69 protein-coding genes and 2 pseudogenes (1 of these 71 running past the window's edge) are annotated in these 53597 nt (G+C 58.5%); 55 read left to right on the plus strand and 16 right to left on the minus strand.

The window, feature by feature from the left end; all coding sequences use genetic code 11:
* Positions 1-477: 477 nt before the first annotated feature.
* Complete coding sequence (locus QK293_RS21575) at positions 478-2571, plus strand: LTA synthase family protein (RefSeq protein ID WP_282380822.1); 2094 nt, start codon at positions 478-480, stop codon at positions 2569-2571.
* 62 nt (positions 2572-2633) lie between these two features.
* Here the strand turns inward: QK293_RS21575 and QK293_RS21580 are convergent, their stop codons facing one another.
* Positions 2634-2792 (minus strand): DUF3309 family protein, encoded by a 159-nt coding sequence (locus QK293_RS21580; RefSeq protein ID WP_169858239.1) that lies wholly within the window; start codon positions 2790-2792, stop codon positions 2634-2636.
* On the opposite strand from QK293_RS21580, the gene QK293_RS21585 reads away from it, so the two are divergent.
* From QK293_RS21585 to csrA, 4 genes are all read left to right on the plus strand, one after another.
* Positions 2785-3000 carry a hypothetical protein gene (locus QK293_RS21585; RefSeq protein ID WP_282380825.1) on the plus strand — a complete coding sequence of 72 codons (216 nt, stop codon included), beginning with the start codon at positions 2785-2787 and terminating at the stop codon, positions 2998-3000. The genes QK293_RS21580 and QK293_RS21585 overlap by 8 nt on opposite strands.
* Before the next feature lie 71 nt (positions 3001-3071).
* Complete coding sequence (locus QK293_RS21590) at positions 3072-3887, plus strand: SDR family oxidoreductase (RefSeq protein ID WP_282380827.1); 816 nt, start codon at positions 3072-3074, stop codon at positions 3885-3887.
* Positions 3888-3951: 64 nt separating this feature from the next.
* Entirely contained in the window at positions 3952-4284 is a 333-nt protein-coding gene (locus QK293_RS21595; RefSeq protein WP_282380829.1) for a YnfA family protein, read from the plus strand.
* Between the two features lie 153 nt (positions 4285-4437).
* Positions 4438-4623, plus strand: coding sequence for a carbon storage regulator CsrA (csrA, locus tag QK293_RS21600; RefSeq protein ID WP_282380831.1), 186 nt, complete (start codon positions 4438-4440; stop codon positions 4621-4623).
* 5 nt (positions 4624-4628) lie between these two features.
* Here csrA and QK293_RS21605 read toward each other — a convergent pair whose 3' ends face one another.
* From QK293_RS21605 to QK293_RS21635, 7 genes and pseudogenes are all read right to left on the minus strand, one after another.
* Positions 4629-4856: a YheU family protein gene (locus QK293_RS21605; RefSeq protein ID WP_025212539.1), complete on the minus strand. Its 228-nt coding sequence runs from the start codon at positions 4854-4856 to the stop codon at positions 4629-4631.
* A 63-nt stretch (positions 4857-4919) separates the two neighbouring features.
* Positions 4920-6110: an osmoprotectant NAGGN system M42 family peptidase gene (locus tag QK293_RS21610; RefSeq protein ID WP_282380836.1), complete on the minus strand. Its 1191-nt coding sequence runs from the start codon at positions 6108-6110 to the stop codon at positions 4920-4922.
* 151 nt (positions 6111-6261) lie between these two features.
* The gene (gene ngg, locus QK293_RS21615; protein WP_282380838.1) at positions 6262-8007 is read right to left on the minus strand and encodes an N-acetylglutaminylglutamine synthetase; all 1746 of its coding nucleotides are present in this window, start codon (positions 8005-8007) and stop codon (positions 6262-6264) included.
* Positions 8008-8010: 3 nt separating this feature from the next.
* Positions 8011-9105: pseudogene (locus QK293_RS21620) on the minus strand (N-acetylglutaminylglutamine amidotransferase); the annotation flags it as partial.
* Between the two features lie 288 nt (positions 9106-9393).
* Positions 9394-9588 carry a hypothetical protein gene (locus tag QK293_RS21625; protein WP_282380840.1) on the minus strand — a complete coding sequence of 65 codons (195 nt, stop codon included), beginning with the start codon at positions 9586-9588 and terminating at the stop codon, positions 9394-9396.
* Between the two features lie 265 nt (positions 9589-9853).
* Entirely contained in the window at positions 9854-10156 is a 303-nt protein-coding gene (locus QK293_RS21630) for a hypothetical protein (RefSeq protein ID WP_282380842.1), read from the minus strand.
* A gap of 125 nt (positions 10157-10281) precedes the next feature.
* Positions 10282-11052: a LexA family transcriptional regulator gene (locus tag QK293_RS21635; RefSeq protein ID WP_282380844.1), complete on the minus strand. Its 771-nt coding sequence runs from the start codon at positions 11050-11052 to the stop codon at positions 10282-10284.
* Between the two features lie 108 nt (positions 11053-11160).
* Here QK293_RS21635 and QK293_RS21640 point away from each other — a divergent pair, with 108 nt between their 5' ends.
* From QK293_RS21640 to QK293_RS21725, 18 genes are all read left to right on the plus strand, one after another.
* The gene (locus QK293_RS21640; RefSeq protein WP_282380846.1) at positions 11161-11439 is read left to right on the plus strand and encodes a Cro/CI family transcriptional regulator; all 279 of its coding nucleotides are present in this window, start codon (positions 11161-11163) and stop codon (positions 11437-11439) included.
* Between the two features lie 205 nt (positions 11440-11644).
* Positions 11645-11971 carry a hypothetical protein gene (locus tag QK293_RS21645; RefSeq protein WP_282380848.1) on the plus strand — a complete coding sequence of 109 codons (327 nt, stop codon included), beginning with the start codon at positions 11645-11647 and terminating at the stop codon, positions 11969-11971.
* Positions 11968-12243: a hypothetical protein gene (locus tag QK293_RS21650; protein WP_282380850.1), complete on the plus strand. Its 276-nt coding sequence runs from the start codon at positions 11968-11970 to the stop codon at positions 12241-12243. The genes QK293_RS21645 and QK293_RS21650 overlap by 4 nt, the downstream gene beginning before the upstream one ends.
* A complete protein-coding gene (locus tag QK293_RS21655; RefSeq protein WP_282380852.1) occupies positions 12240-12527 on the plus strand; it encodes a hypothetical protein in 288 nt (95 codons plus the stop codon). The genes QK293_RS21650 and QK293_RS21655 overlap by 4 nt, the downstream gene beginning before the upstream one ends.
* A 1108-nt stretch (positions 12528-13635) precedes the next feature.
* Entirely contained in the window at positions 13636-13956 is a 321-nt protein-coding gene (locus QK293_RS21660; protein ID WP_282380854.1) for a hypothetical protein, read from the plus strand.
* Positions 13949-14236: a hypothetical protein gene (locus tag QK293_RS21665; RefSeq protein ID WP_282380856.1), complete on the plus strand. Its 288-nt coding sequence runs from the start codon at positions 13949-13951 to the stop codon at positions 14234-14236. The genes QK293_RS21660 and QK293_RS21665 overlap by 8 nt, the downstream gene beginning before the upstream one ends.
* Positions 14233-14550, plus strand: a complete 318-nt coding sequence (locus QK293_RS21670; protein ID WP_282380858.1) for a hypothetical protein — start codon at positions 14233-14235, stop codon at positions 14548-14550. The genes QK293_RS21665 and QK293_RS21670 overlap by 4 nt, the downstream gene beginning before the upstream one ends.
* Positions 14547-15344 (plus strand): phage antirepressor protein, encoded by a 798-nt coding sequence (locus tag QK293_RS21675; RefSeq protein WP_282380859.1) that lies wholly within the window; start codon positions 14547-14549, stop codon positions 15342-15344. Before QK293_RS21670 ends, QK293_RS21675 begins: the two co-directional genes overlap by 4 nt.
* Positions 15341-15655: a hypothetical protein gene (locus QK293_RS21680; protein ID WP_282380861.1), complete on the plus strand. Its 315-nt coding sequence runs from the start codon at positions 15341-15343 to the stop codon at positions 15653-15655. Before QK293_RS21675 ends, QK293_RS21680 begins: the two co-directional genes overlap by 4 nt.
* Positions 15652-16176, plus strand: coding sequence for a hypothetical protein (locus tag QK293_RS21685; protein WP_282380863.1), 525 nt, complete (start codon positions 15652-15654; stop codon positions 16174-16176). The genes QK293_RS21680 and QK293_RS21685 overlap by 4 nt, the downstream gene beginning before the upstream one ends.
* 219 nt (positions 16177-16395) lie before the next feature.
* Positions 16396-17160, plus strand: a complete 765-nt coding sequence (locus QK293_RS21690) for a helix-turn-helix domain-containing protein (protein WP_282380865.1) — start codon at positions 16396-16398, stop codon at positions 17158-17160.
* On the plus strand, positions 17144-17941 hold the full coding sequence (locus QK293_RS21695) for an ATP-binding protein (protein ID WP_282380867.1): 798 nt from the start codon (positions 17144-17146) through the stop codon (positions 17939-17941). Before QK293_RS21690 ends, QK293_RS21695 begins: the two co-directional genes overlap by 17 nt.
* Positions 17938-19320, plus strand: coding sequence for a replicative DNA helicase (locus QK293_RS21700; RefSeq protein WP_282380870.1), 1383 nt, complete (start codon positions 17938-17940; stop codon positions 19318-19320). The genes QK293_RS21695 and QK293_RS21700 overlap by 4 nt, the downstream gene beginning before the upstream one ends.
* On the plus strand, positions 19307-19891 hold the full coding sequence (locus QK293_RS21705) for a hypothetical protein (protein ID WP_282380872.1): 585 nt from the start codon (positions 19307-19309) through the stop codon (positions 19889-19891). Before QK293_RS21700 ends, QK293_RS21705 begins: the two co-directional genes overlap by 14 nt.
* Positions 19888-20187 (plus strand): hypothetical protein, encoded by a 300-nt coding sequence (locus tag QK293_RS21710; protein WP_282380875.1) that lies wholly within the window; start codon positions 19888-19890, stop codon positions 20185-20187. The genes QK293_RS21705 and QK293_RS21710 overlap by 4 nt, the downstream gene beginning before the upstream one ends.
* A complete protein-coding gene (locus QK293_RS21715) occupies positions 20187-20735 on the plus strand; it encodes a hypothetical protein (RefSeq protein WP_282380892.1) in 549 nt (182 codons plus the stop codon). The genes QK293_RS21710 and QK293_RS21715 overlap by 1 nt, the downstream gene beginning before the upstream one ends.
* Positions 20736-20896: 161 nt before the next feature.
* Positions 20897-21163 carry a hypothetical protein gene (locus QK293_RS21720; protein WP_282380894.1) on the plus strand — a complete coding sequence of 89 codons (267 nt, stop codon included), beginning with the start codon at positions 20897-20899 and terminating at the stop codon, positions 21161-21163.
* Positions 21164-21292: 129 nt separating this feature from the next.
* Positions 21293-21607 carry an FxLYD domain-containing protein gene (locus tag QK293_RS21725; protein WP_282380896.1) on the plus strand — a complete coding sequence of 105 codons (315 nt, stop codon included), beginning with the start codon at positions 21293-21295 and terminating at the stop codon, positions 21605-21607.
* Between the two features lie 43 nt (positions 21608-21650).
* On the opposite strand, the gene QK293_RS21730 is transcribed toward QK293_RS21725, so the two are convergent.
* Entirely contained in the window at positions 21651-22076 is a 426-nt protein-coding gene (locus QK293_RS21730; protein ID WP_282380898.1) for a type II toxin-antitoxin system HicB family antitoxin, read from the minus strand.
* 51 nt (positions 22077-22127) lie between these two features.
* On the minus strand, positions 22128-22307 hold the full coding sequence (locus tag QK293_RS21735) for a type II toxin-antitoxin system HicA family toxin (RefSeq protein WP_003229979.1): 180 nt from the start codon (positions 22305-22307) through the stop codon (positions 22128-22130).
* Between the two features lie 252 nt (positions 22308-22559).
* On the opposite strand from QK293_RS21735, the gene QK293_RS21740 reads away from it, so the two are divergent.
* A complete protein-coding gene (locus tag QK293_RS21740; RefSeq protein ID WP_282380908.1) occupies positions 22560-22847 on the plus strand; it encodes a hypothetical protein in 288 nt (95 codons plus the stop codon).
* Between the two features lie 101 nt (positions 22848-22948).
* Here QK293_RS21740 and QK293_RS21745 read toward each other — a convergent pair whose 3' ends face one another.
* Positions 22949-23485, minus strand: a complete 537-nt coding sequence (locus QK293_RS21745) for a hypothetical protein (protein WP_282380910.1) — start codon at positions 23483-23485, stop codon at positions 22949-22951.
* Positions 23486-23670: 185 nt separating this feature from the next.
* Between QK293_RS21745 and QK293_RS21750 the strand changes: the two genes are divergently transcribed.
* The 22 genes and pseudogenes from QK293_RS21750 to QK293_RS21855 all read left to right on the plus strand — a co-directional run bounded on the left by QK293_RS21750 (position 23671) and on the right by QK293_RS21855 (position 39962).
* Positions 23671-24390 carry a hypothetical protein gene (locus tag QK293_RS21750; RefSeq protein WP_282380912.1) on the plus strand — a complete coding sequence of 240 codons (720 nt, stop codon included), beginning with the start codon at positions 23671-23673 and terminating at the stop codon, positions 24388-24390.
* Positions 24391-24426: 36 nt separating this feature from the next.
* Complete coding sequence (locus tag QK293_RS21755; protein ID WP_150705387.1) at positions 24427-24756, plus strand: phage holin, lambda family; 330 nt, start codon at positions 24427-24429, stop codon at positions 24754-24756.
* 60 nt (positions 24757-24816) lie between these two features.
* Positions 24817-25026: a hypothetical protein gene (locus QK293_RS21760; protein WP_282380920.1), complete on the plus strand. Its 210-nt coding sequence runs from the start codon at positions 24817-24819 to the stop codon at positions 25024-25026.
* The gene (locus tag QK293_RS21765; protein ID WP_282380921.1) at positions 25008-26018 is read left to right on the plus strand and encodes a terminase TerL endonuclease subunit; all 1011 of its coding nucleotides are present in this window, start codon (positions 25008-25010) and stop codon (positions 26016-26018) included. The genes QK293_RS21760 and QK293_RS21765 overlap by 19 nt, the downstream gene beginning before the upstream one ends.
* Positions 26018-27415, plus strand: a complete 1398-nt coding sequence (locus tag QK293_RS21770) for a phage portal protein (protein ID WP_282380923.1) — start codon at positions 26018-26020, stop codon at positions 27413-27415. Before QK293_RS21765 ends, QK293_RS21770 begins: the two co-directional genes overlap by 1 nt.
* A gap of 14 nt (positions 27416-27429) precedes the next feature.
* Positions 27430-28317, plus strand: coding sequence for a head maturation protease, ClpP-related (locus tag QK293_RS21775; RefSeq protein WP_282380925.1), 888 nt, complete (start codon positions 27430-27432; stop codon positions 28315-28317).
* Positions 28318-28337: 20 nt separating this feature from the next.
* Positions 28338-29123, plus strand: a complete 786-nt coding sequence (locus tag QK293_RS21780; RefSeq protein ID WP_282380927.1) for a phage major capsid protein — start codon at positions 28338-28340, stop codon at positions 29121-29123.
* 5 nt (positions 29124-29128) lie between these two features.
* Complete coding sequence (locus QK293_RS21785; RefSeq protein ID WP_282380929.1) at positions 29129-29260, plus strand: hypothetical protein; 132 nt, start codon at positions 29129-29131, stop codon at positions 29258-29260.
* 1 nt (position 29261) lies between these two features.
* A complete protein-coding gene (locus tag QK293_RS21790) occupies positions 29262-29603 on the plus strand; it encodes a head-tail connector protein (protein ID WP_282380931.1) in 342 nt (113 codons plus the stop codon).
* Complete coding sequence (locus QK293_RS21795; RefSeq protein ID WP_282380933.1) at positions 29603-29941, plus strand: phage head closure protein; 339 nt, start codon at positions 29603-29605, stop codon at positions 29939-29941. Before QK293_RS21790 ends, QK293_RS21795 begins: the two co-directional genes overlap by 1 nt.
* On the plus strand, positions 29934-30407 hold the full coding sequence (locus QK293_RS21800; RefSeq protein WP_282380935.1) for an HK97-gp10 family putative phage morphogenesis protein: 474 nt from the start codon (positions 29934-29936) through the stop codon (positions 30405-30407). Before QK293_RS21795 ends, QK293_RS21800 begins: the two co-directional genes overlap by 8 nt.
* Complete coding sequence (locus tag QK293_RS21805; protein ID WP_282380937.1) at positions 30407-30775, plus strand: DUF3168 domain-containing protein; 369 nt, start codon at positions 30407-30409, stop codon at positions 30773-30775. Before QK293_RS21800 ends, QK293_RS21805 begins: the two co-directional genes overlap by 1 nt.
* A gap of 63 nt (positions 30776-30838) precedes the next feature.
* Positions 30839-31177: pseudogene (locus QK293_RS21810) on the plus strand (phage tail tube protein); the annotation flags it as partial.
* 216 nt (positions 31178-31393) lie between these two features.
* Positions 31394-31891: a tail assembly protein gene (locus QK293_RS21815; RefSeq protein WP_282381016.1), complete on the plus strand. Its 498-nt coding sequence runs from the start codon at positions 31394-31396 to the stop codon at positions 31889-31891.
* Positions 31892-31929: 38 nt separating this feature from the next.
* Entirely contained in the window at positions 31930-35553 is a 3624-nt protein-coding gene (locus QK293_RS21820) for a phage tail protein (RefSeq protein WP_282380939.1), read from the plus strand.
* Positions 35554-35568: 15 nt separating this feature from the next.
* Positions 35569-35880, plus strand: coding sequence for a hypothetical protein (locus tag QK293_RS21825; RefSeq protein ID WP_282381018.1), 312 nt, complete (start codon positions 35569-35571; stop codon positions 35878-35880).
* Positions 35880-36557 carry a hypothetical protein gene (locus tag QK293_RS21830; protein WP_282380940.1) on the plus strand — a complete coding sequence of 226 codons (678 nt, stop codon included), beginning with the start codon at positions 35880-35882 and terminating at the stop codon, positions 36555-36557. The genes QK293_RS21825 and QK293_RS21830 overlap by 1 nt, the downstream gene beginning before the upstream one ends.
* A gap of 22 nt (positions 36558-36579) precedes the next feature.
* On the plus strand, positions 36580-37794 hold the full coding sequence (locus tag QK293_RS21835; RefSeq protein ID WP_282380942.1) for a phage tail protein: 1215 nt from the start codon (positions 36580-36582) through the stop codon (positions 37792-37794).
* Positions 37791-38132 (plus strand): hypothetical protein, encoded by a 342-nt coding sequence (locus QK293_RS21840; RefSeq protein WP_282380944.1) that lies wholly within the window; start codon positions 37791-37793, stop codon positions 38130-38132. The genes QK293_RS21835 and QK293_RS21840 overlap by 4 nt, the downstream gene beginning before the upstream one ends.
* Entirely contained in the window at positions 38125-38493 is a 369-nt protein-coding gene (locus tag QK293_RS21845) for a phage tail protein (RefSeq protein ID WP_282380946.1), read from the plus strand. The genes QK293_RS21840 and QK293_RS21845 overlap by 8 nt, the downstream gene beginning before the upstream one ends.
* A gap of 429 nt (positions 38494-38922) precedes the next feature.
* A complete protein-coding gene (locus QK293_RS21850) occupies positions 38923-39456 on the plus strand; it encodes a glycoside hydrolase family 19 protein (protein ID WP_282380948.1) in 534 nt (177 codons plus the stop codon).
* A complete protein-coding gene (locus QK293_RS21855; protein ID WP_282380950.1) occupies positions 39426-39962 on the plus strand; it encodes a lysis system i-spanin subunit Rz in 537 nt (178 codons plus the stop codon). The genes QK293_RS21850 and QK293_RS21855 overlap by 31 nt, the downstream gene beginning before the upstream one ends.
* A gap of 20 nt (positions 39963-39982) precedes the next feature.
* On the opposite strand, the gene QK293_RS21860 is transcribed toward QK293_RS21855, so the two are convergent.
* The gene (locus QK293_RS21860) at positions 39983-40411 is read right to left on the minus strand and encodes a hypothetical protein (RefSeq protein WP_282380953.1); all 429 of its coding nucleotides are present in this window, start codon (positions 40409-40411) and stop codon (positions 39983-39985) included.
* A 346-nt stretch (positions 40412-40757) separates the two neighbouring features.
* A complete protein-coding gene (locus QK293_RS21865; protein WP_282380955.1) occupies positions 40758-41000 on the minus strand; it encodes an AlpA family transcriptional regulator in 243 nt (80 codons plus the stop codon).
* 853 nt (positions 41001-41853) lie between these two features.
* On the opposite strand from QK293_RS21865, the gene QK293_RS21870 reads away from it, so the two are divergent.
* Positions 41854-42270 (plus strand): DUF3775 domain-containing protein, encoded by a 417-nt coding sequence (locus QK293_RS21870; RefSeq protein ID WP_282380957.1) that lies wholly within the window; start codon positions 41854-41856, stop codon positions 42268-42270.
* 277 nt (positions 42271-42547) lie between these two features.
* On the opposite strand, the gene mnmC is transcribed toward QK293_RS21870, so the two are convergent.
* Positions 42548-44530 carry a bifunctional tRNA (5-methylaminomethyl-2-thiouridine)(34)-methyltransferase MnmD/FAD-dependent 5-carboxymethylaminomethyl-2-thiouridine(34) oxidoreductase MnmC gene (gene mnmC, locus QK293_RS21875; protein ID WP_282380959.1) on the minus strand — a complete coding sequence of 661 codons (1983 nt, stop codon included), beginning with the start codon at positions 44528-44530 and terminating at the stop codon, positions 42548-42550.
* Between the two features lie 319 nt (positions 44531-44849).
* Between mnmC and pap the strand changes: the two genes are divergently transcribed.
* A complete protein-coding gene (gene pap, locus QK293_RS21880) occupies positions 44850-46373 on the plus strand; it encodes a polyphosphate:AMP phosphotransferase (protein WP_282380962.1) in 1524 nt (507 codons plus the stop codon).
* Positions 46374-46474: 101 nt separating this feature from the next.
* Complete coding sequence (locus tag QK293_RS21885) at positions 46475-47659, plus strand: thiolase family protein (RefSeq protein ID WP_282380965.1); 1185 nt, start codon at positions 46475-46477, stop codon at positions 47657-47659.
* A gap of 123 nt (positions 47660-47782) precedes the next feature.
* Here the strand turns inward: QK293_RS21885 and QK293_RS21890 are convergent, their stop codons facing one another.
* Positions 47783-47977 carry a DUF6316 family protein gene (locus QK293_RS21890; RefSeq protein ID WP_282380967.1) on the minus strand — a complete coding sequence of 65 codons (195 nt, stop codon included), beginning with the start codon at positions 47975-47977 and terminating at the stop codon, positions 47783-47785.
* A gap of 201 nt (positions 47978-48178) precedes the next feature.
* Between QK293_RS21890 and QK293_RS21895 the strand changes: the two genes are divergently transcribed.
* Positions 48179-49138: a DMT family transporter gene (locus QK293_RS21895; protein ID WP_282380969.1), complete on the plus strand. Its 960-nt coding sequence runs from the start codon at positions 48179-48181 to the stop codon at positions 49136-49138.
* Between the two features lie 127 nt (positions 49139-49265).
* Here QK293_RS21895 and QK293_RS21900 read toward each other — a convergent pair whose 3' ends face one another.
* The gene (locus tag QK293_RS21900) at positions 49266-50660 is read right to left on the minus strand and encodes a class II fumarate hydratase (protein WP_282380971.1); all 1395 of its coding nucleotides are present in this window, start codon (positions 50658-50660) and stop codon (positions 49266-49268) included.
* Positions 50661-50850: 190 nt separating this feature from the next.
* Between QK293_RS21900 and QK293_RS21905 the strand changes: the two genes are divergently transcribed.
* The 5 genes from QK293_RS21905 to QK293_RS21925 all read left to right on the plus strand — a co-directional run.
* A complete protein-coding gene (locus tag QK293_RS21905; RefSeq protein ID WP_109633752.1) occupies positions 50851-51375 on the plus strand; it encodes a DUF2059 domain-containing protein in 525 nt (174 codons plus the stop codon).
* Between the two features lie 12 nt (positions 51376-51387).
* A complete protein-coding gene (locus QK293_RS21910; protein ID WP_282380978.1) occupies positions 51388-51681 on the plus strand; it encodes a BolA family protein in 294 nt (97 codons plus the stop codon).
* A 184-nt stretch (positions 51682-51865) separates the two neighbouring features.
* Positions 51866-52807 carry a rhodanese-related sulfurtransferase gene (locus QK293_RS21915; RefSeq protein ID WP_282380980.1) on the plus strand — a complete coding sequence of 314 codons (942 nt, stop codon included), beginning with the start codon at positions 51866-51868 and terminating at the stop codon, positions 52805-52807.
* Between the two features lie 39 nt (positions 52808-52846).
* Positions 52847-53449 (plus strand): DsbA family protein, encoded by a 603-nt coding sequence (locus QK293_RS21920; protein ID WP_177338865.1) that lies wholly within the window; start codon positions 52847-52849, stop codon positions 53447-53449.
* On the plus strand, positions 53442-53597 hold the start of the coding sequence (locus QK293_RS21925) for an ABC transporter ATP-binding protein (RefSeq protein ID WP_282380982.1). 1683 nt of this gene lie beyond the right edge of the window; only the first 156 of its 1839 coding nucleotides appear in the window; the start codon lies at positions 53442-53444; the stop codon falls past the right edge of the window. The genes QK293_RS21920 and QK293_RS21925 overlap by 8 nt, the downstream gene beginning before the upstream one ends.

Here is a 53597-nt window from a genome sequence, read left to right on the forward strand (position 1 = left end):
AATCCTGGGGAATCATAGCAAGGGTTTGCTTGGGTGTTTTGACACACTCTGGGCCATGGATGGCCGATGGCGGCGGGCCCCCGGAGCAATGCCGGAGTGAGGGCATGCCGAGCCTAAGCGAGGCACCGAATGGCGGGGCAAAAGCGTTTGGTTACTTGGGGCTTTTCCAAGTGACTCGCTGTAAAAGCGAAACCGCCAGTCGCCGTTACCGCAGAAACGGATATGCCCCCGAACTAACGGACATCAGGATCTGGGGACTTTATTTTGTTTCCGGATATCGCGTTGCACGAAATTTTCACAAAGTCTCCAAGACAATTCGCCCGCGCCAAACATACCGGGCAGTAATCAATGGCAATGCCGCGGTTGATCGTGCAACATTTGCGCGCCGCGCAAGCCCCGGGGCCGAGTACTGGCCAACAGAGGGCAGGGCGCAGCTGTATTTTTGAAACTTCAACTTCCAATGGGTCCTAAAACGACATGGCAAACCCGGACGCCCTGAGTCAGCAGCGAGCTTCTAGTCGCCTGCTGCAACCGACCGTCAAATCGCATCTGGCCTACACACTGCTGTGTGCCCTGGTCATGATGGTCATGTTCAGCCTGCTGCGCGTTGCGCTGCTGGCTTACAACAGCGAGATGATACTCGACACCCCCGCCTCGACCTTTCTCGAAGCGTTCGTCAACGGTCTGCGTTTCGACCTGCGTCTGGTGGTCTATCTCAGCATTCCGTTGCTGCTGGCGCTGTTCAGCGCCCGAGCGATGGCCGCACGCGGGTTCTTCCGTTTCTGGCTGACCATTGCCTCGAGCATCGCGCTGTTCCTCGGCCTGATGGAGATGGATTTCTACCGCGAGTTCCACCAGCGCCTCAACGGCCTGGTCTTCCAGTATGTGAAGGAAGACCCGAAAACCGTCATGAGCATGCTTTGGTACGGTTTTCCGGTGGTTCGCTACCTGCTGGCCTGGGCCGTGGGCACATTGATCCTGACCCTGGCGTTCAAGGGCGCCGACCGCGCCACCCGTCCTCGTGGTCCATTCAGCGGCGGCAGCATCGGCACGCGCCAGATCGCCCCGTGGTATTCACGCATCGCGGTGTTTGTCGTCTGCCTGCTGGTCTGCGTAGTGGCCGCTCGTGGCACGTTGCGTCAAGGCCCGCCAATGCGTTGGGGGGACGTCTACACCACCGACTCGAACTTCGCCAACCAGTTGGGCCTCAACGGCACATTGTCGTTGGTCGCAGCGGCCAAGAGCCGGATGTCCGAAGATCGCGACAACATCTGGAAGGCCACCCTGCCACAGCCTGAAGCGCAGAAAGTGGTGCGTGACATGCTGGTGATGGCGGACGACAAGCTGGTGGATACCGAAACCGCAGCAGTGCGTCGCGATTACACGCCACCGGCCGACAAGACCCTGCCGATCAAGAACGTCGTCGTGATCCTGATGGAAAGCATGGCCGGTCACTCGGTGGGTGCCTTGGGTGCACCGGGCAACATCACGCCGTACCTCGACAAACTGTCGAAGGAAGGCCTGATGTTCGACCGCTTCTTCTCCAACGGGACCCATACCCACCAGGGTATGTTCGCCACCATGGCGTGCTTCCCGAATCTGCCGGGTTTCGAATACCTGATGCAGACGCCGGAAGGCAGCCACAAGTTGTCCGGCCTGCCGCAATTGCTCAGTGCCCGTGACTATGACGACGTGTACGTCTATAACGGCGACTTCGCCTGGGATAACCAGTCGGGTTTCTTCAGCAACCAGGGCATGACCAACTTCATTGGTCGTAACGACTTTGTTAACCCGGTGTTCTCCGATCCGACCTGGGGCGTGTCCGACCAGGACATGTTCGACCGAGGTCTGGTCGAGCTCAAGTCGCGGGAAAACGGCAAGCCGTTCTATGCGCTGCTGCAAACCCTGTCCAACCACACGCCATATGCCTTGCCGACGCCACTGCCGGTCGAGCCTGTCACCGATCGCGGTAGCCTGAACGAGCATTTGACCGCTATGCGTTACGCAGACTGGGCGCTGGGCCAGTTCTTTGAAAAGGCCCGCAAGGAGCCGTATTTCAAGGAAACCCTGTTTGTGGTCGTCGGAGACCACGGTTTTGGCAACGAGCGTCAGATCACCGAAATGGACCTGGGCCGCTTCAACGTGCCGATGCTGATGATCGCACCGGGCATCCAGGAAAAGTTCGGCCAGCGTGACCACACCGTGGGCACGCAGATCGACATCGTGCCGACCATCATGGGTCGTATTGGTGGTGAAGTGCGTCATCAGTGCTGGGGGCGCGACCTGCTCAACCTGCCTGAAGGCGACACTGGTTTTGGCGTGATCAAGCCGTCGGGTAGCGAGCAGACCACCGCCATCATCACGGCCGATCAAATCCTGGTGCTGCCGAAAGAAAAGGAAATGGCGCCGAAGATGTATCAGTACGAACTGGGCGCGACGCCTCACGCCGAGATCGTTGCGGACGCGCCGCGTACCGCTGAGCTGAAACTCAAGCTCGAAGCGTTCCTGCAAACGGCAACCAAGAGCCTGATCGACAACACCGCCGGTGTGGTTGACGGCAAGCCGGACTAAGTTTTGACGCAACAAAAGAAGAGGCCCTTGAAAAGGGCCTCTTTTTTTTGCCGGTTAAACCTTTATATCTTGCCGAGCAACAGCAGGATCAACAGCACCACCAACACGACGCCGATGATACCCGACGGGCCATAACCCCAACTTCTGGAGTGCGGGAACACTGGCAAACCACCGACCAGCAACAGAATCAGAATTACGATAAGAATTGTGCCCATGTCTATTTCCTTGTTGGAAGTGTTCTGGATTACCTGGCATTTAAGTGTCAGCCGGGATGCTATAAAACCAGGCTGCTTACAAAATCCGACTGTCGCTCATGAAAGAAAATTCCAAGTTTTTTTAATGTTTTTCGAAGAAAGGCTTATTTCGTTTTTTATTACTCTAGTTGGTTCAGACGCTTCCGCGGTTTGCTCGGGCCATTCAGCAATCTGATGGAGCGTGGGTCGGGTATTGTCCTTCGCTACACTCGATGCATCTTCCCCGGAACTACAAGGCTGTTTGCTATGCAAAATCGCATGATGATCACTGGCGCGGGCTCGGGCTTAGGTCGCGAAATCGCGCTGCGCTGGGCGCGTGAAGGCTGGCAGCTGGCCTTGTCGGATGTCAGCGAACCCGGTCTGCAAGAAACCCTGAAGCGGGTTCGCGAAGCCGGCGGCGACGGTTTTATCCAGCGTTGCGATGTGCGTGATTACAGCCAGCTGACTGCCTTCGCTCAATCCTGCGAAGAGAAACTCGGTGGCATCGACGTCATCGTCAACAACGCTGGCGTTGCCTCGGGCGGGTTCTTCAATGAACTGTCCCTTGAAGATTGGGACTGGCAGATCGCGATCAACCTGATGGGCGTGGTCAAGGGCTGCAAGGCCTTCCTTGCGCTGCTGGAAAAAAGCAAAGGCAAGATCATCAACATCGCGTCGATGGCCGCCCTGATGCAAGGCCCGGCCATGAGCAACTACAACGTGGCCAAGGCTGGCGTGGTGGCATTGTCCGAAAGCCTGCTGATCGAACTGGCGCAGCAGGAAATCGGCGTGCATGTGGTGTGCCCGTCGTTCTTCCAGACCAACCTGCTGGACTCCTTCCGTGGCCCGACGCCGGCCATGAAAGCCCAGGTCGGCAAGTTGCTGGAAAGCTCGCCGATCACCGCTGCCGACATTGCCGACTACATCTATCAGCACGTTGCCGCTGGCGAATTCATGATTCTTCCGCACGAACAGGGCCGTATGGCCTGGGCGCTCAAGCAGAAGAACCCGCAACTGCTCTACGACGAAATGACCGTCATGGCCGACAAAATGCGCGCCAAGGCCAAACAAACCGCAGGCTGAGCTTGCCCATGCACAACACCGTCGTTAGGGTGGCCACAATCGGCCATCCTCGCGAGACGTTTGCATGCTCAATTACCTGTGGTTTTTTCTTGCCGCGCTGTTTGAAATCGCCGGATGCTTTGCCTTCTGGATGTGGCTGCGCCAGGGCAAAAGCGCCTGGTGGGTCGTGCCGGCTCTGCTCAGCCTGACTTTGTTCGCGCTGCTGCTGACCCGCATCGAAGCGACCTATGCCGGTCGCGCCTACGCCGCTTACGGTGGCATCTACATCATCGCGTCGATTGGTTGGCTGGCGGTGGTCGAGCGGATTCGTCCGCTGGGCTCGGACTGGATCGGCGTGGCGTTGTGTGTGATCGGGGCGAGCGTCATCCTTTTCGGCCCGCGATTCTCCGCCTCCTGAAGGATCGGTCCTTCAATCAATGGATTTGTCAGACGTATCCTTAGGACGCGTTCGTCCTGCGCTGTAGGGCGGGACTGATTGTCTGTCAGCGTATTGAAGAGCCGCTGCACGCGGGGCATCTTCAGGGTCCGATAACCCTGAAGGATGAATGTCATGCTTGTACTCAGTCGCGTTGTGGGCGAATTGATTTCCATCGGTGACGACATTTCCGTGCGCATTGTTGCGGTCAACGGCAACACTGTGCGCTTCGGCGTCGAAGCGCCGCAGAACGTCAACGTTCACCGAGCGGAGGTCTACGACCGCATCCAGGCCAAACGGGCAAAAAACAAAGGGCGCTGAAGGCCTCAGTCGAACAGGTGCTTGGGCACATCATGCTTGAGCATCAACTGGCATTGCTCGCTGTCCGGATCGAAGACAATCAGCGCCTGGCCCTTGGTCAATGCCTGGCGAACCCGCAGAACACGAGTTTCCAGCGGCGTGTCATCACCGTTGTCCGTACCGTCACGGGTGACGAAATCCTCGATCAGGCGAGTGAGGGTATCGACTTCAAGTTGGTCGTGGGGAATCAGCATGGGCACCTCGGCTAAACAATGGCGCGATGCTACGGCGGTTGAACGTACAGGGCCAGCGTTCGCTTAGTTATCGTTGCGCTGCCCCACCAAGCTATCCACCGACGGCACCCGCGTATCGCTTTCCATCTGCGTGTCATGTTCGATCTGATGACTGAACCGGTCCAATGAGCCCTTGGCCGGTTGCGCATCGCTGGCAAACACCGGCGGACTGAGGATGTAGGCGCCGAGCAATCGACTGAGCGCAGCAAGGCTGTCGATGTGGGTGCGTTCGTAGCCGTGAGTGGCGTCGCAGCCAAAGGCGAGCAGGGCGGTGCGAATGTCGTGCCCGGCAGTGACCGCCGAATGGGCATCGCTGAAGTAGTAGCGGAACAGGTCGCGGCGCACCGGCAACTCGTTGTCACTGGCCAGGCGCAGCAGATGCCGTGACAGGTGATAGTCATAAGGTCCGCCGGAGTCCTGCATCGCCACGCTCACGGCATGTTCGCTGGAATGCTGGCCCGGTGCGACCGGGGCAATGTCGATGCCGACGAATTCGCTGACGTCCCAAGGTAATGCCGCCGCGGCGCCGCTGCCGGTTTCCTCGGTAATGGTGAACAACGGATGGCAGTCGATCATCAGCTCTTCGCCGCTGTCGACGATCGCTTTCAATGCCGCCAACAAGGCTGCAACACCGGCCTTGTCGTCGAGATGTCGAGCGCTGATGTGGCCGCTTTCGGTGAACTCCGGCAAAGGGTCGAAGGCGACAAAGTCACCGACGCTGATCCCCAGAGAGTCGCAATCGGCACGGGTGGCGCAATAAGCATCCAGGCGCAGTTCGATGTGATCCCAACTGATCGGCATTTCATCCACGGCGGTATTGAACGCATGCCCGGAAGCCATCAGCGGCAGCACGCTGCCACGGATCACGCCGTTGTCGGTAAACAGGCTGACCCGGCTGCCCTCGGCAAAACGGCTGGACCAGCAACCGACGGGGGCCAGGGTCACACGACCGTTGTCCTTGATTGAGCGAACCGCCGCGCCGATGGTGTCCAAGTGAGCGGAGACCGCACGGTCGGGACTGTTTTTCTTGCCCTTGAGGGTGGCGCGGATGGTGCCGCGGCGGGTCATCTCAAAGGGAATGCCCAGCTCTTCAAGCCGCTCCGCGACGTAACGCACTATCGTGTCGGTGAAACCGGTCGGGCTGGGAATGGCGAGCATTTCCAGCAGGATTTTTTGCAGGTAGTTCAGATCTGGTTCCGGAATTTTGCTGGTCATGGAAACTCCTGATGAGTTGACGACTGATCGTTGATCGTTCCCACGCTCTGCGTGGGAATGCAGCCAGGGACGCTCTGCGTCCCAAAAGCGGACGCGGAGCGTCCAGTGAGGCATTCCCACACAGAGCGTGGGAACGATCGTGAGGGGAGCGTTAGCCAGCCGGCTGACTATGCGGAAACAACAAATCCACAAATCGCTCGGCCGTCTGCTGCGGTTCATGGTTGGCCAGTCCGGCGCGCTCATTGGCTTCGATAAATACATAGTCCGGTTGATCGGCGGCGGGCACCATCAGGTCGAGCCCGACCATCGGAATATCCAGCGCACGCGCCGCGCGCACTGCCGCGTCCGCCAGGGTCGGATGCAGGATCGCCGTGACATCCTCGAGAATGCCGCCGGTATGAAGATTCGCTGTACGTCGTACGAACAAATGCTCACCGGCCGGCAGAAGACTGCTGTAGTCATAACCCGCCGCGTGCAAGGTGCGCTCGGTCTCAGGGTCCAGGGGGATTTTGCTTTCACCGCTGGTCGCCGCCTGACGACGCCGGCTCTGGGCTTCGATCAGCTCACCGATGGAATGCTGACCATCGCCCACCACTTCTGCCGGTCGGCGAATGGCCGCGGCGACCACCTCAAAACCGATCACCAGAATCCGCAAGTCTAGGCCTTCGTGGAAGCTCTCCAGCAGCACGCGACTGTCGAACTGGCGGGCGGATTCGATGGCTTGCAGGACCTCTTCGATGGTGCGCAGGTCCACCGCGACGCCTTGGCCCTGTTCGCCATCCAGTGGTTTGACCACCACGCGTTCGTGCTCGTCGAGAAAGGCCAGATTGTCATCGGCGTTGCCGGCCAGTTGCTGCGATGGCAGGTTCAGCCCGGCATTTTTCAAGACCTTGTGGGTCAGGCTCTTGTCCTGACACAACGTCATGCTGATGGCACTGGTCAGATCGCTTAGTGACTCACGGCAACGAACACGCCGACTGCCATGCACCAAGGTGAACAGACCGGCCTCGGCGTCATCGACCTGTACTTCGATGCCGCGCCGATGAGCTTCATCTACGATGATCCGCGCATACGGGTTGAATTCGGCTTCGGGACCGGGGCCCAGAAACAGCGACTGATTGATCCCGTTCTTGCGCTTGATGGCGAAGGTCGACAGGTTGCGAAACCCCAACTTGGCGTAAAGACTTTTCGCCTGGCGGTTGTCATGCAGCACTGACAAGTCCAGGTAACTCAGCCCACGGCTCATGAAGTGCTCGATCAAATGCCGCACCAGTACTTCGCCGACACCCGGTCGCGAACAGTGCGGATCAACTGCCAGGCACCATAAGCTACTGCCGTTTTCCGGATCGTTGAACGCCTTGTGATGATTGAGGCCCATAACACTGCCGATGATCGCGCCGCTGTCCTCATCTTCGGCCAGCCAATAGACGGGGCCACCCTGATGGCGCGGGGTCAGCAAACTCGCGTCGATCGCCAGCATGCCGCGCAATTGATACAGCTGATTGATCGCTTGCCAGTCCGTGTCGCTCTGGGCCCTGCGGATGCGAAAGCCGCGAAACACCCGAGTGGACTGACGGTAATCGCTGAACCACAGGCGCAAGGTGTCGGACGGGTCGAGAAACAACTGGGCCGGCTCCAACCCCAGCACTTGCTGGGGCGCAGCCACGTACAAGGCGATGTCGCGTTCGCCGGCCTGCTCGTTGAGCAGCTCTTGGGCCAGGCTCGCCGCATCGGGGAAGGTGTGGCCGATCAGCAACCGGCCCCAGCCGCAATGCACGGCTATCGGTGCGGCGCCGAGTTCGCTGCCGTCTTCGGCCAGACGCGCCTGCAAACGTTCGTACGAGGGCGCCTGACCGCGCAACAAACGTTGGCTGTAGGCCGTGGCGTGGGGTTTCATCGATCAGATTCCTTGTTCACTGAGCCACAGGTTCAATGCCGCCAATTGCCACAGCTTGGAGCCGCGCAATGGGGTCAACTGGCCTTGCGGATCGGTCAGCAGGCGGTCGAGCATCTCTGGCTGGAACAGGCCGCGATCCTGGCTCGGATCAAGCAGCAGTTCGCGCACCCAGTTCAGCGTATCGCCTTGCAGATGCTTCAGGCCAGGGACCGGGAAGTAGCCTTTTTTGCGATCGATCACTTCACTCGGAATGACCCGTCGCGCGGCTTCTTTCAAGACTTGCTTGCCGCCATCCGGCAGTTTGAATTTGCCCGGCACGCGCGCCGACAATTCCACCAGGCGGTAGTCGAGAAACGGCGTGCGCGCTTCCAGGCCCCAGGCCATGGTCATGTTGTCGACGCGTTTGACCGGGTCGTCCACCAGCATGACCGTGCTGTCCAGACGCAGGGCCTTGTCCACCGCCGCATCGGCGCCGGGCTGTGCGAAATGTTCTTTGACGAAGTCACCGGCCGCGTCATTCGCTGTCAGCCATTTCGGCTGCACAGTGGCGGCGTAGTCGTCGTAGCTGCGGTCGAAAAACGCATCGCGATAGGCCGCGTACGGATCGGCGGCACCGTCGACGTGTGGATACCAGTGATAACCGGCGAACAACTCGTCGGCACCCTGGCCGCTTTGCACCACCTTGCAATGCTTGGCCACTTCACGGGACAGCAGATAGAAAGCAATGCAGTCATGACTGACCATCGGTTCGCTCATGGCGCGGAAAGCCGCAGGCAGTTGCTCGATGATCTCTTTTTCGTCAATGCGCAGTTGGTGATGCTGCGTGCCGTAGTGCTTGGCGATCAGGTCTGAATACTGGAACTCGTCGCCGCGCTCGCCGCCGGCATCCTGGAAACCGATGGAGAAGGTCGACAGGTTTTCAACACCGACTTCACGCAACAGACCGACCAGCAGGCTCGAATCGACCCCGCCCGAAAGCAGCACACCGACATCGACCGCCGCACGTTGACGGATCGCCACCGCGTCACGGGTGCTGTCGAGTACACGGTCGCGCCAGTCTTCGAGTGTCAGATTCATCTCGTCGGCGTGTGGTCCGTACCCACTCGCCGCTGGGCAGCTTCAGCGAGATGTACTTTCCCGTATCTCGTCGCTCGCCTGGCTCTACCCAGTTATGGCTTGAAGGGCCGCGTGGGTAGGATCTGAATCGGGTAGCATCCAAGATTGATTGGTCACGCCTCAGCCCGAGGTTCGCGGCCTTGTTCTTGATCTGGCCTGCCGTCTTGCCTACCCGCAGTGCAAGTTCAGGCATGGGTGTGAGCGGGTATAGCTCGGTCAGCAGGGCAACCTCCTGCTCCGTCCACTTGATGCTTTTGCGAGGAACCATGGCTAGTCCGTCTCAGGGCTCGACTCAGCCACCACACGCAACTTGAAATTGATGCCGCAGGAACTGGCCAGCACGTCCAACTGACCAACTGTCGTGTCAGGGCTTTTGAGCGCCTGGCCGAACCTGATCAAACGTTCGCCGAGTTTTTCCAGATCGCTCTGCAAGTGCAGATGCGTTCCTTGGGTGAGGATGCTCATAGCTGAAACCCCGTTTTCTGTGGGAGCGGGGCAGCCTGCAAAGGGGCGTTTTCTACTGCCGAACTGGCCGGAGAGGCCCGGCCTGACTCGCTTGACGGGGTGGCAGTGGCGGCCCGACCCTGTAGGAGCGAGCTGTCCGGCAAACAGGAGATGCCAGTGCCTGCGATAATCCAGCAAGTAACCTGGCGGCGACTGTCGTGCTGAACGCTGATGACTTGTTCGCCGGCGGTGACCTGGCCAGTGATCAGGAGCAGGGCAAGAAGGATCAGTCTGCGCATGGGTGCAACTCCTCAAGGCGGGCCAGACGCATAGCGTCGTCAACGTTCTTGTCCAGGTCGTGCCCGAAGTAAACGGTGTCGTCGCGAGCCACGCACAGATCGGTATCGAAGTCGGTGACACGGTCCCGGTCACGCAACCACTCGTAGCGCGTGGCGTTCGCCGCCATCCGCACGCGATCGTCGATGTGCATCGAATGTGTAGTGGCTGGCGGCTTGCCCAAGTGGTCCTCGATGAACTGCGCGCCCAGCGACCGATAGCAGGCAGACCAGCTCGCGCTCGGCCAAACCATGGCCGAGTAAGCCGCGCCATAAACCACAAGTGACAAATTCCATGATGTGAAGCTCCAGATCTCGATGAAGATGGAGCTATAGTGCTGGCGGGATTTATTTGTGTCAATCCTTGCGGGATTATTTTTTATAGGCCGTGTATTCGTGCGTCCACTACCCGACCAATAATTTCCCAGTTCTCATCCATTTCAACCGTCTTGAACGCGGAGTTGAGAGGCACCAAGTATCCCCAGCCTGCATCGTAGACATACTGCTTAAAGGTAGCCTCTCCATCAGAGTGCTGAGCGACGTAGTACTTTCCGCTCACCACATCGAAGCCTTCTGGCTGGACCAGGATCCGCGTTCCTTCTGGGAAGCTTGGGTTGGTGGTCGCTGTCATCGAAGCACCTTTGACCTCAAGCCAAAAGCCTTGATCGCCCGCGTTCTCGGTCGATTCATAATATTTTTCCGAGCTTTCTGGCACTAAATTTGTAGGCGATTCCGCTCGGTTACCAGCGGCGATCCAGCTGATCATCGGGTAGCTCCTAACAGGTCTCCAAGGCCTGTGTGCGGGCGAAACGTATGAACTTTCCCCTGCCTCTGCCGTATAAATTCTCCGAATTTCATCAGCAGCCTGGCGAATTCCTTCAGCAGATATAGATAGGGTGTCAATCGCTTCAGCTAGCCGAGAGCTGAAAGCAGAAACGGGCACTTCGAGAAGCACGGCAACCCGGGAAGCGAATTCCAGATTCAGTGCATTTCGCCCATTCAAGTAGTGGCTGAAGGACCCCTGATTCATGCCAAGCATTTCACCAGCCTTCTCTTGAGTGAGTTCAAGCTGATCCTTTTTCGCCATGTAGATCGCTTTGAGAGCGGCGCATTCAGCGAGTTGTTCTTCAGTAAGCGTTCGTTTTTTCATGTTTCAACCATATGTCCGGCGGGATTGAAATTCAAATCCCGCTAGCATTGACAATATCAAATCCCGCCAGCACTATTTAAAAAGAACCGAAATAGTGGAGTCACTCCGGTGCAGCGAATCCCCCTTGCTGAATACGCAGCAAAGCGACATGCCAGGACAGCCGAGAAGCTTGGGATGAGCCAAGGCTCACTGAGTAAAGCTATCCGTGAGGGGCGATCCATATTTGTGATCGTCTCCGACGACGGCGCTCTGTCCGCCCTCGAAGAAAAGCCATTCCCCGGCCAGCGCCGACAGGCCTCGCCCAACCAACACACAAATAATAATCCCGCAGGATCTGAGATGTCAGGGCTTGAAGTACCTGTGAATCCATCCAGCGTTGTCGGGTAGGCCTGTACGAATGAACAGCACCATTTGGGGACTTATGCAGCTTTGCAGCTTAGTTGATCCTTAGCAGACCAAGCCAAGCAGGAGATCCTGCACCCACTTCTGACTTTCTGAATCCCAGAAAGCAGAAAACCCGCTTGCCGGCGGGTTCTCAATCCACTCCTTGCCGGGAGTGGCCAGTACTTCTTCGTCTGTAGGAGACGATCTAATGCACCCAAAAAATAGCACCACCCCAGAAACAGCGCAAGCATTGCTGACAACCCTTGTCGGCTTTTTCGATACCCCGATCGATAACCGGGGCATTCAATTACTCAACGTTGCACCAGGTGCGAACGCAGAGGATGCACTTCAAACCGCGAAGGTTCTGTCGTCTGGCCTTGGCCAGATCTGCCGCCATATGCACGATAGCTTGAACATGGGTGAGTTGGCTTATTGCGACGGCATGGCAACACTGGGATTTCTCGCTGAAACGGTCGGCGCACTGGTTTTGTCGGTTCAGAAAGGCGCGGCAACATCAGGGGAGGCAGCTCAATGAAGACCCCAATCCTCACCATCGAGCATCCATACAGCGTATTCGGCCAAGGCGAATTGCTCAGCGCCGCTGGCGGCGTTCCGGTTGCGGATTCCCTCGATGCCGCAACGAGCTACTTGGAATCCGTCTGCGCTGGATTGCGCTCGCTGATGACCGTCACCGAGTGCACGCATGAAGCGACCTTGGTCTACCTCGCTGCTGATGCAGCACTCGCACTGGTCTACGCGTCGCACGCTGGCATTGAGGCCGCGATTTCCGAAGGAGGTGCGGCATGAACGTACAAAAACAGATCGCACAGGACGCCACCTCTCAGATCGCATGCGCAATGGAACACATCAACTGGATGCGCGGTGTTCTCCACGTGCTCGAAGATCGACTGAAGCAGGGCCACGACGACCATTACGCCACGGTCGCAAACTTGGCGATCTACAACGCTGACGACTGGCACAACCAGCTCGACAGTGAGCGGGAGAGCCTGGAGACGCGCACCGAAGCGGCATTTTCCAAAACAGAACCCGCGCCACGTTTTGCGAGCAATGAAAACGTGGCGCGGATTTGAAGTGGAGCATGAACTTGGAGTAAACACGCGATTCACACTTAAAGTTGATATTTACACTTTAAATGTAAAAGTTGAGCGGTCATGACCTGTTTTTGTGCACTTTGCTTTGTGTCGCGACACGTTTTCCTAATTCGTATTTCGTGTCGCGACATTGCGATTACTTATCGCGACTCCAGTTTTCGCGCCACGTTTTCCTAACTATCATTTCGTGGCGCGGATTTCGAGTAGAGGAGATTGGCAGCCTCGAGAATCCCCTGATGGCCCAATAACTAGGGCCTCGAGCCCTACTCGGACGAACGGCATGACCTGAGTTTTCGACTTTTTCGCGCTGGAATAATATAGGTATCAGAACGTATTGGTACGCGTTGATACGTGTTGAGCTGTTAATTCTGGCCGGAGAGTGTGTGTCCGCGATTAAGTTAGCTAAAGATATCAAATGATAGCTGAAGAAAGTTGTTGCGATTTGCCAAATGGCGCCGTTACCATGCACTACGTCCTGAGCTACCAGCAACATGCCTTGACCAGATGAAACATCTGGCTGGAGTTTGCTGTTAGGATCGCTGACAGTTGGAATCGCAGACAAAGAAAAGCCCCGGCGCTTGCAACGCCAGGGCTTGATCGGGAAGGACGCTTGCAACGTCCTCTGCATACCAGCTGAGCCAGCACACAACCCCGAGGGGAGAAGCTTTTGAACTGGGCTTCGATGAATTTACCGTAAAAGGTAAACTCCAGCGGACTGTATTACCTGAGGGAATAATGCGCTACTGGTTTTTTATCCATTAGTACTGTTTCCGATGACTTGCCACACATAGACCTGTTTGCAGGCGGTGGCGACCTACAGAACGATCCTCTCGGTTTTTCAATTCGGTATATTGAGAAATCACCAATGACATCAAATGTCACCAGCATCGCCGCTGTGCCCAACCTGCCAATCCCTGGTGCCCGCGCAACCGCAGCCCAGCTCTGCGCCAAATACCAAGTCAGTCGCGCTACTTGGTGGCGCTGGTCAAAGACGCCTGGATTTCCTGAGCCAATCCGTTTCGGTCGCTCCGTACGCTGGGACCCTGAGCCGGTCGATGCCTTCCTGACGAATCAGGAGCGCTAACCCATGACGATCAACAACTCCTGCGAATGCGCGGGATCGGGATCGGCTTGCCTGAAAAAAACCAAGAAAGCGCCCCTTCAAAGTGCTGCCTCACAGATAGCCAGTGAAGCTTTGGAACTGCTGCGCGCTACTCATGAACGGCTGGAACATATGACCGCCGTTTTCAATTCTGTCTCAACCGACCTGAAGCATAACCACTCTCACAACGTTAAGGACCTCGCAGCCCTTGGGGGATTTCTCGGTGACGACTGGGCCAATTATGTCGACTCCCAGGTCGGGCACATGCAAAAGGAACTCGATTTAGTGGAGGCCGCCAATGAGTGAACTCCAGAAAATCACTTGGGACCGCGGCAATGATCTTTGCTCGGTAGGCTTCGCGCTTGAGGCTATTGCCGACTTGCTTGGCGCTGATGGTTCGGAGCACGGCATCACCGACAGCTTGCAGAACGGATTGCACCACGCTGTCCGCGCCATGGGGGCTTTTGCCAGCGCGATCGGCGGAGAGCTTTGCGAAGCTTCAGATCCAGAACCGCAACTCAGTGTTGCGCCACAATTCGCGAACGACGAAAACGTGGCGCGTACTCATGTGGGGGCGCGCTCATGAACACCTCTTTGGCTGTCATCAATCCTGTTGAGGGTGACGTACTGCGCGACGCGGTTATCGATGCGCGGGATATGTGTTCGATGAACTTCGCCCGAGAGGAGCACCGGAAGCTGGAGAAAATCCTGCTGGCGATCGTGATCCCGGCAATGGGCGGCTATGACAACGAGCTGGCATGTGACATCGCTCGACACCTAGAGCAGGTCCGCACCTTCAGCAATAACTTCTGCTGGCGGCATCGTCATCTGGGCGCATCGTTCGGTGTCGTTGGCGAGCGGCCTGGCATTGACGATTTGAAGTCTGGAGGTGGCCGATGACCATCACCCCATTCAAAGACGGCGGTGCCGTTACCATGACCAGTCTCGAACTGGTCAACTTCATCAACGGCCGTCGTGAAGAAGGTGATCCGGTTTTGGATCATGCCGACTTCATGAAAAAGGTGCCTCGGGTACTGAAAAAAGATGCCGGAAAATTTTCCGATATCTATTTCGACAGCATGAATCGCCGTCAGAAGTGTTACCGCTTCCCCAAGCGCGAATCGTGCCTGATGGCCATGTCCTACAGCTACGACCTGCAGGCCGCAGTGTTCGACTACATGACCGAACTGGAACAGAGGTTGGCGCAACAAAACGCCTTCGCCCTGCCGCGTACTCGCGCCGAGGCAATGCGCCTGGCTGCCGATCTGGAGGAGCAGAACGAGGTGCTGGCGCTGGAAAACGAGCAGCAGGCCAAGAAGATCGAGGCGCTGGAACACCTGTTCATGCCCGGCGAGACGGTGCCGCAGTTCGCCAAACGCCTGAACGGTGTGAACTCCCAGCTGGTCCTGGCCTATCTGCATGAGCTCAAGTGGATTTTCAACTCCGAAAGCAATCCGGATCACTCGCCCAAGTACCGCGTGTACGCCATGGCGCGCGATAAGCACTGGCTGTCTGAAAAGCCGTTCAAGATCAGCGGCGAGGGGATAACCACGTTCATCCGCTATGCCCCAGTGATGCTGGAGGAGGGCACCAAAAAGCTGTTTGACCTCTACATGGCCGAGAGGCTGCCCATGAAGAAGACGTGGGATGGCCAGTTCTTTTATGAAAAATTCAATCCGGAGAAGCCCCAGTGAGCAAAAAAATCACCTACGAAGAGCTCATGGGGCAGATCGCCGAGGCGGCTGTGAATTACCAGCAGGCCGAGACTCAACGCAACAGCCTGCGCCGTGAGTTGAACGCACTCTACAAGACCTACTTCACTGCTTACGGGCATCCGTACCCCGATGAGCCACGCAAGCGCATCGACCCGGAGAATGAAAGGTTCAGCGGTGTGCTGCGCTTCACTGATGCCGCATTCCAGCGCTGGCTCGCTGCTCGGTATCTGACCACCAGCACCAAACGCAAGATGCGGACGCTGATCCAGCGGTTGGAGCGTTCGCTATGAAGAATCGCACCCCGAAAGGCGCCTCCAATGATATGGCGACACATGAAGCGTTCGTGCTGGGCGACTTGCTGCCCCTGGTAGTGGGGCACGCCAAGTCTGAAGGTCATCCCACGGAAATGGTTGCGCTTGCCTGTTTCCTCTCCCTGAGCACGGTGTTGCAAGCGAAGGGTATCCCTCGCGAATCGTTGGTCCAGGGGATAACTGCCTCCAACGTGCCGCTGCCATACCCGGGCGATTTACCACCCGACACCATAGAGCGCCTGGCGCTTCTCAATGAGCTGCACTTTGAGCAGTTCGATGATTTGACCTTGGCCTGCATGGCGAGCAACGGGACGAGCTTTGCCCACGAGTCGCTGGCCTGCACCGAGCCGGACGACGACACCACCTGGAACGCGCACGTATCGATGATCAACTCGTGCAACGCCCTTACCGTCCTCATCAAGCGGCTGGCCGGTGGAAGAATGCCCGGAGAGCCTGACGTTGAGACGTTCGTGCGTCCGGTTGGGGAGACGCTGCAATGACCACCACCAACCCTCATGCCCCCCCCGGGACGCTCAGGCAGCGCCGGTAATCGTCGGTCCCTGGCCAAACTATGCCGCGTTCGCCGAATTGCCGGAGCAGCAGCGCTGGAAGATGTACGGCGGTGCGAAGGCCCACCGCGAAATGCTGGAGCAGGCGGGCTTTGTCGTGAGTGAAAGCTATGACGATTTTGTGTCCCGCGTGACTCGGGAGTTGAACGTATGACTGTCGACACTCCACGCAAATTTCAGGGCGTATGGATTCCAGCGGAGCGTTGGCTTGATCGCACGCTGTCTCCCAATGAGAAGGTAATGCTGGGTGAAATATCCAGCTTGGAGGCGGGTGCGCGCGGTTGTTATGCGACCAACGCGCACTTCGCCGAGTTCTTCAATCTCTCGATATCGCGCGTTTCGGAGATCATCAGCGGGCTGGTTGAAAAGGGGCACCTGCGTGTCGAATTGATCCGCGAAGGCAAGCGCGTAGTTGAGCGCCGCCTGCGACTTGTCGACCCCTTCGGTTTTCCGAATACCCCTTCGGGAAACGCTGCGAACCCCTTCGGAAAAGACGGTGAACCCCCTTCGGAAAACACGCAGGGGAACAATACACAGAGCAACAATACAAAGAGCATTAAAAACAATTCGGCATTGGGCGCTAAAAAAGCACTTTCGGATGAAGGGTTTGAACAGTTCTGGAAGCTGTATCCGAAGAAGAAGTCTCGCAAGGACGCTGCGAAGGCCTGGGCGAAGCTGAAACCGAACGATGAGCTACGCCAGACCCTGATCACCGCCTTGGGCAGCCACTGCGTTTCCGAAGACTGGACCAAGGACAACGGCCGCTACGTCCCGAATGCCGCGACATGGCTGAATGGCGAGCGCTGGACTGACGAGCTGATGCCTGCCACCGGCGCCAAGCCTTCGAGCTTCAACAACTTGCCGACCCACACACCGGATATGTACCAAGGAGGCAGCAATGGCCCAGCGTTCTAATTTCCGCCGCCAGCCTGAGCAGCGCACCTTCACCGGCGATTGCCCGGTCCACGGCTCGGTTGATCGCTCAGAGGTTGAGCAGTTCGACGGTTCGATGGCGGTCCGCCCATGCAAGCAGTGCCAGTTCCACGGCCTGCGCGTTGCGCCTCAGGGCGGCGAAGAGCATTCGCAGGCGCTGGCCAACCTGCAATCCGAGGGCGTCAACAGCGCGCTTGTAGGCTCTGGCATCACGCCTCGCTTCGCCGGCAGCATGTTCGCGAACTACCGTGTCGATAGCTCGGCTATGGGCCAGGCCTTGGTGATCTGCCAAGACTACGCTGACAACTTCGGCGAGCACTACCAGGCCGGGCGCAATCTTCTGCTCTGCGGGAACGTCGGTACCGGGAAAACCCACCTGGCCACCAGCATCGTCCAGCAGGTCATCCGCCAGCACAGGGCGGTTGCGGTGATCACCTCGGCTGCCGAGATCATTCGGGTGTTCAAGCGCTCGATGGATCGTAACGCCGGTTACAGCGAGGGAGACGTGATCAACGAACTGGCGAGCTTCGATCTGTTGGTGATCGATGAGGTGGGCGCCCAGTCCGGAACCGCGTACGAGTTGGGTGTGCTGCATGAGGTGTTTGATCGCCGGTATCAGATGATCAGGCCGACGGTGGTGGTCTCAAATATGGACGCCAAAGGGCTTGGCCAGTACATCGGCGAGCGGGCTCTCGACCGGCTGCGCGAGAACAAGGCGCTGCTGGTCGGCTTCACTTGGGCTTCGGCACGGGGGCGTGTATGAATGACTATCGCGAGCTGTACAGCGACGAGGCCGAACACGCGCTGCTCGGCGCCCTGATGCTGGATGGCGAGTTGTTCGATTCGATCACGTCCAGCGTGACCACGGCTGACTTCCACGATCCGGAAAACGCGGCTCTGTTCCAGGTGATGCTCGACCTGCATGCAACTGGGGCACCGGTTGACCCGGTGACGCTGCACGACTTCAAACCGGTCCTCCCGAGTGGCGGCACGACCATTGCGTATGCCGGTGAACTGGCGAAGAACACCCCCAGCACAGCCAACTGGAAGGCATACGCCCGAACAGTTGCTGAGCGAGCAGTACTCCGCCGCCTAGTGGAAGCCGCCGATGCAGTGCGCGACTCAGCCAACGAGAACCGGCCGGTGGCGGAGATTATCGCTAGCGCGCAGCAAGCCATGGCCGACCTGCGCGACCTGGATACCGGCGAGCCCGATTACAAGCGAATCGACGAGGTCGTCAGTCGCAACATCGACATCATCGACGCCAAGTACAACGGGAGCGTGCAGTCGGGGCTGTCCACCGGCCTGGCGGACCTGGACAAGCTGATCCGTGGACTGCGCAAAAAGACCGTGACCATCGTCGCCGGCCTGCCAGGTAGCGGCAAGACCACCCTCGGCCTGCAAATCGCCCAACATATCGCTTGCACCGGCCTTGGCGTCGGCATGGTGTTCTCGTTGGAGATGCCCGAGGAGGAGCTGGCCAACCGCGCGCTGGCGTCACTTGGCAGCATAGACCTGCAGCTGCTCGACAACGGGAAGCTGGAGGACGATGACTGGCCGCGGCTGACGTCCGCAGTCAACAAAATCATGGATAAGCCGCTGTACATCAGCGACAAGTCGGGCCTGACCGTGCCGCGTATCCGGAGCATCTGCCGCCAGGTCAAGCGCAAGCACGGCCTCGACGTGGTGGTGATCGACTACATCGGCCTGATCGGCTCCGACGGCAAGGCGTTCAACCGTACCGCCGAACTGGGCAAGATTTCCACCGGGATCGTCAACATCGCCAAAGAGCTGGAGGTGCCGGTGATCCTGCTGGCCCAGCTCAACCGCGACTCAACAAAACGCCCGGGCAAGAAGCCGATCGCATCCGACCTGCGCGATTCTGGCCAGATTGAGGCTGACGCCCACTGCATCATCCTCGTCCACCGCGACATGGACAGCGAGGAGGGCCAGAACGGCGCTACTGAGCTGCTTATGCCCAAGTGCAGGCACGCACCGGTGGGCTCATGCATCGTTCAGCAGCAGGGTAAGTTCGCACGCTTCGTCAACTTCGCCGGCCGAGAGCCTTCACAGGAGGAGGTCGAAGCCAGTCGTCCCTTCTCCAGTCAGTACAAGGGGAGAAAGAACGATGAGAAGTTTTAAGCTGCTTGACCGCTTGCTGGGGCGGAACTCTGACCCCTTCTTCGCAGGTGAGGCGCTCGGTGCGCTGCAAACTGCGCTGGAGGCCGGCAAGCCCTGCATCCTTCCGAAAGGGTCGATAGTCGTTCCGGCTCCAGAGTATCCAGAAGCCGAACTGATCGCCGGCTCGATTCGGGAGTTTCCTGATGACTGGGTGTGGCACCACAAGGGCTATGAGCTTCGCCACGTTCCGAGCGGTTTCGTGCTCTGGGTTGCAAACAAGGACTTTGGCCTCGCCGAGGTTTACAGCGGTGGCGGCAAAGGTGATCTCTCCAAGCCCGAGCAGGCAATCATCTGGCCCGCAGTCGAGACGTGGCTGGCGCGGAACAAGGTCGGATTCACCGGCCGATTGCCGAAAGCGCGGATCACTAGTCGCAGCGGCACCTTCTGGTGCTTCGCCAAGGGCCATCCGTGGGCTGGTGTTGGCGACTCGCCGAAGGAGGCTTATCGCGCTTGGCGCCACGCCGTTTCCTCCCAATCCCGCAGCGACATGAAAACGAACGAATATCTGCAAATACGGAGTGCCATCCTATGAGTAACGTCACGGCGGCATTGCCGCGCAAGAGCCTGCTCGAGCATGAGCGTAAGTTTCTGAAAATTGCCGGGGATGGCCTCACCCAGGAGAAGGTCGGCGGCGCCGCTGCATTGGCCTGCCTTCTGAATATGGTCGCCAGCTGGCACGCTACCCGGGTGAGCATCGAGTTTGGGGATTACTGCAAGCGCTGGGTGTCCGAGGGTAACGCCAAGAGCAAGTCGGCCGACAAGCTGCTTCGCAACATTTTGGGCCTGGACGACAACCCGCCGCCGCGTCGCATCAGGAGGGCTGCTTAATGACGGTCTATCGAAGTGCCGAGCACGCCGTTATGCGCGCCATGAACGTCGACTCAATCTCATTGCACAAGGGGGCTGGCTGGCAGAACAAGTACAAGCCGGAAGCTTGGGAGGCTGAGCGGGCCGACAATCCATGTCCGATGGATCGGTTCGATCAGCTCACCCAAGACAGCATGACTCGTTCACTCCTGCGCCGTGTCTTGTCGACTCATTACTGGCAGGTGCTGGTGGCTCACTTCATGGTGGACCTGGACGGGTCAACCCAGCAGCAGCGGATTGCGGCCATCGCGCATCTGGCGCGCTCGGCGCCGGGGAAGTCCCACCACCTTTTCAGGACGAAGTGCGTCACAGCCTGGGCAACACCGCGACTGCCTGAGGCATTCATGGTGCTGCATACCTGGGACAATGCCGACACACCAACGCCAGAGAAGACGCTGTACCGATGGCGGTCGGATATTCGCAAGTGGCTGGAGGCTGAGCGTGATGCCGCGATAGCCTCTGCGTGGGTGATTCTAGGTGAAGCGGAATTGATTGTGGAGGCGGCTTGAATGGTAGAGAAAATGAGAATATAGTTTTCCACATTGCGGCTCTGCGTCTTTAGGATGCGAACACGAAAAGCCCGACCATTGTGTTGGGCTTTTTTATAGCCGGGTTAAAATGCTCATGCGAGACTGGAAATAGTCCAGATCTCGAAATGAGGTTTCACCCGATGCAAAGAAACAAGTCGTTAGCAAAGTGTATTTTGGAAATTGTCGAGGAGAGCGCCCGCCTCAGCGGAGTCAGCTACCCAGATTTGCGTACTGCGTACGGCAAACGAAATGTCGTCTGGGATAATGGTGAGTCCTACTTGCTGGACCTTCTAGTTGAAGGTGGGTTTCTCAGCAAGGTTGAAGGGATTCCCCCGGTAGCTGATTACATCCAGTTGACGTGGGCAGGTCATGATCTGCTCGACACACTGAAGCGCGAGCTTCAATAGTCCCAAGCCCAGCCATTGCGCTGGGCTTTTCGTAAGTGAGTCTTCGCGTCATTTTGTTGTCGCCATCATATTGACATCATTAGTTAAATCGGCAAAGGTTAGACCCAGTCCACTCAAGGTGCCTAACAGATGCGAAAAATTCTAGCTATTGCCGCAATGCTCATCTCCGCAGTTGCCTCAGCTGATGACAGACTTTCATTCACTGGTATCAAGGTCGTCAACACGGATGGCGCGCCGGCTGTGCAAGGGTACGCGCGCAACACCACCAATGCTCAGTTCAACAGTGTGACTGTGGTATTCAAGTTGTATGATCGTTCTGGAAACATGGTTGGTAATGCAATTGCTAATGGCATGGGCCTCGGACCAAATGAAAGCTGGAAGTTTACCGCCCCGGCAGGCGTAGCCTTTGACAGAGCAGAAGTAACCAGCGTCCAGATCATGTAATTTAGGTGTCGCATCAAGGTCAGCCCCGCGCTGGCCTTTTTATTTAAGCTGCCTCGACAGAGATAGCCAGGCGCTTCCCGAGCGCTGATAGAGCGGCTTCGAGCTGCTCCATCTTCGATGTGTGCAGGAAGTCGACCAGGCGATCACCTTGCACCTGGGCCACGCCCAGCAGGCGGCGCAAGTCGGCCTTGCGCATATCTCGCTCCATCATGGCGTTCCACAGTGCGATCTTCGCCACGGTCACTGCTGGCAAGTGGATAACGTGCTCGCCGGGCTCTGGCGTAGAAGCGGGTGGGATGGCGCGGCGCTCATCGACGTAGATGGACAGGGTCGTCTCGATTGCGTCCACGGCTTCGCTGATCGCGTGCTGTTCGTCATCGCCGTAACTGTTCAGCTGCGGGAGATCCCGGCAGAAGACTGCCAGCCCTGGTGATTCGTCCCGCTCGAAACGGATTGCATAGTCGTACATGGTCACTCCTTGGAGGTGATCGTTCAGCGTTCGGATGTGGTGAAGGGGCTCTTAGAGCCCCAGTTGTTTAATGATCGCCTTGCGGGTCGGTTCTGGCATTTCCTTACTACCGTGATCCGCGAAGGTGCTCCTGTTTCCGTTTGGGGCGATGACTTTGAAGTGGCTTCCTTTGCCTGCTTCGAAGGTCACCCCTTGGGCCTTCAGCCATCGTCTGAACTCGCTGAACTTCATCACCTCGCCTCGTTGTTTGGATGAGCTCATTCTACAACATTTATGTTTTAGTACAACACTTTTGTTTTATTTAATTCAGCACCTACACCAGGCCTCGGCATTGATCGAGGCTTTTTCGTTTTCGGCTCCACCACACCCATCGCTCCGAGCTGGGAGTGCTGCTGGAGCTGAATTATTTCTGCACAGCGCAGGCGAGTACAAGGTGCGTGCAACCAGTTCAACCAACGCCACTGATACTCCGGAGATTCACCTATGAAGCGATTCACCTCCTATCTGGGGCTTGCGCTTGTCGCCTGCCTATCCTGTTTTTCCCTGCAGGCATTCGCCGAGCCCGTGGCTTACGCCTATCGTTCCGCAGTGATGCTGGCCGAGATGCCAAGCGTCGCCGTCAAGCGCTTGGAATTGACCCTCGCCATGTGGCGAACGGGTAGACAGACCGCTGACGATAGTTTGGGCTCCAACCTGCGCGCATCCAGCAACCACTTCGTGATGGCCTCGGCCAAGGCGGCGCTTGACGGTGTCGGTCTGACTCCCTGCTGAATACGCCTGGAAGAAACAGAAAAACCCGGCCACTGCGCCGGGTTTTCATTGCCTCGTTTTACCTAGTGTCTTCATGCCTCTCACTACGGCGATGTACAAGTCTAGAGGGACTCATTTCTACCTGCTTCCCTCTGCCCGTCTCCAAACGGCTTGGTGAATATAACGCTGGCCCCGGCCGACCTCGATATAGGCTCAGCCACCTGGCTGGGCTGTGCGGGGAGCTTAGTACTTGGCAATTTCGTGTTGTTCGGCTCGTCTTCTAAAGAGCTGATGTTGCAGCCACTCAGATCATGCGGCTGAGCGCGCGATGTGTCTTCAATTGCTTCGCTAGTTGTGTTGGCCGATTGATAGAGAGACGTTGTCGCATCGGCTGCGGAACGCCTAGCCGGTGCCCCAGTAGTAGCGGCGCGCTGCTTGTCTAGCCACGTAACCATCTGGACCGCTCGATAGGGCGAGCGCCCTGGAGCTGCTTCCAGTAGTAGCGCAATGCGATCCCTGTTCGTGTCGCTGAGCGTGAATCCACGTAGACCAAGGTATTCATCGATAAAGTGTTCGACATCCCACGCCTCGGTGAGCGAGACAAAGATGCTTTGAATTTTCCCGGAGTAGCGTTTTTTATCTGAACGTTGCCAAGGCATGATACAGAGTCCGTAATATCAATGTGACACCAGGATGATGCTGTGAGCTGTGCTTCGCAATATGTCTTTGAGTCGGGCGATCACCGGTCGCTGACTCTTGAAGGAAGAATACCTGTCCAGTCCGCGCCACGCGCTTCGTAGCCTGCTGCATTCGCAGGGGCTTTTTTCGTTATGAGGCACAGCAAATGTCCGGCTCGATCCAATCCAGCAACTACGTGCCGGGCGTTTCCGGCTGGAAGCTCAACAGCCTCACCGGTGAGTTCGAGATCAACTCTTGCACCCTCGGTAGCGCTGCGAAAGCGCCCCAGCGTCAGATGGTGTCGGTCGAGGTGGCCAGCTACAGCAAGTACGACCTGCCAAAGAATGCCGACAACCTGCTGCAATTCATGCAGGCAGAGCTGCAGAAGGTGCCAGAGGCTTACCGCCATGCCGCAGAATTCGAAGAGTTTGATGCTAGCTACGGCGATGAGTCGTTCAATGCTCGCCTGTTCCTGAGCTACTCCCGGCTTGAGACAGAAGAAGAGCTGGCTGATCGCCTGGAGAAGGCGAAGGTGGCCGGTACGCGCACCGTCTTTTCCAATGGCTGCTTTACCGTCATTCATGACGGTGTGGTGCGGTACCGGATTGGCAATCTGGATAAGCCAGAGCAACCCGAACCATTCGTGATGGTCGACAGCGTGACCTACATGAACGAGGCGTTCATCAAGGACGGCATGATCGACGCCAAAATCGCCACCAACTGGTCGGTGAAGATGGAGCTTCGCAACGGCAAGTTCGTCGCGACCGGGATTGGCCTGGGCCTTGAGTCGCAGCCATTCAAAGAACCGACAGAGATCGCTGATCAGGTGCGTGATGTCATCCGTGCCGAACTCCATGCAGGCGGCTTGCTTCACCGCTCCCGCTGATCCATTCCTTCACTCCCTAACCGGGAGGACATCGAGATGCCAAACATGCCTGACAAACCAGACACCTGGCTGCTCGTTCTCGCGTGGCTGAGTCAGCACTCGCCAACGATCTATGCCGGTGGGCTGTCTTTTGTAGTGGGTGCCTTGCGCATCATCTACGGTGGTGGCACTCGGCGACAGGCGCTGCTCGAAGCCTCACTCTGCACACTGATCACCATTGGCCTGATCCCGCTGCTGGAGTACTTCGGCCTGCCGCAGAACTTCGCTACGGCTGCTGGTGTGTTCATCGGCTTCCTCGGCGTGAAGAAGATCGCTGACCTTGCTGATCGGTTCGCTGACTTCAAACTACCTCGGCGGGCTGAGTGATGGCCTGTAGTGGATGCGCTGCCCGGCGCGAATGGATCAACAAGATGGCGAGGCTGGGATATGAGCGAGCAAGTGAGCTGCTTACTGGTCGAGATCCTCGGCGAGCAGAAGAAACAGACGGCACTGCTCGAGCAGATCGCCAAGCACCAGGTGCTGATGATCGAGGTGCTGGCCGACGAGCAGGGTGATGAAGATCCTGACGCAGCACCATCGACCTACATGGATGGGAGCAAGGTGAGCCACCGGCTGGCGTGTTCAATGAGCGTTTGAAGTACTGGCGCGACGTGCGAGATGGAAAGGTAGTTGATCGCAAGACGCTGGGCGTTCTCTATGAGTTCCCTGCGCAAATGATTGTGACCAAGGAGTATCTGAACCCCGAAAACTTCTACATCACGAACCCAAACATTGGGCGTTCGGTGAGTGCAGAGTGGCTGGAGGACCAGCTCAAGAAAAGATTGGGCACCTCGGATGGCTCTCTGCAGAAGTTCGTGGCCAAGCATCTGAATATCGAAATCGGTCTGAATTTGCGTACTGACCGCTGGGCAGGTGCTGATCACTGGGAGGCCGCAGGCGATACCTCGCTGACCTTTGAAGAGTTGCTTCGGCGTTCCGAGGTGATCGTGGTGGGCATTGATGGCGGCGGGCTTGACGACCTATTGGGCCTCACCTTGATTGGTCGCGAGCGTGAAACTCGGCGGTGGCTGCACTGGGCGCACGCCTGGGCCCACAAGATTGCGCTGGAACGACGCAAGGACATTGTTTCAAACCTGCGCGACTTTGAAGCGGATGGCGATCTGACCATTGTCGACCGGCCTGGTGATGATGTTCTGGAGGTTGCGGACATCATCTGCGAGGTTCGCGACGCAGGGCTTCTCCCGGACAAGCAGGCCATCGGCGTGGACTCGGCCGGTATCGGCGACATTGTTGATGAACTGACCACGGAAGAGCGTGGCATCACCATGGAGCAGATTGTCTCGATCTCCCAGGGATGGCGGCTCAACGGTGCAATCAAGACCACTGAGCGCAAGGTGGCCGGCGGCGAGTTCATTCACGGCGGCACACGGCTTATGGCCTGGTGCGTCGGTAATGCCAGAACGGTCGCGGTTGGCAATGCGATCGCAATCAACAAGCAGGTGAGCGGGTCCGCAAAGATTGACCCACTGATGGCTACCTTCGACGCAACGACACTCATAGCGCTAAACCCTGTTGGGTGTGGCGATCTACAAGGCTTTTTCGACAATCCAATTATGGTGGGGCTTTGATGGCGCGCGAAAATAAACCCGGGCGAATCAAGGCCGCTCTTCAGGACTGGCTTGGTGTGCCCATCGGATTAAAAGATGGTGCGTTCTGGAAGGAATGGTTTGGCAGCTCGGTCAGTGGTCAGCATGTGTCGGTCGACAAAGCCATGCAGCTCTCCACGGTCTGGGCCTGCGTCCGCTTGCTCTCGGAGTCGGTCTCGACTCTCCCGCTGAAGTTGTACCGGCGGCTGCCTGATGGCTCGCGCGCTCCGGCCACCAATCACCCTCTGTACCGGCTGCTTTGCCGCGTACCCAACTCGGAAATGACCCCGCAGAGATTCATGCTGCTCGTGGTGGCGAGCATCTGCCTGCGCGGCAACGCCTTCGTTGAGAAAAAGATGCTGGCCGGTCGGATCATTGCTTTGGTGCCGCTTCTGCCGCAGTGCATGAGGGTCAAGCGCGAGGACAATGGTCGGCTCAAATACACCTACACCGAAAATGGAGTTGAGCGCGTTATCCCTGAAAAGACCCTGATGCATATTCGCGGCTTCGGCTTGGACGGGGTCTGCGGGATGCTTCCGGTGACGACCGGTAAGGAGATTTTCGGATCGGCCATGGCGGTAGAGGAGGCCGCTGCGAAAGTCTTCGCCCAGGGCATGCAGGCCTCTGGGATTTTGACCAGCGACAAGGTTCTTACCCCGGCCCAGCGTGCGCAACTGCGTAGCAGCCTCGGGTCGTTCATGGGGTCCAAGAACGCCGGCAAGATCATGGTCGCCGAAGCCGGGCTGAAATATCAGGGCATCACGATGAACCCTGAAGCGTCCCAGATGCTGGAGTCCCGCTCGTTCAGCATCGAGGAGATGTGCCGGTGGTTCCGCGTGCCGCCTTTCATGGTCGGGCACATGGATAAACAATCCAGCTGGGCCAGTTCGGTAGAGGCGCAAAACCTGCACTTTTTAACCAACAGCCTGCGCCCGCTCCTGGTGAACATTGAGCAAGAAATCACCCGCTGCCTGATTGGCGAAGCGGATGCCGACGAGTTCTTCGCCGAGTTCGCGGTTGAAGGACTGCTGCGCGCCGACAGCGCCGGTCGCGGCGCCTGGTACAACACCGCGCTCCAAAACGGCTGGATGTGCCGCAACGAAGTTCGGCGCCTGGAAAACATGGCCCCTATTCCTGGTGGCGATACGTTCACTGTCCAGTCGGCGCTCGTTCCGCTGGACCAGCTTGGCAAGCAGTCCGCAGGTATGTCACCGGCCGCCACGGCGTTTATGTTGCGCATCGCAGCCGCCAACCAGAGCGGTGACAAAGGCGCCATTCAGGAGGCGTTCGATTTGGCCTCCAAAGCGCTGGAGGCTGGAAACCCTGATGGGCCAATGATGGCTCACGCACTGATATCGCTACCGCGGCTCGCCGCTTGATCCTGGAGTAACCCATGACCTTAAAGACTCTTCCGGCCGCGCCGGAGGCTCGGCCGTGCGCGCAGGTTCACTGCGACCTGACGCCGAAGGCCTTGGAGCGGTGGAATCCATCGATCAAGGCAGCGAGCACTGACGACAACACCATCACCATTTACGACCCGATCGGGTACGACTGGTGGACTGGCGAGGGGGTAACGGCAAAACGCATCAGCGCGGCGCTTCGCTCCATCGGCGACAGCGATGTCGTCGTCAAGATCAACAGCCCAGGCGGCGATGTGTTTGAAGGGCTGGCCATCTACAACCTGTTTCGCGAGCACAAAGGCAAGGTCACCGTGCAGATTCTCGGCCTTGCCGCCTCTGCTGCTTCGTTCATCGCCATGGCGGCGGACGAAATCCAGATCGCCCGCGCCGGCTTCTTGATGATCCACAACAGCTGGACCATGGCCGCCGGTGATCGCAACGACATTCGTGAGGTCGCCGACTTCCTTGAGCAGATCGACGGCACTTTGGCCGACATCTACTCCGTGCGAACCGGCGATCCCATCGACGCCATGAGCAAATTGATGGACGTCGAGACCTGGATGGGCGGAGCCGCCGCTATCGACGCAGGGTTTGCCGACAGTCTTCTTTCCTCGGATGCCGCTATCGAGGATGTGAGCGCATCGGCACCGCACCAGGTTGCCGCCCGCCGCATGGATCTGATCCTGGCAAAACAGGGCATGCCGCGCTCCGAGCGCCGCGCCCTCATTCAAGAACTCAAGGCTGGTACGCCTGGCGCTACCACCTCCGGCAAGCAGAACGCTGCCGCAACCCCGGCCGACTTGGCCGACCCCATTGCCGAACTACAGGCCGCGCTTTCGCGGTTCTCGGCAGCAGCTACCCAAACCGGAGAAAAACCATGAGCGACACTACTGCAGACCTGTTGAAGAACGTTTCCAATGAGCTCAAGAAGGCCACCGACGAATTCAGCAAGCAGGCTGAAAATGCTTTGGCTGAAGCCAAGAAGGCCGGCTCCTTGTCGGAAGAAACCAAAAGCGCAGTCGACGAGCTGGCTACCAAATTCAACAGCTTGACCGAAGCCGAGAAGCAACTGAAGGCGCAGCTCGGCGAGCTTGAGCAAGAATTTGCACGCACTCCAGCCAATACTGCCGCTGCGTCCCGCGACACTGTCGGCGGCGTTGTCATCAAAAGCGAAGCACTGAAGCAGTTCTCTGCCCACGTCGAAGGCAACCGCCGTGTCAGCATCCCTGTTCACGCGGCGCTGCTCAGTACCAACGTGCCCGCCGGTGTGATCGAGCCGCAGCGCCTTCCGGGCATTGATGTCGCGCCCAAGCAGCGCTTGTTCATTCGAGATCTGATCGCACCTGGTCGCACCACCCAGCCGACAATCTTCTGGGTGCAGCAAACCGGCTTCACCAACGCGGCAAAGGTCGTAGCTGAGGGCACGAAGAAGCCCTACAGCGATATTCAATTCGCGACCAAGATGACCGCAGTCAGCACGCTGGCGCATATGTTTAAAGCTTCGAAGCAGATTCTTGACGACTTCGCGCAGCTGCAATCGACTATCGATGTCGAAATGCGTTACGGCCTCAAGTACGCCGAAGAAGCGGAAATTCTGTTCGGCGACGGTACCGGTGTTCACTTGCACGGTATCGTTCCCCAGAAGGCTCGCCGTTCATCACCGATGAGCAGCACGGCCGACAGTTGATCCAAATGGGCTACGCCGAGGAGTGCGATGACGACGGCGACCCGCTGGTGGATCTGACTGAACAGGATAATTCACCCGATCCGCTGACCAGCGACAAAGCAGCAGGCAAACCGGCCAGCAAGAAGAAAGGCACATGACATGACAGTCATCGCTATCGAGGTCGCCATGCGTCACCTGCGAGCAGAAGACTTTGACCGGCCTCACGTCGAGTTGCTGCTCGCAGCCGCCGAAGACAGCGCCGCTCAATACCTGAATCGGCGCTTCTATGCAGATGTTGATGCACTGGCCGCTGCAGTGCTTGAAGGTACGGCGGGATCCGATCCCATCGTGATAAATCCGTCGATTGTCGCGGCCTGTTTGTTGAAGGCTGGGAGCCTTTACGAGAATCGTGAAGACGATGTCGCTGGCGCTGCTTTTAGCGAATTGCCGTCGGGTTCAAAGTCTCTGTTGACGCCATATCGGGTCGAGTGGGGTGTCTGATGCAGGCCGGGAAACTGCGTCACCGCATCGAAATTCAGCACAAAGTCATTCTGCGAGATCCATCCACCGGCGACTTTCTTGATCCTGCTTGGGTTGAATTTGTCACGGCTTGGGCAGGTATTGAAGATTCGTCAGCTCGCGATCTGGTGGCCGCCAAAGCTGCCAAATCTCAGGCCACGGGCCGGATGGTGATCCGGTACCGCCCGGGCGTTCTTCCGACGATGCGGATTCTTTATCGCGGCGAGATCTACAGCATCGAGGGGCCTCCGCTCGCTGACAAGGTGTCCGGTCTTGAGTACCTGACGCTGCTGGTGTCGAAGGGGGTCAAGGATGGCTAATTCGATTTCCTCGCGCTTGCAGGGTGTGGCGTCGACGGTCGAGAAAATGCGCGGCCTGGCTCCAAAGCTCCAAAAAAAAGGCCTGCGTAAAGCGGCCCGTGAAGCGATGAACATCGTTCGCGATGACGCCAAGGCGCGGGCCAAGGCGCTGGACGACCCGGAAACGAAAGAGAAAGTCTGGAAAAATATCATCACCCAGGAGGCGACCAAGCAGTCCCGGCGCGAGGGCGGCGTGGTGATGCGCGTCGGCGTTCGGGGTGGCGCTGGGTCAAACCAGCACAGCAAGGACGCCAGCGGCAACCCGGGCGGTGATACCAGGCACTGGCGCTACATCGAGTTCGGCACCCAGTTCACGCCGCCGGTGCCGTTCATGCGGCCGGCATTTTCACAGAACGTCGGCGCGGTCACTGACCAGTTTGTCATCAGTCTCAGCCGAGAAATTGATGCTGCGCTCAGGGGGAATTGATGGATCCACCCATTTTTCTGGCTTGCTCAACCGATCCGGCTGTCGCTGCATTGATCGGCGCGGGCATCGACTGCCGCATTTATTCGTTCGGCGAAGCGCCTGAAGGCGTCTTGAAACCCTACGTTGTCTGGAACCTGATTGACGGCAACCCCGAAAACTACTTGGCTGGCCGCCCTGACGCTGACGGATTCACGTTGCAGGTCGATGTCTACGCTGCCAGCGCGGACGCGGCAACAAGGGTCACCGAAGCCTTGCGGAATGCACTGGAATTGAGCGCAAACATTACACGCTGGGGCGCTTCTGGCCGAGATCCGACGACGAAGGACTACCACCGCAGCTTTGATATCGACTGGATCACCCTTCGATAGAGCATCACCCCCAATCAACCCGCCGAGTGCGGGTTTTTTTATGCGCGACATTTGGAGAACGACATGTCGATCCTTTCCCAAGGAACCCAGATTTACGCACTCGTCCCGCCACTGACCGGCACCGGACCTAAAACCGTGCTGGCCATCGAGTGCGCGACTGCATTCAGCCCAGGCGGCTCGCCGGCGGACCAGATCGAGGACACTTGCCTCGAGGACACTTCTCGCCGCTACAAGAAAGGTTTACGTACTCCGGGCCAGGCTTCGCTGACCGTCAACGCCGATCCGAACAACGCGAGCCACATTCGCCTGCATCAGCTGTCGGAAACCGACGGAGATACCACCATCCAGTGGGCGGTTGGCTGGTCTGACGGTAAAGCCGCTCCAACCGTTGCAACTGGCGGCACTTTGGACGCCGTGACCATCGGCGCCGGCGGCACCGGTTACACCACGGCTCCTACAGTCGCCTTCACGGGTGGCGGCGGTACTGGCGCGGCGGGTACAGCGACCGCGTCCGGCGGTGCGGTTACCGGCGTCACCATCACCAACCCTGGCACCGGCTACACCAGTGCCCCGACCATTGCTTTCACCGGCGCCGGTATCCACGGCGTGCGCGATGCGATGAGCGCGCTGTGCAACATGAAGCCCGGCTTCGAGCAGTTCCTGCGCCAGGCCGAGGAACGGGGGCTCGTCTTCGCTGTGTTTGTCGATGATCGAAACATCGCTGAGGCAGAACTCGACTTAAGGGATTCCAGCGCCGGCGACATCCGCATCATGCCGATCATTCAGGGCAGCAAGCAGGCCGGCATGTTCCAAACCTTGCTCGGCGTGGCGTTGATCGTGGCCGGGATGTTCAGCGGCGGCACGACCTCGGGCCTGGGCATGGCATTGCTGGCTGGTGGCGCGGCGGTGGGTCTTGGCGGGGTGGTGCAGATGTTATCGCCCACCACGAAAGCCAACACTAGCGACAAGAACGAAGACGGCAACAACCCCAGCTACGGTTTCGGCGGTGCCGTCACGACCATTGCCCAGGGCAACCCTTACCCGCTGCTGTACGGCGAGCGGGAGATCGGCGGGGCCGTCGAGTCCGGCGGGATCTACACCCAAGACAACATTTAAACACCTGCTTCGGCGGGTTTTTGCATTCTGGAGGACGCATGACCGCACCAGCAAAGAAGGCGCCGCGAGCAACACCGCGAAAGCGCCGCCCCGTTGCCGGCAGCAAGGGCGGTACCGCTAAGCAGAAGCAGCCAAGCATTGCCTCCAATAGCGTGCCGTCGATTGCTACCACGCGCATCGTTTACCTCTGGAGCTGGGGGCCGATCGTTGGCCTGGTGAACGGTCTTCGTTCGCTCAAGCTCGACGGAACGCCGGTGCAGGCCGAGGACGGCACGTTCAACTTCCCGGGTGTGAAATGGCAGTTCCGATCTGGAGAGCTGAACCAATCTCGCCTCGAAGGGATATCGGAAGCGAGCAACGAAATTTCGGTAAATCAGGAGTTGATCAGCACCACTCCGTGGTTGCACACCATCAGCAACGCCCTGATCGATGCAGTCCGGATTCGACTTGCTTGGCCAACACTGCAAAGCCAGGATGCCAGCGGAAATTTGAATGGCGTCCGGATCGAATATGCCGTTGAGGTTTCGACAGACAACGGGCCGTACCTGCAAGTCCTGAGTTCTTTCGTTGATCGCAAGAACGTCACCAAATACGAGCGCTCGCACCGGATCGAGTTACCCGCTGGCAGTCGCTGGACCATCCGGGTTCGGCGTCTGACGCCGGAGGCAAACAGCTCGCTGGTGCAAGACGGGATGCTGGTCGAGGCTATTGCCGAGGTGGTCGACAGCGATCAAGAGTACCCGCTGACCTCTGTGGGCTGCCTGGAGTACGACGCCCAACAGTTTGGTGGTGACATCGCCAAGGTCGCGGCGCTGATGCGTGGGCGCATTATCCGCGTGCCGGCCAACTACAACGCCGAGACCCGGACCTATTCCACTGGCGGGCCCGGTACCAGCAATGGAGTTTGGGACGGCACCTTCAAGGAGGCTTACACCAACAACCCGGCCTGGATCTTTTACGACCTGGTGTTGCATCCGTATTACGGCCTCGGTGAGCGCATCGACGCGACCATGGTTGATCGCTGGTCGTTGTACCGTATCGGCCAGTATTGCGACCAGATGGTGCCGAACGGAAAGGGCGGTCAGGAGCCGCGCTTTACCTGCAATCTGTACTTTCAGAAACAGGCCGAAGCCTACGCGGTGTTGCAGGACCTAGCCTCGATCTTCCATGGCATGGCCTACTGGGATGGCAGCCAAATCGTCGTCAATGCCGACATGCCCGGCGACCCGGTCTACACCTACAGCCCGTCGCAGATCCTGAACAACGGTGAAATCAAGTACGAAGGCACTCGGGCGCGGGATCGGCACACCCTGGCGATGGTTGCCTGGGATAATCCGGATCAGGGTTTCGAGACGGACAAAGAGCCGGTGTTCGATGATGACGCCATGGCCGAGCTGGGCATGGTTCGCGAGCTCTCCGTTGACGCCATTGGCTGCACGTCTCTGGGCCAGGGGCAGCGCGCCGGACAATGGGCGCTGCTGACCGAGCAGTTGCAAACACGCGGTGCGACTATGCGTGTGGGGCTGGATGGACAAATTCCGAAGCCCGGCCAGGTGATTGCCCTCGCCGATCCGGCACTGGCCGGTCGTGCGAATGGCGGTCGTATTTCGGCAGTCGCTGGCCGGGTTATCACTCTGGATCGCGATACCTCGGTGCCGCCGGGTGCGCGGCTGTTCGTCAACCTGCCCAGCGGTAAATCGGAAGCCCGCGTGGTCAAGTCGGCGGTTGGTCGGGCGATCACCGTCATGGCGGATTACAGCGAAGCACCGCAGGCTGAATGCGGGTGGGCGCTGGATTACGACGACCTGAAGCTGATGCAGTTTTACGTGCGCAACGTGACGCGCCCTGAGTGGCACCAGTTCCAGTTGGAGATGATTCAGCACGAGCCGAGCAAATTCAACGCGATCGACTTTGGCGCAGTGGTGGATATACGGCCAATCAGCGGCATTCCTGTCGGTACGCAGGCCGCGCCGGCGCGGGTGCTGATCAGCCAGCACGTTGTGGTTGAGCAGGGCATCGCGGTAACCAGCATGACCATCGCCTGGGATGCGGCGCCTGGCGCTGTTGGTTATGACGTTGAATGGCGGTGGGGCGCTCGGGAATGGACCAAGCTTCCACGCACTGGCGAGTTAGTGGCGGACGTGCGGGGCATTTACACCGGCCAATACCTGGCCAGGGTGCGCGCGGTTAGCGCGATGAATGTATCCTCTATTCCAACCAACTCGGTATTGACTGACTTGCTCGGGAAGACTGGGCTTCCACCAGCTGTTACGTACCTGACGGCCACGCCGTTGCTGTTCGGCATCTACCTCAAGTGGGGATTCCCTGCGGGAGCGGAGGACACCCAGCGCACGGAAATCTGGTACGGGCCAACGACCAGTCTTGAAATGGCCACGAAGTTGACGGACCTGTCTTACCCGCAAAGTGATTTCTCGATGCTCGGCCTGCGCGCCGGCGTGACGTTCTACTTCTGGGCGCGCCTGGTGGATCGGATCGGCAACATCGGTCCGTGGTATCCCGTCGGCATGGGTGTGCAAGGTCAGTCGAGTTCAGACGCTTCCGCGATTCTGGCGATGATTGCCGGAGAGATCGGGCGCACTGAGTTGGGCAAGGATCTGCTCGACGAGATCGACAAAATCCCGGGGCTTCAGGATCAGATCGATTCGCTCGACGGCCTGAAAGGCTACGTCCCTGAGGCGCTGTATGCCAAGGGGCTGATGGTTGTCGAGGGCGGAATCATCTACCAGGCCATTCAGGCTGTTCCTCTGGCTACGCCTCCGCCGAACCTCGCGTACTGGGGCAACGTAGGGGAGATGCTGCAAACGGCAAATGCCTTGGCCGAGCAGGTCGCCACCCATACCACGGAAATCACCGAGCTTGACGGAGTGGTGACAGCCCAGGCCTCGGCATTCAATGCCCTGCGCGCTTCATGGCGTGATGACGACGGGCAAGGCGATCTGAATGGCGCGCTGAAAGAGTGGGGTAGCACCGCTGCAATCGCGAGCGAGGAGAAGGTCCGCGCCTCTGAAAATCTGGCCATAACGCAAAAGACCGAAACGCTGACCTCCAAAGTCGGCGAGAACGAAGCCAACGTCACGGACCTGCGCAAAACGGTGGCCACTGACAAGGAAGCTACTGCCACGGCGATCACTCAGGTGAACGTGAAGGTCGGAGAGAACACCGCCGCCATTCAGGAAACCTCGACCGCTTACGCGAACACCGCCGGCAAGTTGTCGACCATGTGGTCGGTGAAGATGCAGGTGGCGGCGGATGGAAAATACATCGCGGCCGGTATCGGCTTGGGCATCGAAAATACTGGCGCCGGTCTGCAAAGCCAGTTCCTGGTGAGTGCCGATCGCTTCGCCATCGTCAACACCATCGCGGGTGGGGCGCTTTCAGTGCCGTTCGCAGTGCAGGGCGGTCAGGTGTTCATGAACTCGGCATTCATCGCTGACGGCACCATCACCAATGCCAAGATCGGCAGCTTCATCAGTTCGACGAACTACATCGCGGGTCAGCAGGGCTGGATTCTCAACAAGGATGGAACGCTGGAAATCAACGGCGTCATTCCTGGCCAGGGCCGTCTCATCATCAACGCGCAAAACGTGTCGGTCTTCGATGCCAATAACGTACTGCGCGTCCGTCTCGGATATCTGGGGTAGCACATGGCTTATGGAATGAGGGTTTGGGGCGCCGATGGTGCGCTCCAGCTCGACGAGAACTCTTTCACGATGCGGGTTGTGCTGTCGGTCTTGGTCACCTTCGCGACTAGCGCGAAGGCGAATCAGGACTTTTCCGTGCCGGGTAGCGATGCTTCGAACTCGATCGCGATTGTGATCCCCGTCGGCTCCTACGACGAAGGCAGCGCTCGGCAGTTTGAGACAGAAATGCTGTCGGGTGCCGCGCGCGTGTACAACTACACGCGGACCTTCGACGCCAGCCTATCCACCAGCGGAACCATGCGATTGATGGTTATAAGGTTTGCCTGATGAGTTACGGCCTGACGTTCGTCAACAACAGCAACAAGGTGGTCATCGATTCCGAGTTTGCCCGGCTCAACGTTATATGCAACGGGCGGTATGCGCCGACGCAGGAGTCTGGACTCGGATCGATCACCAATTTTCCGCGAGTAATCACCAGTGTTGAACCTCCGCTGGTGTTCTGTCGCCCGGACACCGGCGGCATAGCCGGCTTGACGGCCATGCAGGTAATTGGCTCGGCGGGTAATTGGACCGGCTTCTACGTCAGGGCCTACGACGTGAACACCGCCCAACCAAACGGTCGTTACTTTGCCGCCACGTTCGGCGCGCAGCCGGTTGCCACTTACGGCATGCGATTGTGGGACGGCTCTTCGAAGTTGCTGTTTGACTCAGGGACGCCGACAGCGTTGTTCACTCGGGCGTTTCAGAACTGGGTTTACGTTCGTTCCGAAACAACGCCCACGGGCAGCACGCGGAGTTTCTACACGATCACCTTCAACTTTCCAGAAAACGAATACCTGCTGATCAACACCTTTGGCATGAACATGCTGACGGGATCGGCTGGTGGGCGCCTCGTCAAAACGCTGTGGGAGTTCTCGACCGGGACGCTCTATGCGGTAACTGATGGGTTCTCCAATCCCTTCGCCTTCTTCATGCCCGCCGTCTTCGCAAAGATCGCCGTTTAATCACCTTAAATAGGAAGTTGCCATGCCTTGGTATAAAGCCGGGACGGTTTCTGTCACCCAAAATTCCAATGCCGTGATCGGTTCCGGCACCGCCTTTATTGCCAATAGCCGTGTCGGCGATGGCTTTCGCGGACCAGATGGTGGGTGGTACGAAGTCACCAACATTGCCAGCGATACGGCGATGTCGATTTCGCCTCCATACCAGGGCGCAACCAATGCAGCCGGTGTTTACGCACTGGCCCCGCTGCAGGGGTACGTGAAGGATTCTGCCGATGCGCTCCGTGCGCTGGTCAATCAGTTCGGCTCGCAGCTCGCAGCGTTGACCGACACCGACGGCCTGCCCGAGGGCCCAACCAACAAGTACTTCACCGATGCACGAGTTCGTGATGCTGTGCTTCTGGGGTTTGTTACTACGGATTCGACGCCAGTAGTTGCTGCCGATTCCGTTCTGGCAGGTTTTGGAAAGCTCCAGGCTCAAGTGACTGACCGACTGTCCCTGGCTGGCGGGAAAATGACCGGTGCGATCAACGCCGCCACTCCCGTTCCATTGGCTTCAGCAGCGACGGTGGACATCGGCGCGGTAGCATCCAATGTGGTCACCATCAGTGGCACCACAGCGATTACTGGATTTGGCGCCATCGCTGCTGGAGCGCTGCGAACAGTTCGTTTTACCGGCGCCCTGGTCCTGACCTACAACGTCACCTCAATGATTCTTCCCACCGCCGCGAACATCACGACTGCGCCAAACGATACTGCGGAATTCTTGAGCCTGGGGGCGGGTAACTGGATTTGCCTGAGCTACATCCGCGCCAACGGCAAGGCGCTGGCCAAGGATTTCGCCTACGACCGGACAAATATCGTCGGCACCGTCAGCGATAGCGGCGGGCTGCCGAATGGTGCTGCGTTTGAAAGCGGCATCATCAACGCTACGCGCTACGTCAAGCTCGCAGACGGGAGCCTTTTTCAATACAAAACCGTGACCATCGGCGGCGGTACCGTTGCCAACGGCAACGTGTTCAAGTCCCTGTCTTATGACATGGGGTTGTTAGCTGTTTCACCGGTCGGCGACTGGGTAGTGGCCTCCTTTGGGATTTCTCAAGCCGCCGGTGGCGGGTGGGCGGGCCAGCAAACATTCGGCGCCGCAGGGACGTGGGGTACCTGGTCGGCCTATTCCAGCACCGCAGTCACGGGCAGCATCACTATTTCTCTGGTAGGTATTGGGCGGTGGAAAACATGAACATCCGGATTTACGGCCAGCGGTTCGAAGATGGAATCGCCCTCAGCGCCGAAAAGCGTGGTGAAGCTTTGATACTCAACGGTGTGGAGTACGATTTCTCGCCGCTGCTGGAAGGGGCAACCCTGCCGGTTCAGGCCATCAGTTCCGAATGGTTCATCGGAGACGCCACTCGCGAAGGGGGCGTTCTAACTCTTCACGTACGCTACCCAATCCCCGCGAACTTCAGCCCTGAGCAAGCGACCCCGCGCGACCTGGTCGACCTCCCTGACGGTCCCGTCGCTTTTCCGCAGGCATTGCCAGATCCTGATCCGGCCGAACAAGGAGTTGACCATGAGTAATATCGACTGGTCCCGAATGATCACCGCCGAGATGAAGGCTGCCGCCGCTGCCGCTGTGCACTTGATTGAAGTGAAAGCCGTGTTGGCGGCGAAGAATGCTGGTGCGGTGGTGCAGATCGCCAGGATTCAGGATCGCATCGACACGCTCGGTTACGGCATTGACGCCGGCGAGGCGACAGAAGAGGACGAGGCCGAACAGGCCGCACTGATGATTAGCATTGCGTCGTGGAAGTCGTACAAGTTCTCCCTGGGCAAGGTGACGAAACAGCCTGGTTGGCATGCTGCGCCCGTATGGCCGACTATCCCTGCTATCCCCGTGATCGTTGCTGATCCTGACGCACGCTCCATTGACGCAGCGTAGAACTCGGTCGCCGCGTTCTTGCAGCTGTGTTGAAGTCATTGTGGGAGCAGGCCCAGCGAACGAGCCAGAGCAGGTGACCGTGGCGATTGTTCATAGCTAATGTTTAGCCCTGATCCCCATCTTGAAGAGTCGGGCGAAAAGACCCCGCTGAGTGGTCGTTTTGATCTTGTCTGGCTGGCTGCGATTTGGCCAGTCCGGTCTTTTGCTGATCATCGATTCGTCGTAAAGCGTTGGATACTTCTCCTCTGGTGGAAGCTGGATCCCATATTTTTGCATGTCAACTTCCCTGAACTCATTTTTGTCCGTAGAGGCTAGCCGATTTATTCGTTAATGCTTCGTATTGTTGAAAACCAATCCGCCTCGCGCGTTTGCCCTTTGCACACACGACGCCCCCGCCATCGAGCGGGATTTTTTTGCCTGGAGAAAAGTATGCCAATCACCGCGCAGCAACTGCTGCAGATCCTCCCGAACGCCGGCAAACAAGCCGGCGTTTTTGTACCTGTTCTGAACACCGCCATGCAGCGGTACCAGATTGTCGGGGCCAAGCGCGTTGCCTCGTTCATTGCCCAGATCGGCCATGAGTCCGGCCAGTTGGTCTACGTCCGTGAGATTTGGGGGCCGACTCTGGCGCAGATCAAATACGAGGGCCGTGCTGACCTGGGCAACACCGTGACGGGCGACGGCTTCAAGTACCGCGGGCGGGGTCTGATCCAGATTACCGGTCGAGCCAACTACGCGGCGTGCGGCGAAGCTCTGGGCCTGGACTTGATCAGCCAACCGGAACTGCTGGAGCTGCCACAGCATGCCTGTATGTCGGCGGCGTGGTTTTGGGCGACCAAGGGGCTGAACACCCTGGCCGATGCCGACAAGTTCGAATCCATCACCCGGCGAATCAATGGTGGGCTCAATGGCCAACCGGATCGGCTGAAGTTATGGGCGAAGGCCTCGGGGGTGCTGGCGTGACTGCTATTCCGTGGAAACTGGTTGGTGTCCTGCTGCTGGCGCTGGCCGCTGCCGGCAGCGCCTGGCAGGTGCAGGACTGGCACTACGGCAAGCAACTGGCCGAGCAGGCAGGCTTGCATCAGTCCGACCTGGACAGCATCAGCAGCGCGGCTGCCGCCCAGGTGCGCGCCGATCAGGACAAGCGACTCGCGCTCGAGCAGCGCCTGTCGGCCAGCGAACAAACCTACTACAAGGAACTGAGCAATGCTCAAACCGACCAGGCTCGCCTGCGCGATCGCCTTGCCACTTCTGATTTGCGGCTGTCAGTCCTACTCGACGCCACGGATTCAGCCGGTGGCTGTTCAGTGCCAGCCAGTACCGGCGCCGGCGGCGTGGTTCATGGAGGAGCGCGCGCCCGACTTGACCCAGCGCATGCTCAACGAATTGTCGCCATCACCGACACCGGCGACCAAGGACTGATTGCGCTAGCGGCCTGCCAGGCGTATGCCCGGGATCTGCAAAAATAGCGATTGTGGTGGGTCGATGATCAATCTGGAACGATGGCTGCTAACCTAGTGAAAATCACTTTTTCCGTCAGAAGAATGGTTGTATTACTTCTTTGATCCTCGGCTTCCCAATCGCCAGAATGGAGCGGTGTGAAAAACATAGCCCTGTCGAAAAGTCCTGAAACAGCCAGTCCACGCTCTTCATTCTGCTCAGCTGGATCAAATGTCACCGTTTTGTCCAGCACCTTAACGTACAGCGTTTCGATGCGTGAAGCGGGCTCAGGGAGAATTGGAGCCTGCGTGGACAACTCGACGCCATGTATTCCTGCGAGCATCTCGCCAATCTTTGAGTAGAGTTCAGAGGCGCTGGTCTCGAAGAGTTCAACTTGCTGTGCTTGTCTCTTCTCGGCTCGATCTTTGCGTTCTAGGTGAGCCAAAATCTTGTGTACTAATAAAGTTTTCGTGGACATAATTTCTCTCCTGTAGTGTCGAATCGCTATGCATCCTAGCGAAAGCGATGGGACAGAACCACTTTGATCGTGGTGGACGCGCCGGGAAATCAACTAAGACCCAAAGCCTTTCCTTTCGGACGGGCATCCAAACCGGTTGCTGGTGTCTTCGATGTCGAGCGGGTCCGCTATCATTTCTGCGGATTCTGTTCGGATATACAGTGGTCGAGGCGCAGTGTTGGGGGAGAGCGAGATGAGGAAGTGCGGGCTCAGAAAATGCAAAGCCCTAAGGTTCGCGGCCCCTAGGGCTTCTATTTTTGGGTGGCGAACGTGGCACGGAGATTACCAGCGATGCGCTGGCGAATCACTACTGCGATAGGTGGATTGTGTTCGGTCGGCAGGACGCCGAAGATGGGATCGGATCGAGCATCCATTTAGATATTGCTGACTGCCGCCAAGCGGCCGAGTTGGGGCCGATTTTAATCTGTTTTGGAAACGTGCCCTCCCTCATTCGACGGTAGACGGTGTTTCGGCTGAGGCCGGTTGTTTGAAGCACTTCGTCGAGGCGCAGGAAACGATCAATGCTTTCTATCGCTGCTCTGTTTTTCATGGGTACCCTCTTTATTCATTGCGCTACTGACCGATTCCCGGGAGAACGGCGGCTTAAGAAGAGTTATCGCTCTCCCATTCCAGTGTCACCTGAGACTTATCAGCGTTGGCGGAACCTGGTGCTTCCTGTCGAGCTTCGGCGCCTTGTTCTCGCCGTCTCGGCGACCGCGCAAAAACTCATGAACATCCTCCTGTAGCCAGCAATGTCTGGTGCCCATTTTGAAACTCTTGGGCAGCCAGTCCACGCACCGGCGGATTCCTTCTCTGACCGACGATTCAGTTCGACCAAGGATTTTGGCCAGTCCAGCTATACAGAACTACGCATTCATCATCCACGCGCCACCTCCGATCGAGCAGTGCCTTTTCTCGAGGAGTGTATTGGGCTTTATTCGCTAGTGCCTGCATTTGGTGAATGTAGGTTTTCTTCAGTCCCAGACGCCTTGCTCAATCGTCGGGATCGCTGGCGACGGCGGCCAAGGATTGATCGCGCTGGCGGCGTGCCAGGCTTAAGTCAGCGCGATTGCTCGCTGACCAACATATATGGGCGAAAAAATTAGCATGCTAGGTAGGCGCGCTCTAATTCAGTCCCTTCGGACCGAATCCCGTTATCTGGATATTGCGAAGGAATATCCCGTTATGGCGGATACCGGGTTTCGTCAACCTGGTTTCATGGCGATTTGGTCGATTCGTCAACCTGCGCAAAATCGCAAGCTGCTCAGCCCGGAATAATTTTTAGAACATTTTGCAGTTGGTTTTGTCGTTCGGCCAGGACAGGGAAAGGGCACAAGGCACAAGGCACAAGACACCGTGCGCGGTGTACTATTCGCCATTCATCTTGAACGCTAGGAGCCGTGATGCAACATCTGTCCGATGCAACAGTTCGCGAAATCATCATTTTGTCGGAAGCACGACTAGCGGCGATCCCTCAGGATCAAACCCGAGATCAAATATTGGAAAGCATCCTCGGAGACCCTAGCCCAGAAGAAAAGGCGCTTCGCGATTCGCTCAATAAACTCAGTCATAACCAAGCTCTAAATCTGGTGGCAATGATGTATGCCGGCCGATATATGCTCGAGAGTGAACCCTATGAAAACGACCAGGATGACGACGAAGGTCGGGAGGAACAGCCCCCCAGGGAAGAGTTCGGGGATGTTTACAAGGATCATCTCCGCAATTTTCAGCATCACGATACCTCAACCTTGATCAGTATGTGCGAGCAAAAAACCAACGTGCTCCACCGGTATCTCAAGGCTGCTCAGGGCCGCCGTTAACGGACGGGATTTCAAACTGGGAAACAATTAAATCCCGTCCTTCTCGTACCACTTTTTGTACCAAACGGGTGTTTTTGAGGGGGATTTAGGGGGTTGAATACCCCCTGAAGCCCTTTAAAACCCCCGGACCAAAAACGCCAGCTAATCCACACATAAAGTCCTTACCGGTTTTTCCGTTGGGGAGGGTCAATCGATACGCGCCAAAAACAGCGGGTACTCAGAAACTGACCCGGCTCAATCTCCGGAGTTTTAGACCGATAAGTTATAAAGCGAGCCGTCAGATTTTTCCGCGGATCAATTGGCGCACGGCAAAACGGTTGGGATGACAGGCCTCGGCGACCGCTCTGGGCAGGGGCAGAGGTTCGTTCTCGATCCACGCTGCGAGCAATTCACCCGACAGTGGCGCGGTGATCAGGCCGCGAGAACCGTGGCCGCTGTTGACGTAAAAACCCTCAAGCCAGGGGCAGGGAGTGTCTGGTACTTGCCGGGCATCCTTGCTCAGTACGGCGTAGGCGTCGGCGAACGCTGCTTGCTCGGCCAACGGGCCGACGATCGGCAGATAGTCCGGGCTGGTGCAGCGGAACGCGGCGCGCCCTTCAAGCTGCTGCGGGTCCAGTTCCTGAGCATGCAGTCGAGTGGTCAGGTCCGGGGAGATTTCCTCGAGCAAGGCCAGGTTGCCGAGGTGTTCGGCGAGGGTCGGGGTCAGGTCATCGCTCTTGAAATTGAAGCTGGCGCCGAGCGTGTGTTCGCCCTGTCGAGCCGGCGCGACATAGCCTTCGGCGCAGACGACGGTGGCCAGGCTCTGGCTTTCAGGTGTTTGTGCCAGTCGGGTGATCTGGCCACGAATGCGTTTGAGGGGCAGTTCGGCGCTCTGCGCAAAACGCTTGATCTCGGCGGCGCCGGCCAGGATCACCACGGGGGCACTGGCCAGCAAATCATCCCCGTCCCAAGCCTGCCACTGATCATCAACCTTGCGCAGTTCCAGTACATCGCGATGGGGCAGCCACTGGATGTTCGCCGAGGACGCTTGCCAGTGGCACAACGCGGGCGGATGAACCCAGCCGCCTTCCGGGAAGAATAATCCGCCGTGCTCAAGGGCGATGCCGGCCTGGGCCTCGGCTTGCGGTTGATCGAGCAAGTGCACCAGGTCTGGCGCGAAGGCTGAAGCCAATTGCGCCTGACGCTCGGCTTCCTTGGCGTTGAAGGCCAGTTGCAAGACCCCGCAATCGTCCCAGTCGACGCCCCGATGCAGATGTTCAAGCAAGCGCCGGGTGTGACCGAAACCACTGACAATCAGTTGCGACAACGCCGTCCCATGGGCCGAAAGCTTGAGGTACAACACGCCCTGAGGATTGCCCGAAGCCTCCTGCGCCAGTGCGTGGTGGCGTTCCAGCAGACTGACTTGCCAACCCCGCGCCGCGAGGCTGGCGGCCGTGGCGCAACCGGCCAGGCCGGCACCGATCACCAGTGCCCGACGTTCGCCGGTCCGTGGTGTCGGGCGCGCAAACCATGGTTTGGCCGCGGCGGGCGTCGGGACTTCTTCAGGCCAGCCGAGAAACACGCCGCGCAGGATTTCCCATTTGTGGCCAATGCCGGGCGTGCGCTTCATCTTGAAGCCCGCCGCATTCAGCAGGCGGCGCACCCAGCCGGTGCTGGTAAACGTACTGATGGTCGAACCGGGCGCCGCCAGCCGCGCCAGTTCGGTGAACAGTTCCGCGGTCCACATGTCAGGGTTTTTCGCCGGGGCGAAACCGTCGAGAAACCAGGCATCGATTTGCGCGTCCAGTTGCGGCAATTGTTCCAGCGCATCGCCGATCAGTAGAGTCAGGGTCACGCGGCCGTTGTCCAGCACCAGGCGTTGGAAGCCTTGGTGGATCCCCACGTACTGCGCGAGTAACTGATCGGTAAACGGCTTGAGCTCCGGCCAGAGCGCAAGCGCCCGTTGCAGATCCGGTGCACTCAACGGGTACTTTTCGACACTGACAAAATGCAGCCGCGCTCCGGCCACCGCATGCTGCTCGAACAACTGCCAGGCGCACAGAAAATTCAACCCGGTACCGAAACCGGTCTCGCCAATCACCAGTCGACCGCCGGCCGGCAACGCAGCGAAGCGCTCACGCAAAGCGTTCTGTTCGAGGAAGACGTAGCGGGTTTCGTCCAGCCCGGACAGGTCGGAAAAGTACACATCATCGAACACCCGCGAGCGCGGGAGCCCTTGGTCGTCCCAGTCGAGCTGGGCGTGGGGCAATACAGGTTTCATGGCAGGCTCGGCAACGGCAAGGCGGCCATTCTAGCCGATCGCCGGGGCGGTGCTTGATCCATGGCAACGCGTGCGTTCGCAGATTCGCTGAAAATCTGTAGCTGCTGGCGCAGCCTGCGTTCGATCGCGCAGCGATCGTAAATCCTGAATTCACGTTTTACCTGAAAAAATACATCGGCTGATTTTGCGACCGCTGCGCGATCGAACGCAGCCTTCGGCAGCTGCTACAAGGAGCCAGTCGTTGCTGCGAGCAAGGGATTTCTCCCACGCAGGTGAGGTCAATCCGATAGTCTTGCTCAATCCTGGAAGGAGCCGTCCCATGTTCGAATCTGCCGAAATCGGTCACGCCATCGACAAAGAAACCTACGACGCCGAAGTGCCGGCCTTGCGTGAAGCCTTGCTCGAAGCGCAGTTCGAACTTCACCAGCAACGCCGTTTTCCGGTGATCGTTTTGATTAATGGCATCGAAGGCGCCGGCAAGGGCGAGACGGTCAAGTTGCTGAACGAATGGATGGACCCACGCCTGATCGAGGTCCGCACCTTCGATCAACAGACCGACGAAGAGCTGGCGCGGCCACCGGCCTGGCGCTACTGGCGGATGCTCCCGGCCAAGGGCCGCATGGGGATTTTCTTCGGTAACTGGTACAGCCAGATGCTGCAAGGTCGGGTTCATGGCTTGTTCAGCGATCCCAGACTCGATCAAAGCATCAACGCAGCCGAGCGGCTGGAGAAGATGCTGTGCGACGAAGGCGCGCTGATCTTCAAGTTCTGGTTCCATCTTTCCAAGAAACAAATGAAGGCACGCCTCAAGGCGCTGGCCGATGACCCACTGCACAGCTGGCGCATCAGTCCGCTGGACTGGCAACAATCCGAAACGTACGACACATTCGTGAAATATGGCGAACGCATACTGCGCCGCACCAGCCGTGACTATGCGCCGTGGCATGTCATCGCCGGGATGGACCCGCGTTATCGGAGCCTGGTCGTGGGCAAAATTTTGCTCGAGGGTCTGCAAAGCGCTCTGAAACGGCCGAAAATTCACCCGGAAAAAGTCAGCGCCGCGCCAGTGTCCCCCAGCGTCGATCAGGTAAACCTGCTCGACAGCCTCGACTTGACCCTGCGCCTGGACAAGGACGATTACGAAGAACAGTTGATCACCGAGCAGGCGCGGTTTTCCGGGCTGATGCGCGACAAACGCATGCGTCGGCACGCCTTGATCGCGGTGTTTGAAGGCAACGATGCGGCGGGCAAAGGCGGGGCGATTCGCCGGGTTGCCGCGGCGCTGGACCCGCGTCAGTACAGCATCGTGCCGATCGCCGCGCCCACCGAAGAGGAACGGGCGCACCCGTATCTCTGGCGCTTCTGGCGACATTTACCGGCGCGCGGCAAATTCACTGTGTTCGACCGCTCCTGGTATGGCCGGGTGCTGGTGGAGCGCATCGAAGGCTTTTGCAGCTCGGCCGACTGGTTGCGCGCCTACAGTGAGATCAACGATTTCGAAGAGCAGATCGCCGATGCCGGGGTAATCGTGGTCAAGTTCTGGCTGGCTATCGATAAACAGACGCAACTGGAACGATTCGAAGAGCGCGAACAGATCCCCTTCAAACGCTTCAAGATCACCGAAGATGACTGGCGCAATCGTGATAAATGGGACGACTACCGCGCGGCGGTCGGCGACATGGTCGATCGCACCAGCACCGAGATATCGCCCTGGACGCTGGTGGAAGCCAATGACAAGCGCTGGGCGCGGGTCAAAGTCCTGCGCACCATTAATCTGGCGCTGGAGGAGGCTTTCGAAAAATCCGGCAAGCACGACAGGAAGGTGAAAAAGCCCAAGAAGTGAGCGATGGTTGCGCATACGCGGGGTGAATGATTGTCGCGGTCGATAACACGGTGGACTTATGCTCGGTCCACTCCCAACCGACAACAATAATGAGGTATGCCATGCGTGAAGTAGTGATCGTCGACAGCGTGCGGACCGGCCTGGCCAAATCCTTTCGCGGCAAGTTCAACCAGACCCGTCCGGACGACATGGCGGCTCACTGCATCAATGCGCTGCTCGAGCGCACGGGCATTGATCCGGCCAGCGTCGAGGATTGCATCGTCGGTGCCGGCTCCAACGAAGGTGGCCAGGGCTTCAGCATCGGTCGCAACGTTGCGGTGCTGTCGCGCTTGGGGACTGGCACTGCCGGCATGACGCTCAACCGTTTTTGCTCGTCGGGCTTGCAGGCGATTGCCATCGCCGCCAACCAGATCGCTTCGGGTTGCAGCGACATCATCGTCGCCGGTGGCGTCGAGTCCATCAGCCTGACCATGAAAAGTATCAACACCGACAACCTGATCAATCCGCTGCTTAAAGAGCAGGTGCCAGGCATCTATTTCCCGATGGGGCAGACGGCCGAAATCGTTGCCCGTCGTTACAACGTCAGTCGCGAAGAACAGGACCTGTACGCGCTACAAAGTCAGCAACGTACCGCTCAGGCACAGGTCGCTGGATTGTTTGACGATGAAATCGTGCCGATGGCGGTGAAGTATCGCGTTGAAGACAAGGCCTCCGGTCGGGTGCAGATCCTTGACGGCATCGTCGATCGCGACGACTGCAATCGCCCGCACACCACCCTGGAAAGCTTGGCGGGATTGAAACCGGTGTTTGCCGAAGACGGTACGGTGACGGCGGGCAACTCTTCTCAGCTGTCCGATGGCGCGTCGATGACGCTGGTCATGAGCCTGGAAAAAGCACTGGAACTGGGGTTGAAGCCGAAGGCGTTCTTCCGTGGTTTCACCGTGGCCGGGTGCGAGCCGGATGAAATGGGCATCGGCCCGGTGTTCTCGGTGCCGAAGTTGCTCAAGGCCAAGGGTTTGCAGGTTGCCGACATTGATCTGTGGGAACTCAACGAAGCCTTCGCGTCCCAGTGCCTTTACAGCCGCAATCGGCTGGAGATCGATAACGACAAGTACAACGTCAACGGCGGTTCGATTTCCATAGGCCACCCGTTCGGCATGACCGGTTCGCGTCAGGTCGGGCACCTTGTGCGTGAATTGCAACGGCGTAATCTGCGTTACGGCATCGTCACCATGTGTGTGGGTGGCGGGATGGGGGCGACCGGGTTGTTTGAAGCGGTGCGTTAAGACTGCAAGATTTGTGTTGCCTGGTTAGCCACTGTCGCGAGCAAGCTCGCTCCCACACTCGATCTTTGTCACACACGAGATCCCTGTGGGAGCGAGCCTGCTCGCGAATGGAGGCGCCGCGGTCTATAGGCTCATACGCAAAAGCAGCACCCGCTCGATATAAGCCTGTACCTCCCGCGCCAATTTCTCCGGGTTTTCAAACGGCCCCTCCAGGGTGTTTTCCCGGGTGCTGAAATACAACTCCCCATTCACACGACACACCCGGTCACAGCGAAAGTGCGTGGTGGGGGCATTGTCCTGGGCGCGCTTGCCGTACATGGCGATCTCCTGCTGCTGGCGAATTCAATGAGCTTAAACATGAACCACTTGCAACGCCTGGCCAGCCGATCGACGGCATAGCGCCAATTTAATGGTGCGACCCGCACAGTTTCATTCGCGGCCCACACCCAACTGTCCCTGTGTGCCGAACGGCTCTAAGCCTAGAATGACCTTTCTCGCCACTTGGCTTCGGGGTTCGCCATGCACATTTCATCGGGTCGCTGGGTTTATGGTCTGTTCCTGGCCTTGCTGACTGCGCTGCTGTGGGGAATTCTGCCGATCAAACTCAAGCAAGTGCTGCTGGTGATGGACCCGGTGACGGTGACCTGGTTTCGCTTGATCGTGTCCGGCGGGTGCCTGTTCATTTACCTGGCGGCGACCAGGCGCCTGCCGAGCCGCAAAGTGCTCGGCCCGCGCGGAGGCTGGTTGGTGTTGATGGCGGTGCTCGGCCTGGTGGGCAATTACGTGCTGTACCTGATGGGCCTGAACCTGCTCAGCCCCGGCACCGCGCAACTGGTGGTGCAGATGGGGCCGATCATGTTGTTGATCGCCAGTCTGTTTGTATTCAAGGAACGGTTCAGCGTGGGGCAGGGGATTGGCCTGCTGGTGTTGCTGATCGGTTTCGCATTGTTTTTCAATCAGCGGTTGGCCGAGTTGCTTACTTCGTTGACCGATTACACCGCCGGTGTGCTGTTGGTGCTGTTGGCGTCCACGGTCTGGACGTTCTACGCCTTGGGGCAGAAGCAATTGCTGACGGTATGGAATTCGTTGCAGGTGATGATGGTGATCTACCTGTTCTGCGCGTTGTTGCTGACGCCGTGGGTGCATCCGCTGGAAGCGCTGCAACTGAGTCCGCTGCAAGGCTGGCTGCTGCTGGCGTGCTGCATGAACACCCTGATCGCCTATGGCGCATTTGCCGAGGCTCTGGCCCATTGGGAGGCATCGCGGGTCAGTGCGACGCTGGCGATTACGCCGTTGGTGACGTTCGCTGCGGTGGCTGTGGCGGCGGGGTTATGGCCGGACTATGTGCATGCTGAGACAATCAATGGTCTGGGTTATGGCGGGGCGGTGCTGGTGGTGCTTGGGTCGGCGTTGGTGGCGTTAGGGCCGTCGTTGATTGCGGGGCTCAGAGCCCGAAAGGTGCGGATGGCCGCCAGTTAGACCGCGTCATCGTTCTTCGCGGGCAAGCCTCGCTCCTACAGGGGGGCGATCCCGATAGTGCGATCGACACAAAACCCTGTAGGAGCGAGGCTTGCCCGCGAAGACTGACTGTCAAGCGCCGAAAATCTTAACCCTTGGCACCCGCCTCCAACATATTCTCCGGCCGCACCCAGGCATCAAACTCTTCATCTGTCAGATACCCAAGTTGCAACGCCGCCTCACGCAAGGTCAGCCCTTCTGTGTAAGCCTTTTTGGCGATCTCCGCCGATTTGTCATAACCAATGTGCGGATTCAGCGCCGTCACCAGCATCAACCCACGCTCCAGGTGTTCAGCCATTTTCTCTGCATCCGGTTCCAGACCCGCAATGCAATGCTGGTGGAAGTTGCTGCAACCATCGCCCAGCAGGCGGATCGATTGCAGCAGGTTATAGATGATCACCGGTTTGAACACGTTCAATTGCAAATGGCCCTGACTCGCTGCAAAACCGATGGCGACGTCGTTGCCCAGTACCTGACAAGCGAGCATCGATAGCGCTTCGCACTGAGTCGGATTGACCTTGCCCGGCATGATCGAGCTGCCCGGTTCGTTGGCTGGCAGTTTCACTTCGGCAAAGCCTGCTCGCGGTCCGGAGCCCAGCAGGCGCAGGTCGTTGGCGATTTTCATCAGGGTCACGGCAAGGGTTTTCAGCGCGCCGGACAGTGTTGTCAGCGGTTCATGGCCAGCCAGGGCGGCGAATTTGTTCGGTGCAGTGACGAACGGTAGGCCGGAAAGGGCGGCCAGCTCGGCAGCGATGGCTTCGCCAAAACCATGGGGCGAATTGAGTCCGGTGCCGACCGCGGTGCCGCCCTGGGCCAGTTCACACACGGCCGGCAGCGCGCTGCGGATTGCCCGCTCGGCGTAATCCAGTTGCGCGATGAACGCCGAGAGTTCCTGACCGAAGGTAATCGGCGTCGCGTCCATCATGTGGGTGCGACCGGTCTTGACCAGTTTCATGTGTCGCGCGGACAGCTCGGCCAATCCGCCCGACAGTTCGCTGATCGCCGGCAGCAAATGCTGTTGCACCGCCTGGGCGGCGGCGATGTGCATGGCGGTCGGGAAGCAGTCGTTGGAGCTCTGAGAGCGATTGACGTGATCGTTAGGGTGAACCGGTGATTTGCCGCCGCGAGGGTTACCGGCCAGTTCGTTGGCACGTCCGGCGATCACTTCGTTGACGTTCATATTGCTCTGAGTGCCGCTGCCGGTCTGCCAGACCACCAGCGGGAACTGGTCGTCGTGGCTGCCATCGAGGACTTCGTCGGCGGCCTGTTCAATCAGCCGGGCGATGTCGGCGGGCAGGTCACCGTTGCGGTCATTGACCCGCGCCGCGGCTTTCTTGATCTGCGCCAGGGCATGCAGCACCGCCAGCGGCATACGTTCGTTGCCGATGGCGAAGTTAATCAGCGAGCGTTGCGTCTGAGCGCCCCAGTAGGCTTCATCCGGGACTTCCACCTGGCCAAGGCTGTCGGTTTCGATACGGCTCATCGTGCACACTCCTGTAGGTCTGATCGCAGTTTAGGCCGTCATCGCCGGCCGTGGTTCCATCAGTCTGGAATTTGACCGTTCAACCCCTCTAATTCAGGCCCTGTAAGGCTTGGGGTTGAGCGACACACTTTTTTAGGCGCAGAATGGACGCCCTTGGGGTTTTACCTCGCCTGCTAGAAAAGGAAACTCGATGACTCGTCTTCGTGCCATCTGTACCGCGGTTGCACTGGTTTGCGCCAGCGGCCCTGTTTTTGCCGATACCGCCAGCCACAACGCCAGTGCCGAAGCTTTCCTGACCCTGGCGCACGCTGACAAATTGGGCACCCCGGTGTACATGCAAGTGCAGCAAATGTTCGCTCAGCGCTTTGAACAGACCAAAGCGCCTGAATCGAAAAAAGCCTTGCTGGAAACCTACCAGGCCAAAGCCAACGCTGCGCTGGACCAAGCCATTGGCTGGAACAAGCTGAAGCCGGACATGGTCAAGCTCTACACCACCAACTTCAGCGAATCCGAGCTGAAAGACCTGGTCGCGTTCTACAAATCGCCACTGGGCAAGAAAGTCCTGGAAAAAATGCCGCAGCTGACTCAGCAATCGGCCCAGATGACTCAAGCCAAGCTGGAAAGCGCAGTGCCTGTGGTCAACAAACTGCTGGCTGACATGACGGCCGAGCTGGAGCCTAAAGGCGCCGCCGCTCCAGCCAAGAAAAAGCCTTAAGCGGAGTTCGGTATGACCATGCAACAACGCATCGAATCGACGCTGGGCCTGTTGCAGCCGCAGCATCTGCAAGTGCTGGATGAAAGCCACATGCACAGCCGTGGGTTGCAGACTCACTTCAAGGCCGTGGTGGTCAGCCAGCAGTTCGAAGGGCTCAACCGGGTCAAGCGTCACCAAAAAGTCTACGGCACGCTCGGCGAGCTGATGGGCGAATTCCATGCGTTGGCGCTGCATACCTACACACCAGAGGAATGGGCACAGATCGACGCGGCTCCGGCCTCGCCAACCTGTGCTCGCGGCAGGTAGGAGCGAGCGGTGCGGCGATCCGACTTGCCCGCGAAGGCGTATTCAAGATCGCCTTCGCCGGCAAGCCGTGCTCCTACAGAGAAACATTTATTTTTGCTAGAATCCGCAACGCGCCGCTCACCCGGCGCGTTTTTTTTCGCATCCGGTTCACCCCTTACGAGGGTAGCCACCTGGAGAATCACCCATGACACAACAGATTGTCGTGGCGGCACTGTATAAGTTCGTCACTCTGGAAGATTACGTCGCCCTGCGCGAGCCATTGCTGCAAGCGATGGTCGACAACGGCATCAAAGGCACGCTGCTGATCGCTGAAGAAGGCATCAACGGCACCGTGTCCGGCAGCCGCGAAGGCATCGATGGGCTGATGGCTTGGCTCAAGAACGATCCACGCATGGACGACATCGACCACAAAGAGTCGTACTGCGACGATCAGCCGTTCTATCGCACCAAAGTCAAACTCAAGAAAGAAATCGTCACCCTCGGCGTTGAAGGCGTGGACCCCAACAAAAAGGTCGGCACCTACGTCGATCCAGAGAACTGGAACGCCTTGATCAGCGATCCTGAAGTGCTGTTGATCGACACCCGCAACGACTACGAAGTCTCGATCGGCACCTTCGAGGGCGCCATCGATCCGAAGACCACCAGTTTTCGCGAATTCCCCGACTACATCAAAGCCAACTTCGACCCGGCCGTGCACAAGAAAGTCGCGATGTTCTGCACCGGCGGCATTCGTTGTGAAAAGGCGTCGAGCTACATGCTCAGCCAAGGCTTCGACGAGGTCTATCACCTCAAGGGCGGCATTCTGAAGTACCTCGAAGAGGTGCCGCAGGAAGAAACCAAATGGCAGGGCGACTGCTTCGTGTTCGATAACCGCGTGACCGTTCGTCACGACCTCAGCGAAGGCGACTACGATCAATGTCATGCCTGTCGTACACCGATCAGCGTCGAAGACCGCACATCCGAGCACTATGTGGCCGGCATCAGTTGCCCGCATTGCTGGGATACGCTCAGCGAGAAAACCCGCCGCAGCGCCATTGATCGGCAGAAGCAGATCGAACTGGCCAAAGCGCGCAACCTGCCTCATCCGATCGGCTACAACTACAAGCAAACTCCTTCCGAGGCTTGAACCATGTCTGCGCAACGCCTGCTCTATGTGATGGATCCGATGTGTTCCTGGTGCTGGGGCTTTGCGCCAGTCGCCAACGCGCTGGTCGAGCAGGCGCAAGCCGCGGGTGTGGACGTGCATCTGGTGGTAGGCGGTTTGCGTACTGGCAGCGGTTCCGCGCTGGAGCCGACGACCCGACGTTATATCCTTGAGCATTGGCAGGCGGTCACTGAGGCTACTGGCCAACCGTTTAAGCTGGAAGGCGCATTGCCCGACGGGTTTGTCTACGACACCGAACCTGCCTGTCGGGCACTGGTGACTGCGCGCAGCCTGGCGCCGGATTGCGCGTGGAAACTGCTTGGGCTGATTCAGCACGCGTTTTACGCCGAAGGTCGCGATGTCACCCACGCCAGCGTTCTGGTGGAACTGGCGGAGCAAGCCGGTCTACCGCGCATCGAGTTCGCCGCTGCGTTCGACCGTGCCGATCAGCACGCCGCGACGGCTGCCGATTTCACCTGGGTCCAGGACCTGGGCATTGCCGGTTTCCCTACCTTGCTGGCTGAGCGTGACGGTCAATTGGCGCTGTTGACCAATGGCTATCAGCCTCTCAGCGTATTGTCTCCGTTGCTCGGCCGCTGGCTGGAGCGCGCTGCCTGTGCATGATCTGCCCGACGACGCCCAAACCGCTACACGTGTCGACCGTCTGAGCTGGGTGGAAATCCGCCGCCTGGCGCTGCATCACAAGAAATCCCTGTGGATTGCCAACGGCGTGGCGGTGCTGGCAACCCTGTGCAGCGTGCCGATCCCCTTG

Origin of the sequence: Pseudomonas sp. AL03, from assembly GCF_029960815.1 — a bacterium.
Classification (GTDB): domain Bacteria; phylum Pseudomonadota; class Gammaproteobacteria; order Pseudomonadales; family Pseudomonadaceae; genus Aquipseudomonas.

Bases quoted from the DNA above. Each gene is read 5' to 3' on its own strand.
- QK293_RS21575 (WP_282380822.1), top strand. From the start codon at position 478: ATGGCAAACCCGGACGCCCTGAGTCAGCAGCGAGCTTCTAGTCGCCTG.
- QK293_RS21585 (WP_282380825.1), top strand. From the start codon at position 2,785: ATGTCTATTTCCTTGTTGGAAGTGTTCTGGATTACCTGGCATTTAAGT.
- QK293_RS21590 (WP_282380827.1), top strand. From the start codon at position 3,072: ATGCAAAATCGCATGATGATCACTGGCGCGGGCTCGGGCTTAGGTCGC.
- QK293_RS21595 (WP_282380829.1), top strand. From the start codon at position 3,952: ATGCTCAATTACCTGTGGTTTTTTCTTGCCGCGCTGTTTGAAATCGCC.
- csrA (WP_282380831.1), top strand. From the start codon at position 4,438: ATGCTTGTACTCAGTCGCGTTGTGGGCGAATTGATTTCCATCGGTGAC.
- QK293_RS21605 (WP_025212539.1), bottom strand. From the start codon at position 4,856: ATGCTGATTCCCCACGACCAACTTGAAGTCGATACCCTCACTCGCCTG.
- QK293_RS21610 (WP_282380836.1), bottom strand. From the start codon at position 6,110: ATGACCAGCAAAATTCCGGAACCAGATCTGAACTACCTGCAAAAAATC.
- ngg (WP_282380838.1), bottom strand. From the start codon at position 8,007: ATGAAACCCCACGCCACGGCCTACAGCCAACGTTTGTTGCGCGGTCAG.
- QK293_RS21625 (WP_282380840.1), bottom strand. From the start codon at position 9,588: ATGAGCATCCTCACCCAAGGAACGCATCTGCACTTGCAGAGCGATCTG.
- QK293_RS21630 (WP_282380842.1), bottom strand. From the start codon at position 10,156: ATGGTTTGGCCGAGCGCGAGCTGGTCTGCCTGCTATCGGTCGCTGGGC.
- QK293_RS21635 (WP_282380844.1), bottom strand. From the start codon at position 11,052: ATGAAAAAACGAACGCTTACTGAAGAACAACTCGCTGAATGCGCCGCT.
- QK293_RS21645 (WP_282380848.1), top strand. From the start codon at position 11,645: ATGCACCCAAAAAATAGCACCACCCCAGAAACAGCGCAAGCATTGCTG.
- QK293_RS21650 (WP_282380850.1), top strand. From the start codon at position 11,968: ATGAAGACCCCAATCCTCACCATCGAGCATCCATACAGCGTATTCGGC.
- QK293_RS21655 (WP_282380852.1), top strand. From the start codon at position 12,240: ATGAACGTACAAAAACAGATCGCACAGGACGCCACCTCTCAGATCGCA.
- QK293_RS21660 (WP_282380854.1), top strand. From the start codon at position 13,636: ATGACGATCAACAACTCCTGCGAATGCGCGGGATCGGGATCGGCTTGC.
- QK293_RS21665 (WP_282380856.1), top strand. From the start codon at position 13,949: ATGAGTGAACTCCAGAAAATCACTTGGGACCGCGGCAATGATCTTTGC.
- QK293_RS21670 (WP_282380858.1), top strand. From the start codon at position 14,233: ATGAACACCTCTTTGGCTGTCATCAATCCTGTTGAGGGTGACGTACTG.
- QK293_RS21675 (WP_282380859.1), top strand. From the start codon at position 14,547: ATGACCATCACCCCATTCAAAGACGGCGGTGCCGTTACCATGACCAGT.
- QK293_RS21685 (WP_282380863.1), top strand. From the start codon at position 15,652: ATGAAGAATCGCACCCCGAAAGGCGCCTCCAATGATATGGCGACACAT.
- QK293_RS21690 (WP_282380865.1), top strand. From the start codon at position 16,396: ATGACTGTCGACACTCCACGCAAATTTCAGGGCGTATGGATTCCAGCG.
- QK293_RS21695 (WP_282380867.1), top strand. From the start codon at position 17,144: ATGGCCCAGCGTTCTAATTTCCGCCGCCAGCCTGAGCAGCGCACCTTC.
- QK293_RS21700 (WP_282380870.1), top strand. From the start codon at position 17,938: ATGAATGACTATCGCGAGCTGTACAGCGACGAGGCCGAACACGCGCTG.
- QK293_RS21705 (WP_282380872.1), top strand. From the start codon at position 19,307: ATGAGAAGTTTTAAGCTGCTTGACCGCTTGCTGGGGCGGAACTCTGAC.
- QK293_RS21710 (WP_282380875.1), top strand. From the start codon at position 19,888: ATGAGTAACGTCACGGCGGCATTGCCGCGCAAGAGCCTGCTCGAGCAT.
- QK293_RS21715 (WP_282380892.1), top strand. From the start codon at position 20,187: ATGACGGTCTATCGAAGTGCCGAGCACGCCGTTATGCGCGCCATGAAC.
- QK293_RS21720 (WP_282380894.1), top strand. From the start codon at position 20,897: ATGCAAAGAAACAAGTCGTTAGCAAAGTGTATTTTGGAAATTGTCGAG.
- QK293_RS21725 (WP_282380896.1), top strand. From the start codon at position 21,293: ATGCGAAAAATTCTAGCTATTGCCGCAATGCTCATCTCCGCAGTTGCC.
- QK293_RS21730 (WP_282380898.1), bottom strand. From the start codon at position 22,076: ATGTACGACTATGCAATCCGTTTCGAGCGGGACGAATCACCAGGGCTG.
- QK293_RS21735 (WP_003229979.1), bottom strand. From the start codon at position 22,307: ATGAAGTTCAGCGAGTTCAGACGATGGCTGAAGGCCCAAGGGGTGACC.
- QK293_RS21740 (WP_282380908.1), top strand. From the start codon at position 22,560: ATGAAGCGATTCACCTCCTATCTGGGGCTTGCGCTTGTCGCCTGCCTA.
- QK293_RS21745 (WP_282380910.1), bottom strand. From the start codon at position 23,485: ATGCCTTGGCAACGTTCAGATAAAAAACGCTACTCCGGGAAAATTCAA.
- QK293_RS21750 (WP_282380912.1), top strand. From the start codon at position 23,671: ATGTCCGGCTCGATCCAATCCAGCAACTACGTGCCGGGCGTTTCCGGC.
- QK293_RS21755 (WP_150705387.1), top strand. From the start codon at position 24,427: ATGCCAAACATGCCTGACAAACCAGACACCTGGCTGCTCGTTCTCGCG.
- QK293_RS21760 (WP_282380920.1), top strand. From the start codon at position 24,817: ATGAGCGAGCAAGTGAGCTGCTTACTGGTCGAGATCCTCGGCGAGCAG.
- QK293_RS21770 (WP_282380923.1), top strand. From the start codon at position 26,018: ATGGCGCGCGAAAATAAACCCGGGCGAATCAAGGCCGCTCTTCAGGAC.
- QK293_RS21775 (WP_282380925.1), top strand. From the start codon at position 27,430: ATGACCTTAAAGACTCTTCCGGCCGCGCCGGAGGCTCGGCCGTGCGCG.
- QK293_RS21785 (WP_282380929.1), top strand. From the start codon at position 29,129: ATGGGCTACGCCGAGGAGTGCGATGACGACGGCGACCCGCTGGTGGAT.
- QK293_RS21790 (WP_282380931.1), top strand. From the start codon at position 29,262: ATGACAGTCATCGCTATCGAGGTCGCCATGCGTCACCTGCGAGCAGAA.
- QK293_RS21795 (WP_282380933.1), top strand. From the start codon at position 29,603: ATGCAGGCCGGGAAACTGCGTCACCGCATCGAAATTCAGCACAAAGTC.
- QK293_RS21800 (WP_282380935.1), top strand. From the start codon at position 29,934: ATGGCTAATTCGATTTCCTCGCGCTTGCAGGGTGTGGCGTCGACGGTC.
- QK293_RS21805 (WP_282380937.1), top strand. From the start codon at position 30,407: ATGGATCCACCCATTTTTCTGGCTTGCTCAACCGATCCGGCTGTCGCT.
- QK293_RS21815 (WP_282381016.1), top strand. From the start codon at position 31,394: ATGAGCGCGCTGTGCAACATGAAGCCCGGCTTCGAGCAGTTCCTGCGC.
- QK293_RS21820 (WP_282380939.1), top strand. From the start codon at position 31,930: ATGACCGCACCAGCAAAGAAGGCGCCGCGAGCAACACCGCGAAAGCGC.
- QK293_RS21825 (WP_282381018.1), top strand. From the start codon at position 35,569: ATGAGGGTTTGGGGCGCCGATGGTGCGCTCCAGCTCGACGAGAACTCT.
- QK293_RS21830 (WP_282380940.1), top strand. From the start codon at position 35,880: ATGAGTTACGGCCTGACGTTCGTCAACAACAGCAACAAGGTGGTCATC.
- QK293_RS21835 (WP_282380942.1), top strand. From the start codon at position 36,580: ATGCCTTGGTATAAAGCCGGGACGGTTTCTGTCACCCAAAATTCCAAT.
- QK293_RS21840 (WP_282380944.1), top strand. From the start codon at position 37,791: ATGAACATCCGGATTTACGGCCAGCGGTTCGAAGATGGAATCGCCCTC.
- QK293_RS21845 (WP_282380946.1), top strand. From the start codon at position 38,125: ATGAGTAATATCGACTGGTCCCGAATGATCACCGCCGAGATGAAGGCT.
- QK293_RS21850 (WP_282380948.1), top strand. From the start codon at position 38,923: ATGCCAATCACCGCGCAGCAACTGCTGCAGATCCTCCCGAACGCCGGC.
- QK293_RS21855 (WP_282380950.1), top strand. From the start codon at position 39,426: ATGGGCGAAGGCCTCGGGGGTGCTGGCGTGACTGCTATTCCGTGGAAA.
- QK293_RS21860 (WP_282380953.1), bottom strand. From the start codon at position 40,411: ATGTCCACGAAAACTTTATTAGTACACAAGATTTTGGCTCACCTAGAA.
- QK293_RS21865 (WP_282380955.1), bottom strand. From the start codon at position 41,000: ATGAAAAACAGAGCAGCGATAGAAAGCATTGATCGTTTCCTGCGCCTC.
- QK293_RS21870 (WP_282380957.1), top strand. From the start codon at position 41,854: ATGCAACATCTGTCCGATGCAACAGTTCGCGAAATCATCATTTTGTCG.
- mnmC (WP_282380959.1), bottom strand. From the start codon at position 44,530: ATGAAACCTGTATTGCCCCACGCCCAGCTCGACTGGGACGACCAAGGG.
- pap (WP_282380962.1), top strand. From the start codon at position 44,850: ATGTTCGAATCTGCCGAAATCGGTCACGCCATCGACAAAGAAACCTAC.
- QK293_RS21885 (WP_282380965.1), top strand. From the start codon at position 46,475: ATGCGTGAAGTAGTGATCGTCGACAGCGTGCGGACCGGCCTGGCCAAA.
- QK293_RS21890 (WP_282380967.1), bottom strand. From the start codon at position 47,977: ATGTACGGCAAGCGCGCCCAGGACAATGCCCCCACCACGCACTTTCGC.
- QK293_RS21895 (WP_282380969.1), top strand. From the start codon at position 48,179: ATGCACATTTCATCGGGTCGCTGGGTTTATGGTCTGTTCCTGGCCTTG.
- QK293_RS21900 (WP_282380971.1), bottom strand. From the start codon at position 50,660: ATGAGCCGTATCGAAACCGACAGCCTTGGCCAGGTGGAAGTCCCGGAT.
- QK293_RS21905 (WP_109633752.1), top strand. From the start codon at position 50,851: ATGACTCGTCTTCGTGCCATCTGTACCGCGGTTGCACTGGTTTGCGCC.
- QK293_RS21910 (WP_282380978.1), top strand. From the start codon at position 51,388: ATGACCATGCAACAACGCATCGAATCGACGCTGGGCCTGTTGCAGCCG.
- QK293_RS21915 (WP_282380980.1), top strand. From the start codon at position 51,866: ATGACACAACAGATTGTCGTGGCGGCACTGTATAAGTTCGTCACTCTG.
- QK293_RS21920 (WP_177338865.1), top strand. From the start codon at position 52,847: ATGTGTTCCTGGTGCTGGGGCTTTGCGCCAGTCGCCAACGCGCTGGTC.